At 60.1% G+C, this 55,079-nt stretch carries 56 protein-coding genes and 1 riboswitch (1 of these 57 running past the window's edge); of the genes, 33 read left to right on the forward strand and 23 right to left on the reverse strand.

What is annotated here, in order from left to right; translation table 11 throughout:
• On the reverse strand, nt 1-787 hold a 787-nt coding region (locus tag ACTJJ7_RS22905; protein WP_440968927.1), incomplete at its 3' end, for a DEAD/DEAH box helicase.
• Nucleotides 788-1,000: 213 nt separating this feature from the next.
• On the opposite strand from ACTJJ7_RS22905, the gene ACTJJ7_RS22910 reads away from it, so the two are divergent.
• From ACTJJ7_RS22910 to fghA, 6 genes are all read left to right on the forward strand, one after another.
• A complete protein-coding gene (locus ACTJJ7_RS22910) occupies nt 1,001-4,273 on the forward strand; it encodes a S10 family serine carboxypeptidase-like protein (protein ID WP_440968928.1) in 3,273 nt (1,090 codons plus the stop codon).
• A gap of 32 nt (nt 4,274-4,305) precedes the next feature.
• On the forward strand, nt 4,306-4,737 hold the full coding sequence (locus ACTJJ7_RS22915) for a hypothetical protein (RefSeq protein ID WP_440968929.1): 432 nt from the start codon (nt 4,306-4,308) through the stop codon (nt 4,735-4,737).
• Nucleotides 4,738-4,906: 169 nt separating this feature from the next.
• Nucleotides 4,907-6,019 carry an S-(hydroxymethyl)glutathione dehydrogenase/class III alcohol dehydrogenase gene (locus tag ACTJJ7_RS22920; RefSeq protein WP_105737967.1) on the forward strand — a complete coding sequence of 371 codons (1,113 nt, stop codon included), beginning with the start codon at nt 4,907-4,909 and terminating at the stop codon, nt 6,017-6,019.
• Nucleotides 6,019-6,495, forward strand: coding sequence for a GNAT family N-acetyltransferase (locus tag ACTJJ7_RS22925; RefSeq protein WP_440968930.1), 477 nt, complete (start codon nt 6,019-6,021; stop codon nt 6,493-6,495). The genes ACTJJ7_RS22920 and ACTJJ7_RS22925 overlap by 1 nt, the downstream gene beginning before the upstream one ends.
• 7 nt (nt 6,496-6,502) lie before the next feature.
• Nucleotides 6,503-7,153, forward strand: coding sequence for a DUF1345 domain-containing protein (locus ACTJJ7_RS22930; RefSeq protein WP_440968931.1), 651 nt, complete (start codon nt 6,503-6,505; stop codon nt 7,151-7,153).
• A 27-nt stretch (nt 7,154-7,180) separates the two neighbouring features.
• A complete protein-coding gene (fghA, locus tag ACTJJ7_RS22935; RefSeq protein ID WP_440968932.1) occupies nt 7,181-8,020 on the forward strand; it encodes an S-formylglutathione hydrolase in 840 nt (279 codons plus the stop codon).
• Here the strand turns inward: fghA and ACTJJ7_RS22940 are convergent.
• The 3 genes from ACTJJ7_RS22940 to ACTJJ7_RS22950 all read right to left on the reverse strand — a co-directional run bounded on the left by ACTJJ7_RS22940 (nt 8,017) and on the right by ACTJJ7_RS22950 (nt 10,587).
• Nucleotides 8,017-8,778 carry an RES family NAD+ phosphorylase gene (locus ACTJJ7_RS22940; RefSeq protein WP_130268499.1) on the reverse strand — a complete coding sequence of 254 codons (762 nt, stop codon included), beginning with the start codon at nt 8,776-8,778 and terminating at the stop codon, nt 8,017-8,019. The genes fghA and ACTJJ7_RS22940 overlap by 4 nt on opposite strands.
• Complete coding sequence (locus tag ACTJJ7_RS22945) at nt 8,738-9,121, reverse strand: MbcA/ParS/Xre antitoxin family protein (protein WP_105738136.1); 384 nt, start codon at nt 9,119-9,121, stop codon at nt 8,738-8,740. Before ACTJJ7_RS22945 ends, ACTJJ7_RS22940 begins: the two co-directional genes overlap by 41 nt.
• A gap of 86 nt (nt 9,122-9,207) precedes the next feature.
• Complete coding sequence (locus ACTJJ7_RS22950) at nt 9,208-10,587, reverse strand: cytochrome P450 (RefSeq protein WP_105737956.1); 1,380 nt, start codon at nt 10,585-10,587, stop codon at nt 9,208-9,210.
• Between the two features lie 281 nt (nt 10,588-10,868).
• Here ACTJJ7_RS22950 and ACTJJ7_RS22955 point away from each other — a divergent pair, with 281 nt between their 5' ends.
• From ACTJJ7_RS22955 to gyrB, 3 genes are all read left to right on the forward strand, one after another.
• Nucleotides 10,869-12,689 (forward strand): S10 family serine carboxypeptidase-like protein, encoded by a 1,821-nt coding sequence (locus tag ACTJJ7_RS22955; RefSeq protein ID WP_440968933.1) that lies wholly within the window; start codon nt 10,869-10,871, stop codon nt 12,687-12,689.
• Nucleotides 12,682-13,110, forward strand: a complete 429-nt coding sequence (locus tag ACTJJ7_RS22960) for a hypothetical protein (RefSeq protein ID WP_130268502.1) — start codon at nt 12,682-12,684, stop codon at nt 13,108-13,110. The genes ACTJJ7_RS22955 and ACTJJ7_RS22960 overlap by 8 nt, the downstream gene beginning before the upstream one ends.
• Before the next feature lie 271 nt (nt 13,111-13,381).
• Entirely contained in the window at nt 13,382-15,823 is a 2,442-nt protein-coding gene (gyrB, locus tag ACTJJ7_RS22965) for a DNA topoisomerase (ATP-hydrolyzing) subunit B (RefSeq protein ID WP_105737950.1), read from the forward strand.
• Nucleotides 15,824-15,935: 112 nt separating this feature from the next.
• On the opposite strand, the gene ACTJJ7_RS22970 is transcribed toward gyrB, so the two are convergent.
• Nucleotides 15,936-16,226: a HigA family addiction module antitoxin gene (locus ACTJJ7_RS22970; RefSeq protein WP_440968934.1), complete on the reverse strand. Its 291-nt coding sequence runs from the start codon at nt 16,224-16,226 to the stop codon at nt 15,936-15,938.
• Nucleotides 16,227-16,234: 8 nt separating this feature from the next.
• Nucleotides 16,235-16,621, reverse strand: a complete 387-nt coding sequence (locus tag ACTJJ7_RS22975) for a type II toxin-antitoxin system RelE/ParE family toxin (RefSeq protein WP_342635172.1) — start codon at nt 16,619-16,621, stop codon at nt 16,235-16,237.
• A gap of 170 nt (nt 16,622-16,791) precedes the next feature.
• On the opposite strand from ACTJJ7_RS22975, the gene ACTJJ7_RS22980 reads away from it, so the two are divergent.
• The 11 genes from ACTJJ7_RS22980 to thiD all read left to right on the forward strand — a co-directional run bounded on the left by ACTJJ7_RS22980 (nt 16,792) and on the right by thiD (nt 27,736).
• Nucleotides 16,792-17,847 carry a dipeptidase gene (locus ACTJJ7_RS22980; protein ID WP_440968935.1) on the forward strand — a complete coding sequence of 352 codons (1,056 nt, stop codon included), beginning with the start codon at nt 16,792-16,794 and terminating at the stop codon, nt 17,845-17,847.
• Between the two features lie 28 nt (nt 17,848-17,875).
• Nucleotides 17,876-19,486 (forward strand): ABC transporter substrate-binding protein, encoded by a 1,611-nt coding sequence (locus ACTJJ7_RS22985; RefSeq protein ID WP_440968936.1) that lies wholly within the window; start codon nt 17,876-17,878, stop codon nt 19,484-19,486.
• A 27-nt stretch (nt 19,487-19,513) separates the two neighbouring features.
• Nucleotides 19,514-20,581: an ABC transporter permease gene (locus ACTJJ7_RS22990; RefSeq protein WP_105737940.1), complete on the forward strand. Its 1,068-nt coding sequence runs from the start codon at nt 19,514-19,516 to the stop codon at nt 20,579-20,581.
• Nucleotides 20,578-21,513 carry a nickel transporter permease gene (gene nikC / locus ACTJJ7_RS22995; protein ID WP_440968937.1) on the forward strand — a complete coding sequence of 312 codons (936 nt, stop codon included), beginning with the start codon at nt 20,578-20,580 and terminating at the stop codon, nt 21,511-21,513. The genes ACTJJ7_RS22990 and nikC overlap by 4 nt, the downstream gene beginning before the upstream one ends.
• Complete coding sequence (locus ACTJJ7_RS23000; RefSeq protein ID WP_440968938.1) at nt 21,510-22,343, forward strand: ABC transporter ATP-binding protein; 834 nt, start codon at nt 21,510-21,512, stop codon at nt 22,341-22,343. The genes nikC and ACTJJ7_RS23000 overlap by 4 nt, the downstream gene beginning before the upstream one ends.
• The gene (locus ACTJJ7_RS23005; RefSeq protein ID WP_440968939.1) at nt 22,340-23,113 is read left to right on the forward strand and encodes an ABC transporter ATP-binding protein; all 774 of its coding nucleotides are present in this window, start codon (nt 22,340-22,342) and stop codon (nt 23,111-23,113) included. The genes ACTJJ7_RS23000 and ACTJJ7_RS23005 overlap by 4 nt, the downstream gene beginning before the upstream one ends.
• 125 nt (nt 23,114-23,238) lie before the next feature.
• A complete protein-coding gene (locus ACTJJ7_RS23010) occupies nt 23,239-24,246 on the forward strand; it encodes a TadE/TadG family type IV pilus assembly protein (RefSeq protein WP_440968940.1) in 1,008 nt (335 codons plus the stop codon).
• Between the two features lie 55 nt (nt 24,247-24,301).
• A riboswitch (TPP riboswitch) is annotated at nt 24,302-24,404 on the forward strand.
• Between the two features lie 111 nt (nt 24,405-24,515).
• Nucleotides 24,516-25,259 (forward strand): ABC transporter permease, encoded by a 744-nt coding sequence (locus ACTJJ7_RS23015; protein WP_245457682.1) that lies wholly within the window; start codon nt 24,516-24,518, stop codon nt 25,257-25,259.
• 38 nt (nt 25,260-25,297) lie between these two features.
• Nucleotides 25,298-26,251 carry an ABC transporter substrate-binding protein gene (locus ACTJJ7_RS23020; protein ID WP_440968941.1) on the forward strand — a complete coding sequence of 318 codons (954 nt, stop codon included), beginning with the start codon at nt 25,298-25,300 and terminating at the stop codon, nt 26,249-26,251.
• Between the two features lie 25 nt (nt 26,252-26,276).
• A complete protein-coding gene (gene thiE, locus ACTJJ7_RS23025) occupies nt 26,277-26,939 on the forward strand; it encodes a thiamine phosphate synthase (RefSeq protein ID WP_105737928.1) in 663 nt (220 codons plus the stop codon).
• Nucleotides 26,936-27,736: a bifunctional hydroxymethylpyrimidine kinase/phosphomethylpyrimidine kinase gene (thiD, locus tag ACTJJ7_RS23030; RefSeq protein WP_440968942.1), complete on the forward strand. Its 801-nt coding sequence runs from the start codon at nt 26,936-26,938 to the stop codon at nt 27,734-27,736. The genes thiE and thiD overlap by 4 nt, the downstream gene beginning before the upstream one ends.
• Here the strand turns inward: thiD and ACTJJ7_RS23035 are convergent.
• Nucleotides 27,678-30,518, reverse strand: a complete 2,841-nt coding sequence (locus tag ACTJJ7_RS23035; protein WP_440968943.1) for a DUF2339 domain-containing protein — start codon at nt 30,516-30,518, stop codon at nt 27,678-27,680. The two genes, thiD and ACTJJ7_RS23035, sit on opposite strands and share 59 nt — an antisense overlap.
• 72 nt (nt 30,519-30,590) lie before the next feature.
• Complete coding sequence (locus ACTJJ7_RS23040; protein WP_440968944.1) at nt 30,591-31,397, reverse strand: transglycosylase SLT domain-containing protein; 807 nt, start codon at nt 31,395-31,397, stop codon at nt 30,591-30,593.
• A 434-nt stretch (nt 31,398-31,831) separates the two neighbouring features.
• Between ACTJJ7_RS23040 and ACTJJ7_RS23045 the strand changes: the two genes are divergently transcribed.
• From ACTJJ7_RS23045 to ACTJJ7_RS23060, 4 genes are all read left to right on the forward strand, one after another.
• Nucleotides 31,832-32,635, forward strand: coding sequence for a D-alanyl-D-alanine carboxypeptidase family protein (locus ACTJJ7_RS23045; RefSeq protein ID WP_245432930.1), 804 nt, complete (start codon nt 31,832-31,834; stop codon nt 32,633-32,635).
• Between the two features lie 114 nt (nt 32,636-32,749).
• A complete protein-coding gene (locus ACTJJ7_RS23050; protein WP_440968945.1) occupies nt 32,750-33,334 on the forward strand; it encodes a hypothetical protein in 585 nt (194 codons plus the stop codon).
• Nucleotides 33,334-33,921, forward strand: coding sequence for a hypothetical protein (locus tag ACTJJ7_RS23055; protein ID WP_130268515.1), 588 nt, complete (start codon nt 33,334-33,336; stop codon nt 33,919-33,921). The genes ACTJJ7_RS23050 and ACTJJ7_RS23055 overlap by 1 nt, the downstream gene beginning before the upstream one ends.
• 4 nt (nt 33,922-33,925) lie before the next feature.
• A complete protein-coding gene (locus ACTJJ7_RS23060; protein ID WP_440968946.1) occupies nt 33,926-34,501 on the forward strand; it encodes a hypothetical protein in 576 nt (191 codons plus the stop codon).
• A 5-nt stretch (nt 34,502-34,506) separates the two neighbouring features.
• Here ACTJJ7_RS23060 and ACTJJ7_RS23065 read toward each other — a convergent pair whose 3' ends face one another.
• Both ACTJJ7_RS23065 and ACTJJ7_RS23070 read right to left on the reverse strand, forming a co-directional pair.
• A complete protein-coding gene (locus ACTJJ7_RS23065) occupies nt 34,507-35,805 on the reverse strand; it encodes a hypothetical protein (RefSeq protein ID WP_440968947.1) in 1,299 nt (432 codons plus the stop codon).
• Nucleotides 35,806-35,876: 71 nt separating this feature from the next.
• The gene (locus tag ACTJJ7_RS23070) at nt 35,877-37,061 is read right to left on the reverse strand and encodes an MFS transporter (protein ID WP_440968978.1); all 1,185 of its coding nucleotides are present in this window, start codon (nt 37,059-37,061) and stop codon (nt 35,877-35,879) included.
• A 223-nt stretch (nt 37,062-37,284) separates the two neighbouring features.
• Here ACTJJ7_RS23070 and ACTJJ7_RS23075 point away from each other — a divergent pair, with 223 nt between their 5' ends.
• Nucleotides 37,285-37,923 carry a glutathione S-transferase gene (locus ACTJJ7_RS23075; RefSeq protein WP_440968948.1) on the forward strand — a complete coding sequence of 213 codons (639 nt, stop codon included), beginning with the start codon at nt 37,285-37,287 and terminating at the stop codon, nt 37,921-37,923.
• 47 nt (nt 37,924-37,970) lie between these two features.
• On the opposite strand, the gene ACTJJ7_RS23080 is transcribed toward ACTJJ7_RS23075, so the two are convergent.
• Both ACTJJ7_RS23080 and ACTJJ7_RS23085 read right to left on the reverse strand, forming a co-directional pair.
• Nucleotides 37,971-38,852 (reverse strand): DMT family transporter, encoded by an 882-nt coding sequence (locus tag ACTJJ7_RS23080; protein ID WP_105737905.1) that lies wholly within the window; start codon nt 38,850-38,852, stop codon nt 37,971-37,973.
• An 8-nt stretch (nt 38,853-38,860) separates the two neighbouring features.
• Nucleotides 38,861-39,274, reverse strand: coding sequence for a VOC family protein (locus tag ACTJJ7_RS23085; RefSeq protein ID WP_440968949.1), 414 nt, complete (start codon nt 39,272-39,274; stop codon nt 38,861-38,863).
• 216 nt (nt 39,275-39,490) lie between these two features.
• Between ACTJJ7_RS23085 and ACTJJ7_RS23090 the strand changes: the two genes are divergently transcribed.
• The gene (locus ACTJJ7_RS23090; protein WP_105737901.1) at nt 39,491-39,652 is read left to right on the forward strand and encodes a Thivi_2564 family membrane protein; all 162 of its coding nucleotides are present in this window, start codon (nt 39,491-39,493) and stop codon (nt 39,650-39,652) included.
• A 42-nt stretch (nt 39,653-39,694) separates the two neighbouring features.
• Here ACTJJ7_RS23090 and ACTJJ7_RS23095 read toward each other — a convergent pair whose 3' ends face one another.
• Nucleotides 39,695-40,582 (reverse strand): LysR substrate-binding domain-containing protein, encoded by an 888-nt coding sequence (locus tag ACTJJ7_RS23095; protein ID WP_440968950.1) that lies wholly within the window; start codon nt 40,580-40,582, stop codon nt 39,695-39,697.
• 219 nt (nt 40,583-40,801) lie between these two features.
• On the opposite strand from ACTJJ7_RS23095, the gene ACTJJ7_RS23100 reads away from it, so the two are divergent.
• Nucleotides 40,802-40,942, forward strand: a complete 141-nt coding sequence (locus ACTJJ7_RS23100) for a DUF1127 domain-containing protein (protein ID WP_114949228.1) — start codon at nt 40,802-40,804, stop codon at nt 40,940-40,942.
• A 9-nt stretch (nt 40,943-40,951) separates the two neighbouring features.
• Here the strand turns inward: ACTJJ7_RS23100 and ACTJJ7_RS23105 are convergent, their stop codons facing one another.
• The 3 genes from ACTJJ7_RS23105 to ACTJJ7_RS23115 all read right to left on the reverse strand — a co-directional run bounded on the left by ACTJJ7_RS23105 (nt 40,952) and on the right by ACTJJ7_RS23115 (nt 41,974).
• Nucleotides 40,952-41,140 carry a hypothetical protein gene (locus ACTJJ7_RS23105; RefSeq protein WP_105737893.1) on the reverse strand — a complete coding sequence of 63 codons (189 nt, stop codon included), beginning with the start codon at nt 41,138-41,140 and terminating at the stop codon, nt 40,952-40,954.
• A 61-nt stretch (nt 41,141-41,201) separates the two neighbouring features.
• Entirely contained in the window at nt 41,202-41,603 is a 402-nt protein-coding gene (locus ACTJJ7_RS23110) for a (R)-mandelonitrile lyase (RefSeq protein ID WP_105737891.1), read from the reverse strand.
• Nucleotides 41,594-41,974, reverse strand: a complete 381-nt coding sequence (locus ACTJJ7_RS23115) for an ArsR/SmtB family transcription factor (RefSeq protein ID WP_105737889.1) — start codon at nt 41,972-41,974, stop codon at nt 41,594-41,596. The genes ACTJJ7_RS23110 and ACTJJ7_RS23115 overlap by 10 nt, the downstream gene beginning before the upstream one ends.
• A gap of 122 nt (nt 41,975-42,096) precedes the next feature.
• On the opposite strand from ACTJJ7_RS23115, the gene ACTJJ7_RS23120 reads away from it, so the two are divergent.
• The gene (locus tag ACTJJ7_RS23120) at nt 42,097-43,272 is read left to right on the forward strand and encodes an MFS transporter (RefSeq protein ID WP_440968951.1); all 1,176 of its coding nucleotides are present in this window, start codon (nt 42,097-42,099) and stop codon (nt 43,270-43,272) included.
• A 58-nt stretch (nt 43,273-43,330) separates the two neighbouring features.
• Here ACTJJ7_RS23120 and ACTJJ7_RS23125 read toward each other — a convergent pair whose 3' ends face one another.
• Nucleotides 43,331-43,792, reverse strand: a complete 462-nt coding sequence (locus tag ACTJJ7_RS23125) for a YidB family protein (protein ID WP_440968952.1) — start codon at nt 43,790-43,792, stop codon at nt 43,331-43,333.
• 161 nt (nt 43,793-43,953) lie between these two features.
• Between ACTJJ7_RS23125 and ACTJJ7_RS23130 the strand changes: the two genes are divergently transcribed.
• Nucleotides 43,954-44,211 (forward strand): GlsB/YeaQ/YmgE family stress response membrane protein, encoded by a 258-nt coding sequence (locus ACTJJ7_RS23130; protein WP_105737884.1) that lies wholly within the window; start codon nt 43,954-43,956, stop codon nt 44,209-44,211.
• 124 nt (nt 44,212-44,335) lie between these two features.
• Here the strand turns inward: ACTJJ7_RS23130 and ACTJJ7_RS23135 are convergent, their stop codons facing one another.
• The 6 genes from ACTJJ7_RS23135 to ACTJJ7_RS23160 form a co-directional block, all read right to left on the reverse strand.
• The gene (locus ACTJJ7_RS23135; protein ID WP_440968953.1) at nt 44,336-45,355 is read right to left on the reverse strand and encodes a DUF930 domain-containing protein; all 1,020 of its coding nucleotides are present in this window, start codon (nt 45,353-45,355) and stop codon (nt 44,336-44,338) included.
• A gap of 86 nt (nt 45,356-45,441) precedes the next feature.
• The gene (locus tag ACTJJ7_RS23140) at nt 45,442-45,945 is read right to left on the reverse strand and encodes an ankyrin repeat domain-containing protein (RefSeq protein ID WP_245421247.1); all 504 of its coding nucleotides are present in this window, start codon (nt 45,943-45,945) and stop codon (nt 45,442-45,444) included.
• Between the two features lie 139 nt (nt 45,946-46,084).
• Nucleotides 46,085-47,110 carry a fatty acid desaturase gene (locus ACTJJ7_RS23145; RefSeq protein WP_105737879.1) on the reverse strand — a complete coding sequence of 342 codons (1,026 nt, stop codon included), beginning with the start codon at nt 47,108-47,110 and terminating at the stop codon, nt 46,085-46,087.
• A gap of 89 nt (nt 47,111-47,199) precedes the next feature.
• Nucleotides 47,200-47,496: a hypothetical protein gene (locus ACTJJ7_RS23150; protein WP_105738132.1), complete on the reverse strand. Its 297-nt coding sequence runs from the start codon at nt 47,494-47,496 to the stop codon at nt 47,200-47,202.
• Between the two features lie 82 nt (nt 47,497-47,578).
• Nucleotides 47,579-48,379, reverse strand: a complete 801-nt coding sequence (locus ACTJJ7_RS23155; protein WP_440968954.1) for a family 1 encapsulin nanocompartment shell protein — start codon at nt 48,377-48,379, stop codon at nt 47,579-47,581.
• Nucleotides 48,380-48,387: 8 nt separating this feature from the next.
• Nucleotides 48,388-49,446 (reverse strand): Dyp-type peroxidase, encoded by a 1,059-nt coding sequence (locus tag ACTJJ7_RS23160; protein ID WP_440968955.1) that lies wholly within the window; start codon nt 49,444-49,446, stop codon nt 48,388-48,390.
• 577 nt (nt 49,447-50,023) lie between these two features.
• Here ACTJJ7_RS23160 and ACTJJ7_RS23165 point away from each other — a divergent pair.
• The 4 genes from ACTJJ7_RS23165 to ACTJJ7_RS23180 all read left to right on the forward strand — a co-directional run.
• Complete coding sequence (locus ACTJJ7_RS23165; RefSeq protein ID WP_105737875.1) at nt 50,024-50,446, forward strand: hypothetical protein; 423 nt, start codon at nt 50,024-50,026, stop codon at nt 50,444-50,446.
• Nucleotides 50,447-50,527: 81 nt separating this feature from the next.
• Nucleotides 50,528-54,364, forward strand: a complete 3,837-nt coding sequence (locus ACTJJ7_RS23170; RefSeq protein ID WP_440968956.1) for a YadA-like family protein — start codon at nt 50,528-50,530, stop codon at nt 54,362-54,364.
• A gap of 13 nt (nt 54,365-54,377) precedes the next feature.
• Complete coding sequence (locus ACTJJ7_RS23175) at nt 54,378-54,938, forward strand: invasion associated locus B family protein (protein WP_105737871.1); 561 nt, start codon at nt 54,378-54,380, stop codon at nt 54,936-54,938.
• 15 nt (nt 54,939-54,953) lie between these two features.
• Nucleotides 54,954-55,079: the 5' portion of a hypothetical protein gene (locus ACTJJ7_RS23180; protein WP_440968957.1), read on the forward strand. Its footprint extends 543 nt past the window's final position; the window shows 126 of its 669 coding nt (coding positions 1-126); its start codon is at nt 54,954-54,956; its stop codon lies beyond the right edge, outside the window.

Here is a 55,079-nt window from a genome sequence, read left to right on the forward strand (position 1 = left end):
GGATCGCCGCATCCTGGTCGCGGCCTTCGAGCGCGCCATAGAGCGGCACGATCAGCGTATCGGCGCCCACGCGCCCGTCCAGCGCTTCGGCGGCGCGCTCGATCTCGCGCTGTCCGGGAAGAAAGGCCAGAATGCTACCCGTTTCCGTTGCCAGCGTGTCGCGGATCGCCCGCGCCATGGCCTCTTCGATCTTCTCATCCGGCCTGCGCTCGCGATAGCGCGTTTCGATGGGAAAGGAGCGGCCCTTGCTTTCCAGCACCGGCGCATCGCCGAGGAGCTGCGCCACGCGTGCGCCGTCGAGCGTGGCCGACATGACGAGAAGCTTCAGGTCCGGCCGCAGCGCCGCCTGCACGTCGAGCGCCAGCGCCAGGCCGAAATCCGCGTCGAGGCTGCGCTCGTGAAATTCATCGAACAGCACGGCGGCGACACCGGCAAGATCGGGATCGTCGAGGATCATGCGGGCGAACACGCCCTCGGTCACCACGAGGATGCGCGTCCTCGCCGACACCCTGTTTTCCAGCCGCATGCGGTAACCGACGGTGGCACCCACCTCCTCATCCAGCAGGTTGGCCATGCGGCTGGCGGCGGCGCGGGCGGCGAGACGGCGCGGTTCGAGGAGGATAATGGTCCGGTCCCCGCGCCATGGCGCGCCAAGCAGATGCAGCGGAATGAGCGTGGTCTTGCCGGCGCCCGGCGGCGCCACCACAACCGCCGCCGTGCCGCCCGCCAGCGCACCGTCCAGCGCGGGAAAAATCTCGGTCACGGGCAGGAGGGGCAGGTCAGGCACGGCAAAATCCAGTGGTGAAATCTCCGGCCGTTTTGACAAGGTTTGTGGCGTTAAGTCCATCCTTTTCTCTGTGGTGACGGAGGGATATAGGCGGTCACAACCTCTCTGCATTTCCTCGGTTGTTGAGACTTTCGCTCAATTGACAGCACCTCATCCCATTTGACAGCTTGGCCTTTTTCAAAAGCATTTTTAAAACTGGGGAATTTTTCACACATGAAATTACGAATTCTCTCGCTGTCAATGCTGGCTGCATTGGCCGCCTGCAACAATTCATCTGACTCGCCGTCTACGGCGGATACGCCGGGCGGAACCTTCGATATCTCTGCGGAGACGGCTCCGGCCGTTGCGGCGGCACCTGATCCTGACAGGGACATGCCGCTGGAGGATAAAACGTTCTATGGCCTCAAGGGTGGCAACTCCGTTGAACTGAGCCAGGTAAGCGAGGCCGCTTCGGTCATGCACCACAGCATGAAAATCGGCGGGGAGGATGTGAAATTCACCGCCCGCGCAGGCCATCTCATCGCCTACAAGCCGGCTGCGGCTGATGGCGCCAGTGACCCGCAGGCGGCCATTTTCTACACCAGCTATACCAGGGATGATCTGCCGCGTGAAAATCGCCCCGTCACCTTCTTCTGGAATGGCGGACCGGGAGCCTCGTCGAAATTTCTGCATCTCGGCTCCTGGGCGCCCAAACGCATGGTCATCAATCCGCCGGTCATTCCGCCGGAATATTTTGAGAAAGACCAGCCGGCGTTCCCGGTGATCGACGATGCGGAGACACTCCTCGACCAGAGCGATCTTGTCTTTGTCGATCCGGTCGGCACCGGCTTCTCCTCGGCCATAGCGCCGCACAAGAACGAGGATTTCTGGGGCGTTGACAGCGACCCGAAAATCCTGCGTGATTTCATCACCCGCTACATCAACACCTATAATCGCCAGAGTTCGCCCAAATATCTCTATGGCGAATCCTATAGCGGCATCCGCACGCCGATCACCGCGCGGCTTCTGCTCGAGGCGGGAAGCGCCAACTATTTGCCCGATCCCTCGGGCAAGCCGCCCGTCGCGCTCTCCGGCATCGTCCTGCAATCGCCGGTTCTCGATTATAACAGCAGTTGCACCCTGGGCTCTAAGGCCTCCTGCGAAGGCCTGTTGCCGACCTATGCGGCCACGGCCGATTATTACGGCCTGCTGCCGGCGCGGGGCGAGCGTCCGCTTGAAGATTTGCTTGTGGATGTCCGCGCATTTGGAGCCACATCCTATCGCACGGTGCAAAAGACGATCGTCAGTAAAATAACCAACCCGTCGGGGAAGACTGTGCAACAGGACTACCTTGAGGAATTGGCAACGCCTGATTCAGAGTACTTCAGGCATCTATCTGAAGAAGCGAAAGAAGAGAAATTGAAGTATTATGGGGCTATTGCACCAACGCCTGTTTGGGCGTTCATGACCGCCGTGGACGAAATCGATTCAGCAATAACATTGCCACTCACAATCAATAAGCCCCTTTTCCCGCTAACCAAATTGTGTGTGCCGTCGCAGGCTAAGGAGGCTGTAAAAAATTCGCCGCCGTTACCGATTGAAATTGGTGTCGATATATCGAGTTTCAAGCGCGAGCCGCTTTCCGGCAAGGAGTTTGTTGCCCTAAAACAAGCTGTGCCTTCTGCAGTAAAAGGAGAAATCCCACGAACAGAAAAAATGGTTAAAAGCGGAGCTTACTTCGATTATTTGATCGATCAAACAACGCAAAAGCTTTTGCTGGGTTCAGCTTGGAAAGACGTTGAATGCCCTATAATACAAGCTTGGTCAAACTATGTATCGTCTACCAACGGATTCAAGTATTTGAGAGATTTGTACAAGTACACTGGCTTGGGTCAACCCATAAAAACCATCGATAGCCCGTGGGTGCGATACCCAAATATGGATTATAACATATTTCTTAACAAGCTAATCCCGGGATATAGTTTTAATGTCTATGACGCCCGCATGAGCGTGCCGGGCATGAATTATGATCCAAGTTTCGCCGATACCGCCGGCGGCAATGCGGCCATGGCCGGTCTTTTGCCCGGCTTTGTCGGCTATATCAACAGGACCGCGCCCTATATGGGGATGAACGACCATGTCATTTACTCCTGGGATTGGACGCCTGATCCGGACGTGAAATTCAGCACCAGCCGCCTGCGAACGAGTATTCCGGATCTCATCGAAAGTCTGACCCTGCAAAGCGGCCTGAAGGTACTTGTCCTGCATGGCTATACGGACTTGGTCACGCCCTTCCACCAGACGGAACTTGATCTTGAAGATGTCGGATTGACGGATCGCATTCCGTTAAAAACCTTTGAAGGCGGCCATATGACCTACAGCAATGAAGCATCGCGGGCACCGATGAAGGCGGTGCTGGACCAGTTCTATGCCGGAACACTCGGCGGCCCTGGAACCGGTTCCTCATCAAGCCCGCACGTGGCGAGCCAGACGCCCGGCAGTATCACGCCTCTTGCAGAGGCGGCATCTGGGCCGGTGCAACCTAAAATACCTCAGCTCGATATAGATAAATTGGTGGCAGCAATCAAAGAGGAGGTCGGTGCCCTTAATGTTATCGATATTCGCAATATTAAAGATAAAGAGGTGGCAGGAGATGTTTCTTTGTTGCAATCGTACGCGAAAGAACCCGCATTGCTTAATGATCCCGTTAAGTTTAATCAAGTAAAATCCGCTCTTCCACAAGTTAGAAAATATTTCTTGGTAAATAGAATAAAAGTAATTGTTGGCAAGTTTGATCCCACTCGTGCTGCTGATCAGGCTGAGCTTGCAGCGATTAAAGACAAGAAGGTGCAAGATGATGTTCTTGCACTACACAAAGTGTACGTAGACCATATAAAGAATCCCGCTTTGCTTGACGATCCTGTTTTGGTCGACAGAGTAAAAATCATCCTTGCAGAGCTCGTATCATATGTTAAAGCCCAAAAATCGCAGGACGCGCCGCCGCCAGCCGTTGTCGTCGAGCCTGAATCCAAAGGGACGCAGGATAAGAACAAATCCACCGGGCCTGCGGCTGTGGCCAACAATGGTCAGCCTGTTGGAGCTCCCCAATCGCAGGCAGTGGCCGTGCCACCGGTGACCGTTCCCGCCAAGCCTGCGGCTGCAGCAGCGCCGCCCAACTTACGAGAGGAGAACACCAAGAAGCGCGATTTTCTCGTAGTGCAGGCGCAGAAAATCCAAGGTATCTATCACGATTTAATGAGCGCTCCTGGTGTGTCTGCAGCGCAAAAGGAGAAATATAAATCGCTCGGAAACGCCTCAATGGATATAGAACGCGCCCTCTCGGAAATTAATTTGGACATAGACAACGCAAATGTCTTCAAGACGGATGAGTCCCTCTTGAAGGAGCGAGAGGCAGAGGCGAAGAAGGCTCAGGCAGATCAAAAAGCGCCGCCGCCAGCAGCAAATCCTCCGGTCGTTCCGGTCAGCAATCCCGGCACCTTCCATTGAACCCGGCCGCTCGAAAAATGGGAAACAGGATCATGACAATCTATCGTTCTCTGATGTTTTTGACGCTCACCGGCAGTCTGGCTGCTGCCATGCCCGCAGCGGCGCAGGTGCCCGCCATGGCCAAACCGGTGGTTCATTCCAGCCTGCACCAGGTCAGCGACTATCTCGGCGCCCCGCCGCCCTATCCGGAGGGCTATGTCCCGCCCAAGCTGGACCCGGAAGGGCTGCAGGCCCAGGTCGACGGCCATCTCAAGGAAATGTTCGACAAGGCCGCCGATCCGTCCTCGCAGCTTGTCACAATGGCAGCAGCCAAAGCCGTCGGATGGGGTTTTGTCTCCGACCATTTCGCTGAGATTGATGCCAACCGCGATGGTTTCATCACCTATGGCGAATATAAGCGCTTTCTCGATGCGCGTTCGCCGGTGAAACGCCAGGCCAAGGGCGAGGTGCAGGTGGTCGAATAGGGCCCGCGTGACAGGCCATTGGCCTCAAGACAGGCCCTGATACAGCAACCGGCGGCATTTGCGCATGCAAATGTCGCCGATTTGATTGACGATCCCCGGTGTGATCCTGATAGTGCACAACTGCAAATCAGTAGACCGCATGTTGAAAGACGCATCAGGGAGAATCCGCATGAAATCGCGCGCCGCCGTTGCCTGGGAAGCCAGGAAGCCACTGACCATCGAAACCATCGAGATCGGCGGGCCGAAGCCGGGCGAGGTTCTGGTGGAGGTCATGGCCACCGGCGTGTGCCATACGGATGCCTACACGCTCTCCGGCCTTGATTCCGAAGGCAAATTTCCCGCCATTCTCGGCCATGAGGGCGCGGGCATCGTGCGCGAGCTTGGCGCCGGCGTCACCTCGCTGAAGGTCGGCGACCATGTCATTCCGCTCTACACGCCCGAATGCCGCCAGTGCAAGACCTGCCTGTCGCAGCGCTCGAACCTGTGCACCTCCATCCGCTCGACCCAGGGGCAGGGCGTCATGCCCGACGGCACCAGCCGCTTCTCCTGCGACGGCGGCGAAGTCTTCCATTACATGGGCTGCTCCACCTTTTCCAATTTCACCATCCTGCCTGAGATCGCGCTGGCCAAGGTGCGCGAGGACGCGCCCTTCGACAAGATCTGCTATATCGGCTGCGGCGTGACGACGGGCATCGGCGCCGTCATCTATACCGGCAAGGTCTGGCCCGGCGCCAATGTGGTGGTGTTCGGTCTCGGCGGCATCGGCCTCAATGTCATCCAGGGCGCGCGCATGGTCGGCGCCGACAAGATCATCGGTGTCGATCTCAACCCCGCCAAGGTCGAGATGGCGAAAAGATTCGGCATGACCCATTTCGTCAATCCCAACGAGGTCGGCAACGACAAGGTGGTGCAGGCCATTCAGGACCTCACCGATGGCGGCGCGGATTTCTCCTTCGATGCAACCGGCAACACCAATGTCATGCGCCAGGCGCTCGAATGCTGCCATCGCGGCTGGGGCACCAGCATCGTCATCGGCGTGGCCGAAGCCGGCAAGGAAATCGCAACGCGGCCGTTCCAGCTCGTCACCGGGCGCAACTGGCGCGGCACGGCCTTTGGCGGCGCGCGCGGGCGCACCGATGTGCCGAAAATCGTCGACTGGTACATGGAAGGCAAGATCGAGATCGACCCGCTCATCACCCACACCATGCCGCTCGAGGACATCAACACCGCCTTCGACCTGATGCATGAGGGCAAATCGATCCGCTCGGTCGTGGTTTTCTGATGGCCAGTGACGGCTACAGGGTGGATGTGCGCGGGATGGATGCGTTCAGCCCGCGCGATCTCTATGCCATGCTGCGCCTGCGGGTCGATGTCTTCGTGGTCGAGCAGAAATGCCCCTATCCGGAACTCGACGGCAAGGATGGTGAAGCGCTGCACCTGCGGCTTCTCCAGGGCGATGCGCTGGTGGCGAGCGCCCGCCTGCGCCCGCCGCATGGCGGCATGGATGCGGCGCGCATCGGCCGGGTCGTCGTTTCGCCCGCGCATCGCGGCCAGCGGCTCGGCGAGACGCTGATGGCAGAGGCCATTGCCGCCTGCGAAACCCGCTTTCCCGGCCGCCCCATCGCGCTGTCGGCACAAAGCCACCTGCAGCGGTTTTATGAATCCTTCGGCTTTTTGCCGGTGTCGGGCGAATATCTGGAAGACGGTATTCCCCATGTCGACATGCAGCGGCCCGTGACGGCCCAGACATCGCGGTAGACGGCCGATGCTGCGCCGGCACAACCCCTTTTATATCGCCGCCATCGCCGGTCTCGCCGCGCTGGCGCTTGCCCTGATGTTTTATCCGCATCTTGCCTATGTGCTCGGGGCAAACACCTTCTTCATCGTCTATCTCATCCTGACGGCGTTCAAGATCCGCCGGCTGACGGCGGATTTTCTCCGGAAGAATGCCGCCCGTTCCGACGAACCCATGGCGATCATCTTTGCCGTTACCCTCGGCACGGTTGTCGTGGCGGTGGGTTCGCTTTTCGTGCTGATCAACAGCGGCAAGAACCCGCAGCTGATCAATCTTGTGCCCGCGCTGGCCGCCGTGCCGCTGGGCTGGGCGACCATCCATGCCATGGCCGCCATCCATTATGCCCATCTCTACTGGCAGCCGGATGAAACGGCGCAGGGTACGAAGGACAAGCCGCGCAAACATGTGGGCGGGCTGGATTTCCCCGGCGAAAAGGAGCCGGGCGGCATCGAGTTTCTGTATTTCTCCTTTGTCATCGGCATGACCGCGCAAACCTCCGATACGGCGGTCACCAGCACCGAAATGCGCAGGGTCAACCTGCTGCACGCCATCGTTTCTTTTTTTTTCAACACGGTGCTTGTCGCAGCGGCGGTCAATGTCGCTGTCGCGCTCGGCCAGTAATCAGCTCAGAAAATCACGGGAATTGTCATGGAAACGCTATCGATCGCCAGAAGTTTTGACGGCACGCAGGGTGTCTACCGCCATCGCAGCGATGTCTGCCAGTGCGACATGACTTTTGCAGTGTTCCTGCCGCCGCAGGCCAAGGATGGCCCGGTGCCGGTGCTGTGGTATCTCTCGGGCCTCACCTGCACCCACCAGAACGTCATGGACAAGGGCGAATACCGCCGGGCGGCGGCCGCGCACGGCGTTGCCATCATCTGCCCGGATACCAGCCCGCGCGGCGATCACGTGCCGGATGAAAAGGACAATTGGCAGTTCGGGTCAGGCGCCGGATTTTATCTCGACGCGACCGAGGCGCCCTATGCCGCCAACTACCGCATGGCGAGCTATATCGCGCAGGAACTGCCGGCGCTGATCGGCGCCAATTTTCCCGTCGATATGGCGCGGCAGGGTATTTTCGGCCATTCCATGGGCGGGCACGGCGCCATCACGCTGGCGTTGAAACACCCCGGCCGTTACCGTTCGGTTTCCGCCTTCGCCCCGATCGCCCGGCCGGGTGTCGCGGGCTGGTCGCGTCCGGCCTTTGAAAAATATCTCGGCACCGATGAGGCGGCCTGGCGCGCCTATGACAGCGTGCTTTTGATCGAGGATGGTCACCGCGTGCCGGAACTGTTGGTGGATCAGGGCAAGGCCGACGGCTTTCTCGATGACGGCCTGCGCCCGTGGCTCCTGGAAGAGGCGTGCCGGCACGCCAACATTCCGCTGACGCTCCACATGCGCGATGGCTACGACCATTCCTATTTCTTCATTTCCACCTTCATGGCCGATCATATCGCCTGGCACGCCGCGCGGCTCGGTTCGTCTTAACGGCGCAGCACCCCGGCCATGCGCGGGTCGCGGGCAAAGATCGCGCGGCTGAAACCCAGCCGGATGTCCGGCTGGTCGCAGATGGCCTTGACGCCGTAATCGGAAAACACCAGCCGCCACGTGGTCGTATGCGTGGGGCGCGGCATGGCAAAGGCGCCGCATGTGAGCAGGGCCAGATTGGCGCCGCCCGCGGGGTCGCGCACCGACTGGTAGCGGATGATCTCGATGCCTGCCTGATGCGCCGCGTCGGCCAGCGCAAGGCAGGCCGAATAGTCGGTCAGGTGGGTCCAGTGCTCCGCATGCCGGGCAAAGGGGGCCGCCGTCAGATCGATGCCGCGCTTGGTGGCATAGCGGCTTTCGAATGCGGTGAATTCCAGCGCATTGCGCGGCCAAGGCGTTCCCGGGCTCTCGCTGAAGAACAGGAGGCGGTAGAATGCCGTCTCGGCCACTGCCGTTTCAACCGCTTCGCTGGCATAGAACACGCCGGGGGAATAGCCCTCGCGCCGGAAGCGGGAATTGCCGGGATAACGACCGTAGCGGAACGGTGTTGCCAGGAGATAATCGAGCCGGGCGCAATCCGGCGGCAAAGGCGGCTTGGTCGCTTCGATCTCGTCCTCGAGCAGAGCCTGCTCGTCGAGCGTATCGACAAGTTTCATGGTGGAAACGCGGTGTTGTGCCTCGACGAGACGCCAGCAGGCGCCATGCCGGTCGCGCGCCTCAGATCGGAGCGCGTCGGGCGTCCAGATAGGCAAGGACATGGGCGAGACCGTCAATGGTTTTGATGCGGTTGAGCGGCTTGCCCCCCAGCATGCTGTTGTCGGTGCGGATCCACTGCCGGGCGACGCTGTCGTCACCGCCGACAATGGCGTCCAGCGAGCGATAGAGCCGGATGAAAAGCAGCGCCAGTTCGTAACTCTTGCCGGTGAGCGGCGCGCCATCCTCGCTGCGCTTCAGGCGCGATATGCTGGGCTCCGACAGGCCGACCACGGTCGACAGTTCCTTGGCGGTCAGCCCGAGCAATTCGGACGACCGCAGCAGGGCCTTGGAAACAACGGCGGTCTTGCTGGTGTGTTCCGGTGTGCGTTGGGTGAGTGCCGACATATCCAAACCTTTCATCTGAAAGGAATATAGCTTTAATTTCAGGTGAAATCAATGGGTGAGGATTTTGGTTGTCTGGCAGCCATTCCCTACCGCCTTGCCGAAACCGCCATGGGCAGTCCGCCATCGGGTTGCGTCGTGAGTTTCTGCACCGGCCATGGCTTTGCGGTGCCCACCGTATCGAAACGGTAGCGGTGCAGCAGCGTTGCCAGCGCGATGATGGCCTCCTGCAGCGCAAAGCTGGCACCGATGCACACGCGCGGCCCGGCGCCGAACGGCAGGTACTGAAAGCGGTCGATCTTGTCGCGGTTTTCCGGATGGAAGCGCGAGGGCACGAAGGCTTCAGGATTGTCCCAGTAGAGGCGATGACGATGCACCGTCCACGGCATGACCAGAATGGCGGACCCCTTGGGAATATGCAGATCCTTGTACTGGTCGTCTTCCACCGGTTCGCGATTGATCGACGGCGCTGGCGGGTAGAGCCGCATGGCCTCCTCGAAGGCGGCCCGCGTCAAGGGCAGGGCGTTCAGCCAGTCATGTGGCGCCGGCAGCGGGTCCTGCTGCATGAAGGCGTCGATTTCCTGCTCGATCAGATCGCGTTCCCATGGCGCCTGCGCCAGCAGATAGAACGTCCAGCCCAGCGCGCGTGCCGTGGTTTCGTGCCCGGCACCAATGAAGGTGATGATATTGTCTTCGATCTCGGCGCGCGACAGTCCGTCCGGCCCTTCCGCGCGCAGCAGCAATGTCAGGAAATCGTTGGGAACGGCATCGCCATCCCGGTCCATGCGCGCCTTGCGCAGGACGATCGTCTCGGCAACGATCTTGCGGAAGAAGGCCAGTGCCCTGCGGCCGCGGATCTGGGTGAAGCGCGGCAGCCAGCCCGGCGCGCCGAGGAGGTCCAGCGGATCGACCCGCCCCATTGTCTCGAACAGGCGGTCGACTTCATGAGCGAATTCATCGGGTTCGCCGGCAATTTCGCCGGAAAACAGGGTTTCCGCCAGAATATCGTAGGTGAGCATCGTCATGTCGCGGGACACGTCGATGGTGCCTGCCACGCTTTCATAGCGTTCGGCAAAGCTTTCCGTGGTCCGCTTCATCGCTGCGGCAAAACCGTTGATGTGGCGCGGGGTGAACACCGGGGCCATCGCCCTGCGCGAGCGTTTCCAGGTCTCGCCTTCGGCCGTCAGCAGTCCGTCGCGCAGGATCGGGCGCAGGATGCGCTGGCGCACCGCCGCCATCTTGTAATTCCTGGCGTTGTCGACGAGGACATGGCGGATCAGGCCGGGATCATTGGCGATGATCGTGTGCTGGAAGGCCCAGTCGATGGATACCCATGGTTCATTGTAGGACGGCTCTCCCCACAATTCGAGCGGATTGCGGTAAATGGTGCGGATCAGTTCGATCGTACCAACCGGGCCCGTGCGCGGCACCGGTGCGGGGGGAATGAATGCGGTTCTGACAGTGTCCATATGGCAGCCTCCAGACCCGGAATGTGGGGATGGTGTTTCCCGATGTCCACCCATTCAGCCCTGATTCCTGCAATGCCCCGGCTTTTCGCCGGTTTGCCGTTGGCCTATCGACCAATGGCTAATTGACGAGGGATGGCCGGGCAGGGTGTACTCATCCCATAGGCTGCCATTTTTGTGAGTCAGTCGAAACGGCCGGCCGAAAACCAGATATGCTCTCAGTTTTTATCTCATTATATCAATAGCTTAAGTATTTTATCGATTTATATTGTGAGGTTGTGACCATGGCTTTTCGCCTGTATTGGCTCCTGCTGGCGGTGTTTCTCGCGTCCTGCAGTGGCGGTTCCGATTCCGGAAAATCCGATTCAACCGCCTCGTCAGGAACTTTTACCACCCCGGCGCCCAAGCCCGTGCAGCCGGTGCCCGGGAGTGCCGTCTTTGCCTATGGGTTCCACGATGCGGTGGACCGCCTGGCCGTGAGCGAAACGCCTTCCAGCAAGGCACAGACGATCAACCTCAAGGGGAACGTCATTCCGTTCACTGCAACCGCCGGTCATATGATCGCCTATGACTGGGAAAGTGCCCCGCCGAAGCCAGCTGATCTGGCTGGGCTCGATGCGCAAGCCGCCATTTTCTACACGGCCTATACGCGTGATGACCTGCCGCGCGAAACCCGCCCGGTTACCTTCGTTTTCAATGGCGGGCCGGGCGGCGCATCTGCAGTTCTGGATCTCGATTTCCTTGGGCCGAAGAAAGCCGATCCGGTATCGCCGGAACTGAGGCTGCTCGATAATCCTGATACGCTGCTCGACAAAACCGATCTTGTGTTTGTCGATCCGGTTGGCACGGGCTATTCCACAGCGATCCGGCCGCATGAAAATGCTGATTTCTGGGGCGTCGACAGCGATGCCGAAGTCCTGCGTGATTTCATTACCCGTTACGTCAACCTCACCGGCCGGCAAAGCTCGCCGAAATATATTTACGGTGTATCCTATGGCGGTCTGCGTGCGCCCATCATCGGGCGCCGGCTCATCGAAAGTGGCAGCCGCGACTATATGGCTGGCCCGGATGGCAAGCCGGCCAATATCCTTGCCGGACTGATCCTGAACTCGCCCATGCTGGACGTTAAAACAGACTGCAGCCGATCCAACTTCTCCTGCGGGGGAGCGCTGCCCACCTACGCCATGGTTGCTGCCTATCACGGCAAACCCGCAGGACGTCAGGGTCTGACGGCCGAGGACCTGACAACGGCCGATCCAGCATCTGTGGCCCCAAAGATTGCGAGATTCCTGTCGGATGTCCGCGCATTTGCCACCACTTTCAACAGTCTGTATCGGGCCGTATTCCCGGGTGTTTCGCAAGCGGCCTCTGACCGAATCAACTGGGACGCTTACCTCAAGGCACCCAACTGGTCCGTTTCGGACGCAGGTCAACCCAATGCTGAAGATTTCCTCAATAGGCTCTACACGCTTACCGGCATAGGCAAACCGTACCAGAAAGGGGATATGCCCAAGGACAATCCCTGGATCGAAACCCCCAATCTCAATTCATTGCAATTCCTTGAAAGGTTTGATCCGGCGCAGGGTAAGCTTTTCATCAATGACGGACGGAAGTTTTTGCCCAGGCAGACAATCGATCCGATGTTGGACCGGACTGATATTTATTACGATTTCATAAAGACCTATCAGGCCGGTTTCATGAATTACAAGCCGACGTCGGAGTATCTGGGTCTCAACGGCCGCATCATCGACAACTGGAATTACTTGCCTGATCCAAGGCTGCCTGGTGCCGAACGCAGGTTCGCAACCAGTCTTCCGGATATGGCGTTTGCCTTGACCTTGAACCCCAGCCTGAAAGTTCTCATCCAGCACGGCTATTACGACCTCAACACCGTGTTTCATCAAACGGAACTGAACATAACGCGCGCTGGCTTGGCGGCGAAGGTGCCGGTCAAAACCTATGAGGGCGGTCACGGCATCCTGCCCGGCAAGACCCGTTCCTATGAACATGTCATGCAGGATCTCGATGCATTCTATGCCCAGCCCCAGACGAACATGATTGCCGCGTTGAATGCGCCGCTCGCAGGAGGGGATAGCCATGAATAAATGTGCTTTGTGGATCACCGCGGTTTTGCTCGCCGTCAGCGCTCAAGCGCCGGCTTCCCATGCCGGGGATTCCATCAATCTGACCCGGCCGGATCCAGACATGCGGACGCGCGTGCTGCGCGCCATTCCGCCGCATGGTCAGCCGGGACAGGAACGTCCCGAGCCGATCACGCCGGAGGGCGTAGGCAGCGCTGTCGACCGGCGTATCCGCTCTCTGTTCGACCGGGCTGCTGACCCTGCCACGCAGCGCGTCACCGTCGCTTCGGCGGAAAAAGCCGGTGTGGGCTATTTTGCCGATCATTTCAGGGAAATCGATCGCGACGAAAGCGGCAGTCTCGACTTTGCCGAGGTCAAGGCGTTTTTCGGCGCCCAGTCTCCCATTGCACAGCCGGAATCGGCGGGAATTCAGATGATCAGGTAGCGTACATGGTCACGTTTCAGGTCAGACTATAGCGTCCGGACCAAATTGCGGGAAAAGGTTGGCCCTGCTCACGCCGAATCTGCGCCATACCGCAGGGTTCAGGCACAGATTTCCGTGTCAATCAGGCGTTTTTTGGCCATGATCCGTGGATAGCCTATAGGCTAAGAATTGGAAAAATGTACATTAACCACTATATCTAGGTCTGTAGCCGGGCATGATTCGCCCGGGTCCTTCACGCCAGTTCACGGCGCCAAGAAAAGATTGAATTTATATGAGTGATACACCTGAGATGACGACCGGAACCTCACCGGAATATGGTGCAGATTCTATCAAGGTTCTCAAGGGGTTGGATGCTGTCCGCAAGCGCCCGGGTATGTATATCGGCGATACGGATGACGGCTCCGGCTTGCACCACATGGTCTATGAAGTCGTTGACAACGCCATTGACGAGGCGCTTGCCGGTCATGCGACCCGCGTCACCGTCACGCTCAATCCCGATGGTTCCTGCACCGTCACCGACAACGGGCGCGGGATTCCCACGGATATGCACGAGGAAGGCGTCTCCGCCGCCGAGGTCATCATGACCCAGCTGCACGCCGGCGGTAAGTTCGACCAGAACTCCTACAAGGTGTCAGGCGGTCTGCATGGCGTGGGTGTTTCCGTGGTCAACGCCCTGTCGGTCTGGCTGCGTCTCAAGATTCGCCGCCAGGGCAAAATCCATGAAATGAGTTTCACCCATGGCGTTGCCGATGCTCCGCTGCGGGAAATCGGCGATTCCAATGGCGAGACCGGCACGGAAGTGTCGTTCCTGCCCTCGACCGAAACATTCACCATGGTCGAGTTCGATTTCAAGACGCTGGAACATCGTCTGCGCGAGCTCGCGTTTCTGAACTCGGGTGTCCGCATCCTTCTGGCTGACCGCCGCCATGCCGATCCGGTCGAGCTTGAGCTGTTTTACGAAGGCGGGCTGACCGCCTACGTCAAATATCTCGATCGCACCAAAAAGGAACTGGTCAGCGAACCGATTTACATTCGCGGCGAACGCGATGACACCACGGTGGAAGTCGCCATGTGGTGGAATGACAGCTATCACGAAAATGTTCTGTGCTTCACCAACAACATTCCGCAGCGCGATGGCGGGACGCATCTGGCCGGTTTCCGTGGTGCGCTGACGCGCCAGATGACCGGCTATGCCGAAAACACCGGGCAGGCGAAGAAGGCAAAGGTATCGCTGACCGGCGACGATTGCCGCGAAGGTCTGACGGCCGTTCTCTCGGTCAAGGTACCGGACCCGAAATTTTCGTCGCAGACCAAGGACAAGCTCGTTTCATCGGAAGTGCGCGCGGTTGTCGAAAGTCTCGTCAACGAAGCCTTGTCGAGCTGGCTGGAAGAGCATCCCGCCGAAGGCAAGGTTCTGGTGGAAAAAGTCATCCAGGCCGCCTCCGCCCGTGAGGCCGCGCGCAAGGCGCGTGACATCACCCGCAAGAATTCGCTGAGCATCAGCTCGCTGCCCGGCAAGCTTGCCGATTGCCAGGAACGCGATCCGGCCAAGTCGGAAATCTTCATCGTCGAGGGCGATTCCGCCGGTGGTTCGGCCAAGGGCGGGCGCTCGCGCCAGAACCAGGCCATCCTGCCGCTGCGCGGCAAGATCCTGAATGTCGAGCGCGTCAAGCTGGACCGCATGCTCTCCTCCGACCAGATCGGCACGCTGATCCTGGCGCTGGGAACCAGCATCGGCAAGGACGAGTTCAACCCGGACAAGCTGCGGTATCACAAGATCATCATCATGACCGACGCCGACGTCGACGGAGCGCATATTCGCACGCTGCTGCTGACGTTCTTCTTTCGCCAGATGCCGGAACTGATCGAGCGTGGCCATATCTATATCGCCCAGCCGCCGCTTTATAAGGTGTCGCGCGGCAAGTCCTCACAATATATCAAGAATGAAGCGGCCTTCGAGGAGTTCCTGATTGATTCCGGCCTTGAAGAAGCATCGCTGGAACTGACCGGCGGCGAAGTGCGGGCCGGCACCGATTTGCGGTCTGTCATCAACGATGCCCTGGCCGTCCGTCATCTCCTGCTGGGCCTCAACACGCGCTATGACCGCGCTGTCGTCGAGCAGGCGACTATCGCCGGAGCGCTCAATCCGGAAGCCATTTCCGATACGCCGCGCGCTGAGCTTTTGGTGAAGGAAGTCGCTGCCCGCCTCGACCTGATTGCCGAAGAGACGGAAAAGGGCTGGACCGGCCGGCTTGCGACCCCGGATGACGGTGTTGATGGTTATGTCCTGGAACGTTCGCTGCGCGGCGTGAAGGAAACCGTGACGCTCGATATGGCCTTGATCGGTTCGGCCGATGCGCGCCAGCTCGACCGCTATTCCCCGCGCCTGCAGGAAGTCTACGGCAAGCCGCCTGTCCTGCGCCGCAAGGAAAAGTCCGAATCCCTGGCCGGGCCGATTGCCCTGCTTGAGGCTGTCTTTGCCACGGGACGCAAGGGCCTGTCGCTGCAGCGTTATAAGGGGCTGGGTGAAATGAACGCCGATCAATTGTGGGAAACCACGCTTGATCCCAATGCGCGTTCGCTGCTGCAGGTCAAGGTCAATGACGCCACGGATGCCGACAGCCTGTTTTCAAGGCTGATGGGCGATGATGTGGAGCCGCGCCGCGAGTTCATTCAGGACAATGCGCTGAGCGTTGCCAATCTGGACGTTTGATCCCGGACATAAACCCGGCTGCGGGCGTTGCCGTCAGGCCACCGCCCGCAGATCGAAATCGGCGTGAATAAAGCCGAGTTGAAAGCGCCGTTTTGGCGGCAATCGCTGGCTCTTACGCCGCTTTTGGCGGCTGAATCGTCTTGACGGCAGGTCTGGCAGATGCCCGCGCTCGTGCAAGATCGTAGTTGATTTGCATATTCAACCAGAATTTGGCTTCGCTAACCCCGGCTGCCTCCAAGCGAAGGGCAAGCTCGGGGCTGATTGCAGCATGTCCATTGAGAACCCGGGAAAGTGCCGGCCTTGACATGCTCAGCCGGTCTGCAGCCTCGCTGACATTAATGCCAAGCGGAGTGAGCACGGTCTCTTTCAAGACAATTCCCGGGTGTGTAGGGCTTTTCATCATGGTTGCTCCTAGTGATAGTCCCGATAGTCGACCAGCTCGACATTCTGGTTGCTGAAGCGAAAAGTCACGCGCCAATTACCGTTGACCCAGATCGACCAATAGCCATTCAGCTGACCTTTAAGCGGATGAAGTTTGAATGCCGGGAGTCTCAGCTGTCTGGGTGTTTCTGCGGCATCCAGCGCAGTTAGAATCAGTGTCAGCTTCGCTGAATGTGCGGCCTGTATTCCTCGGGCGGATCCAGTGTAATAGAAGGTCTCAAGTCCCTTATGTCTGAAACTGATTATCACAAGATGTAACCCGTAACGGCACGCAATACAACTGTGCTGTGCGCTTGAGTTTGTTGCTACCACGCCAGAGAGCTGGCCACCACGATCCACAGGTTGCAATCCATCCACACAGGTGGCTCGGCACAAATGGGGTTGCTATTATACTTTTGTACAATTCCTATCTTGCCTGTTCCTCCGTGACATGATCTTTTGTCGAAGAAGAAGCGCGCGGCACCGGACGTTGATGAAACGATTTATCGGTGGGTGTGCCTTGTCGGGTAACCTGAGTGGGAATTGAAATGCAGCCTGTCTTTGATGGTCACAACGATGTGCTTTACCGGTTGTGGAAACATTCAAAAGACGGCGCCGACCCGGTTCGCGAATTCATCGAAGGCACCACATCGGGCCACATCGACAAAAGCCGTGCGCTGAAGGGCGGACTTATTGGCGGCCTGTGCGCCATCTATGTTCCGTCAGGCGATCTTGCTTTCAAGGCGCCCGACGCCAAGGGGCATTATTTTACCCCGCTCGCTGCGCCGCTTGAACGTGCACCATCCCTCGACATCTCCTTGGAAATGGCGTCGATTGCGCTGCGTCTGGAACAGGCGGGCGGATGGAAACTGTGCCGTTCCACCGCCGATGTCGAGGAGTCGATGGCCAGGGACATGTTCGCCGCGGTTCTGCACATCGAGGGCTGCGAGGCGATCGGGCCGGATCTGGCGGCACTTGAGGTTTTCTATGCGGCAGGGCTGCGCTCGCTCGGACCAGTCTGGAGCCGCAACAATGTTTTCGGCCACGGCGTTCCCTTCGCCTATCCCGCCGACCCGGATACCGGTCCTGGCCTGACGGCTGCGGGCGAGGATCTGGTCAGGGCATGCGACCGGCTCGGCATTCTCGTGGATCTCGCCCATATCACCGAAAAGGGTTTCTGGGATGTCGCGCGGATCAGCGATCAGCCGCTGGTTGCCAGCCATTCCAATGTTCATGCGCTCACGCCGGTCGCGCGCAATCTGACCGACAAGCAGTTCGATGCCATTCGCGAGCGCAAGGGGCTGGTTGGCCTCAACTATGCGGTCGCGATGCTGCGCCCGGACGCGCGCGAGAATGCCGACACGCCGCTCAGCGATATGGTCCGCCACATCGACTATATGGTCAATCGCATGGGAATTGACTGCGTGGCCCTTGGCTCGGATTTCGATGGTGCTAAAATCCCCAGCGAAATCACTGACGCGGCAGGCAATCAGGCGCTTGTCAAAGCGCTGGAAGATGCTGGATATTCAAACGAGGATCTTGCAAAGATTTGCTACGGAAACTGGATGCGCGTCCTGCGGTCCGCCTGGCATGAAACGAACTGAAACAATACAAAAAACAGGGGTGACTACTATGTTGATCAACCAGTTAAATGCAAAATTCCGGCTGCTTGTCGGAAGTGCGGCGCTCTCCGCGCTCGTGATATCCGGTGTGCCTGCATGGGCGGGAACGCCAGCCGATACGCTGGTCGAAGCCTTCGCCATCGACGACGTGATTACGCTTGATCCGGGCGAGGCCTTCGAGCTCACCATGGGCGAGATCAACGGCAATACCTATGACAAACTGGTGCGCCTCGACATCAATGATCCCTCGAAGATCATTCCGGACGTTGCCGAGAGCTGGACGGTTTCCGACGATGGCCTGACCTATACGTTCAAGCTGAAGCCGGGCCTGAAATTTGCCTCCGGCAATCCGCTGACGGCCGATGATGTCGCCTATTCGTTCGAGCGCGCCATCAAGATCGACAAGAGCCCGGCCTTCATCCTCACCCAGTTCGGCCTGAAGCCGGACAATGTCACGCAAAAGGCCAAGGCGACCGACCCGAGCACCTTCGTCTTCACCGTCGACCAGCCCTATGCCCCGAGCTTCGTGCTCAACTGCCTGACATCGACGGTTGCATCCGTCGTCGACAAGAAACTGGTCTCGCAGCATGTGGTCGACAATGACTACGGCAATGCCTGGATGAAGACCAATTATGCCGGTTCCGGCCCGATGAAGATCCGCGACTGGCGCGCCAACGAAATCCTGGTTCTAGAGCGCAACGACAATTACTACGGCACCAAGGCACCGCTCAACCGCGTGATCTACCGCCATGTCAAGGAAAGCGCCACGCAGCGTCTGCTCCTGGAAAAGGGCGATATCGACGTTGCCCGCAATCTGGAGCCCAACGATCTCGAACAGGTGGTCAAGAACAGCGACATCAAGACGACCAGCGCAGCCAAGGGCACGATCTATTATTTCAGCCTCAACCAGAAGAATGCCAATCTGGCCAAGCCGGAAGTGCGTGAAGCGCTGAAATACCTCGTCGATTATGACGCCATCGGCGAGAAGCTGATCAAGGGCATCGGCGAAATCCACCAGACCTTCCTGCCGAAGGGCATCCTGGGTGAGCTGGACGAAAAGCCCTATTCCCTCAACGTGGCCAAGGCCAAGGAACTTCTGGCCAAGGCGGGCCTGAAGGACGGCTTCTCGGTGACCATGGATGTGCGCAACGGCCAGCCGGTCACCGGTATTGCCGAATCCGTGCAGCAGACCTTTGCCCAGGGCGGCGTGAAGCTGGAGATCATCCCCGGCGACGGCAAGCAGACGCTGACCAAGTACCGCGCCCGCACCCACGACATCTATATCGGTCAGTGGGGCGTGGATTACTGGGATCCGAACTCCAATGCGGAAACCTTCACCAGCAATCCGGACAATGCCGATACCGGCACCAACAAGACACTGGCATGGCGCAATGCCTGGGATGTGCCGGATCTGACCAAGGAAACCAAGTCGGCCCTGCTGGAACGCGACACGGCCAAGCGCGCCCAGACCTATCAGGATCTGCAGAAGAAGGTTCTGGCTACCAGCCCGTTCGTTCTCCTGTTCCAGCAGACGGAAGTTGCCGGTATCCGCTCGAATCTCAAGGGTTTCAAGCTCGGACCATCTTTCGATACCAACTACGTTTTCACCGTATCGAAATGATCAGGGCAAGCGCCCAAGGCTGAAATTATGACGACCACAGAAACACAACTGGAGGCCAGGCGTTCAGGCGCCTGGGCCTCCAGCCTTGCCATTGCTATTGGCCGCTTCGTGCTGATCGGCGCGATCACTTTCCTCGGCCTTCTCGCCGTGACCTTCTTTATCGGACGGGTCATTCCCATCGATCCCGCCCTGGCGATCGTCGGCGACCGTGCCCCTGCCCATGTGGTTGAGCGCGTACGCGAGGAATACGGCCTGAACCTGCCGCTCTATGAGCAGTTTTTCATCTATGTGAAAGGCGCGTTGCAGGGCAATTTCGGCAGTTCGGTTTTGACCTCCAATCCGGTCATGACCGATATTCGCCGGGTGTTTCCGGCCACCATGGAGCTTGCCACGTTCGGCACGCTCATCGGCACCCTTTTTGGTGTACCGCTTGGGGTCCTTGCCGCCGTCAAACGTGGCAGCCTGATCGATCAGATCGTGCGTCTTATCGGCCTTATTGGCTATTCCATGCCAATCTTCTGGCTCGGATTGCTGGCGTTGCTGGTCTTTTACGCCAAGCTTGGCTGGACTTCGGGGCCGGGCCGCATCGACGTCATCTATGAATACACCTTTACCCCCATCACCGGCTTTTATCTGCTTGATGCGGTGCTGCAGGGCAATTGGGATGCCTTCTGGAACATCTTCTCGTTCATTATCCTGCCCGCGTCGCTGCTTGGTTATTTCTCGCTTGCCTATATCAGCCGCATGACCCGCAGTTTCATGCTCAATGAACTGGAGCAGGAATATATCGTTGCTGCCCGCGCCAAGGGCCTGTCGGAAACCCGCATCATCTGGGCCCATGCCTTGCGCAACGCCGCCGTGCCACTGGTGACGGTCATTGCCCTGTCCTATGCCAATTTGCTCGAAGGTTCAGTCCTGACCGAAACCGTCTTCTCGTGGCCGGGCCTCGGCCTGTATATCACCAATTCCCTGCAAAACGCGGATATGAACGCGGTCCTTGGCGGCACCATTATCATTGGCGCAGTGTTCATTGCCATCAATCTCCTGTCTGATCTTCTGTATCAGGCGCTTGACCCACGGACGCGCGCACGATGAGCCAGACGATCCAAACACCGCCTCCACCCATGTCACGCCGCGAGTGGCTGATGAGTGACCGCCCGCAATCGCGCCTGCAGGCAAGGCTTGGCCGCGCCTATCTGGTGTGGGGCCGCTTCGCCAGCAACCGGCTGGCGCTTGCCGGCCTTGCCATTATCGTCGCCCTGCTGGTGGTTGCAGCATTGGCCAATGTTCTTGCACCACATTCACCCGTTATCGGCGACCTGCGCAATGCGCGCCTGTTGCCACCCGGTGGTGATTATTGGCTCGGCACCGATGATCAGGGCCGCGATATTCTCTCACGCCTGATCTATGGCTCGCGCCTCACGCTCTATGTCGTGATACTCGTAGCGATCATCGCAGCGCCCATTGGCCTGATCGTCGGCACCGCTGCGGGTTATGCGGGAGGCTGGGTCGATTCCATCCTCATGCGTCTCACCGATATTTTTCTGGCCTTCCCAAAGCTTATTCTTGCACTTGCGCTGGTCGCAGCCTTGGGACCTGGCATCGAAAATGCGGTCTTTGCCATCGCCGTGACATCCTGGCCACCCTATGCCCGTATTGCGCGGGCCGAAACACTGACGATTCGCAATTCCGACTATATTGCAGCCGTCCGCCTGATGGGGGCCTCGCCGGTCCGCATCGTTCTGCGGCACATCATGCCACTCTGCCTGTCCTCGCTGATTGTCCGTGTGACGTTGGATATGGCCGGTATTATCCTGATTGCCGCGGGTCTTGGCTTTCTTGGTCTCGGCGCTCAGCCGCCATTGCCGGAATGGGGGGCGATGATTGCGTCGGGCCGCCGTTTCATCATGGATCAGTGGTGGGTTGCCGCAGCACCGGGCTTTGCCATCCTGATCGTCAGCCTTGGCTTCAATCTGTTGGGCGATGGCCTGCGCGATGCGCTTGATCCGCGAGGCAACAACCAATGAGCACGCTTTTGACGGTCAAGGACCTGCGGGTCCAGTTTCCGACGCGGACAGGGGTGGTCGATGCCGTGCGCGGCGTATCGTTGACGCTCGGCCGCGAACGTCTCGGCATTGTCGGCGAATCCGGTTCGGGTAAGTCCCAGACCGGGCGCGCCATCATGGGGCTGACGCCGCCGCATGCGAAAATCACCGCCGAGACGCTGAATTTTGACGGGATCGATCTTCTGCATGTTTCGGCTGCCGAACGGCGGTCGCTGCGCGGCAACCGTATCGCCATGATTTTGCAGGACCCGAAATATTCGCTCAATCCGGTCATGAGCATCGGGCGGCAGATTGTCGAAACGCTGCGCACCCATGAAAAGGTCAGCAAATCCGAGGCGCGCAAGCGCGCGCTCGACATGCTGGCCGCCGTGCAGATCCGTGACCCCGAGCGCGTCTTCGATCTGCATCCGCACGAGGTATCGGGCGGCATGGGACAGCGTGCCATGATTGCCATGATGCTGGTCACCGGCCCGGAACTCTTGATCGCCGATGAACCGACATCGGCGCTCGACGTGACCGTCCAGCTGGATGTTCTCGCCATTCTCGACAATCTGGTGCGGGACCGCGGCATGGGGTTGATCTTCATTTCGCACGATCTGCGGCTGGTCTCGTCGTTCTGCGACCGGGTCATCGTCATGTATGCCGGCCGGATCGTCGAGGAGATCGCCGCCAAGGACCTGCACAATGCCAAACATCCCTATACGCAGGGGCTTCTGAACTGCATGCCGAAAATTGGTGCCGATACCCATCCTCTGCCTGTTCTCGACCGCAAGCCGGAGTGGGCAGCATGACAACATCTCCCGCCAAAGCGCTTGTCGTCGACAAGCTTGAAGTCACGTTTGATCGCTTCCGCGCCTTGCGGGGCGTCAGCCTCGACGTGATGCCGGGTGAATCCTTCGGGCTCGTCGGTGAGTCCGGCTCCGGCAAATCGACTTTGCTGCGGGCCGTTGCCGGGCTTGCGCCGACCAGCAGCGGTTCGATCAGCGTGAACGGTAAACGGCTGGACGGGAAGCGCACCAAGGCGTTCTACCGTGAAGTGCAGATGGTGTTCCAGGACCCCTATGGCTCGCTGCATCCGCGCCAGACCGTCGACCGGCTGCTGCTCGAACCATTGGCAGTCCACGGATTTGCCGACATCGAAAAGCGCATTCTGCGCGCGCTCGATGAGGTGGGGCTCGGCTCCAGTTTCCGCTTCCGTTATTCGCATCAGCTGTCCGGCGGCCAGCGCCAGCGTGTCGCCATCGCCCGGGCATTGATCCTGGAACCGTCGATCCTGCTGCTTGACGAACCGACATCGGCGCTCGATGCCTCCGTGCAGGCCGAAGTGTTGAACCTGCTGGAACAGATACGCCGCGACCGCAAGCTGACCTTCCTGATGGTCAGCCATGATCTGGCGGTGGTCACCCACATGTGCGACCGGCTGATGGTCATGCAGAATGGCGCCGAGGTGGAACGCCTTTCCGCCGCGGATCTTGCCGCCCGCAAGGTGACACAGGCCTATACGCGCAATCTGCTCGTCGCCAGCGAGGGATTCGTGCGGCCGGGCACGCCTGCCGCCTAAGCCGTGCTTTATGGGATTTTTACCATGGCGCATGACTTATCGCAGATTGAGACAATCTGAACGATTTTGCTAAGCAGGCATTTACGGCATGGCCTTCATGGTCCGCTCAACAACCGGAGCGGGCTATGAGAAACTTCAAACAATTCCTGAAAGACAAGCGTGGCGCCACGGCAATGACGTTCGGTCTGCTGCTGGTCCCGCTTCTGGGCATAACCGGTCTTGCCGTTGATTATACCCGTGCAAGCAGTCAGCGTGCCGAACTACAGAACGCAGCGGACGCCGCGGTTCTGTGGGGCGCATCGACCTATAAGGGAAACAATCTTGATGATGTGAAGAGCCGCATTCAAAAAAGCTTGCGTGCGAACGTTCCTGACTTCGACAGCAGTGGTGCTACCTACAATGTGACGGTGACGAACGATGTCCCGGCACGGATCAAACTCTCTGTTGCGCGGCCGATGCAAACAACCTTCATGCAGGTGTTGAATCTGAATTCGATGGACATTGGCACCACGTCGATAGCATCCGGAGCGTTGACGCCGGTTGATGCCACCTTCACCATCACAAAGGTTAAGGGAACTTATTATAAAAGAATATCGGTGATGGTTGTCAGAGAAAATGGCGCAGAGGAGGAAGTGGCGGCTCTCGAATACACCAATGCCAGCCAGACCGATGGCAAGGGAACATCGATACCACCCGTAGATGCACAATCCAGAACGTTTTCGTTGGGAAAATTCAAGACCTTCTATTTCACCATGGTCGTCAAGAAGGACGGTTGTCCTGTCGGCAAAAAGAACGTCAGCAAGACTTGCAGAACATCTACCAGTTCCAACGATCAGATAACGCCCACCCCGGACAATCTGACGTTTCAACAGGAAAAGACACTCAAAGATAACGCGAATGCTTTCCTGGTCAGAAGTGACAGGGCAAACGACGCGTGGCGTCTGGCCCTCGACGGTGCTCAATCCACCACGGAAAGGGAGGGGAAGCCGGTGATCATGAATGATCTCATGAGTTGCGACGGCTCTACAAGAAGACATGGCTGGGAAGATGGCGGCGGCGGTACGCCAGACTTTGAGTATACGCTCAAAACCGGTTGTGCGTTCGATTACTCAAAAATTCGGCTCACGCAGTAATTTCCAAATGCAAAAGCGGCGCGATTGACTTTGCGCCCCCGCCGCTCCATCATGACTTCATTCCGAGGGGGGCACTGTACAGTGCTGAGATAGCGTCGAGCTGGACCCTTGAACCTGATCCGGGTTATGCCGGCGTAGGAACGGGAATTGAGCATTCTTCACGCACTCTGCCTTGTCTTCGCACATATCCGGATCTCCACACGTTTGATGGAGTCCTGCAGATGCCGTTTTCGCTGAACCGCCAATCATCCCGTCTGTGACGGCCCGTCATGCGCATGCTTGTCCGCATCGCCGGTGCCCTGCTGGCCGTGCTCGCGTGCTGGCAGCTTGTGGTCTGGGCGCTGCAGCCGCCGCGCTTCATCCTGCCCGGTCCCGGCTCGGTCATTGCCGCCCTCGCCGAACAGCACCATTATCTTCTGACCAACGCCGCCATCACCCTGCTGGAGATCGGGCTCGGGCTGTTCTTTGGCGTCATGGCCGGTATTCTCGTTGCGCTTCTGGTGGCCGGCCTGCCGGGCTTTGGCCAGATCGTCTGGCCGCTTCTGCTGGTCCTGCAGGCGCTCCCGGTCTTCGCCATTGCGCCGCTTCTGGTTCTCTGGTTCGGCTTCGGCCTCGCATCGAAGGTGGTCATGGCCAGCCTGGTCATCTTCTTCCCCGTTGCCTCGTCCTTTGCCGATGCGCTGCGCCGGACCAGTCAGGACCTGCTGGATGCCGCGGCCCTGACGCAGGCAACGCCGCTGGCGACGCTGTTCCTCATCCGCGTGCCCAGCGCCTTGCCCGGTCTCGGTTCAGGCCTGCGTGTCGCGGCGGTCTTTGCCCCCATTGGCGCGGTGATCGGCGAATGGGTCGGTGCCTCGCGCGGACTGGGCTTTGTCATGCTGCAGGCCAATGCCCGCATGCAGGCCGATACGCTGTTTGCCGCCCTCATCATCCTCGCCGTTCTGACCATCGTTCTGCGTTTTCTCGTTGATGCCTTCGCTGCACGTCTCACGCCGTGGGTACAGGCATCATGACCATCCCGTTTTCCCGTCCCGTTGATAAAGGAATATCCATGTTTCGCCGCCGCGCGTTTGCCCCCGCCATCATCCTGCTGGCCGCCTTGTCGCTCCTCGCATCTCCTGCCGCCGCCGCAGACAAGCTGTCTGTCCTATTGGAATGGTTCGTCAATCCCGACCATGCGCCGCTCGTCGTCGCCCGTGAAAAAGGCTTCTTCAGCGCAGCGGGACTGGACGTGGATCTGATCCCGCCGGCCGATCCGGCCGCGCCGCCGCGCCTTGTTGCAGCCAGGCAGGCGGATGTCGCCATCGGCTATCAGCCCAATCTCTATCTCAGCCATGATGAAGGCCTGCCGCTGGTGCGCTTCGGTACTCTGGTGGAAACACCGCTCAACACGGTGACGGTCCTCGCCGATGGCCCGATCAAGAGCCTGAAGGACCTGAAGGGCAAGAAAGTCGGGTTTTCCGTGGCCGGTTTTGAAGATGCCATGCTTGGCGCCATGCTGAAATCCGAAGGCCTGAAGGCTGGGGATGTCGAGCTGATCAATGTCAACTTCGCCCTGTCGGCATCGCTGATCGCAAATCAGGTGGATGCCACGGTGGGCGGCTACCGCAATTTCGAGCTGACGCAGATGGCGCAGGAAGGTCACAAGGGAACGGCATTCTTTCCCGAGGAGCATGGTGTTCCCGTCTATGACGAGCTGATCTTCCTGACGCATCCCGACCTGGCGAAAGACGACCGTTTGAAACGTTTCATCGGCGCCGTGGAAAAGGGCGCGATCTACCTGACCAACCATCCCGATGAGTCCTGGTCGCTGTTCATCAAGGCCTATCCCGATCTCGACAATGCGCTCAACCGGCAGGCCTGGACCGATACATTGCCGCGTTTTGCCAAGCGTCCCGCCGCCCTCGACCGCAGCCGCTATGAACGGCTCGGCGTGTTCATGCACGAGGCAGGGCTGATCAAATCCGTCCCCAAGGTGGACAACCTCGCCGTTGAACTGCAGTGAAACGATTTATTCGGAGAAAAAGACCATGCCAAAAGTAGATTTCCGCCTGAACGCCATTGTCGACGTCGATGCCATCGGCGGTGACGCCGATCTGGGTGCGCTGGCTTTGCAGGCTGCGCGCGGCGGCGCGACGATCATCCAGTATCGCGACAAGAATTCGCCGACGCGCATGATGGTGGAGCGCGCCCGTGCCATCCATGCGGCCCTGACGGGAACAGGCATTCCCCTGCTCGTGAATGACCGCATCGATGTGGCGCTGGTGGCGGGGGTCGAGGGGGTGCATGTGGGGCGCGAGGACATGCTGGTCGCCGATGCCCGCACGCTGCTCGGTCCCGATGCGATCATCGGCCTGACGGTGAAGAATGAGGCCGATGCGCAGGCCGCCATAAGCTCTGCCATTGACTATGCCTGCGTGGGCGGCCTGTTCGAAACCCCTGCCAAACACAATCCCGACGGCCCGATCGGCTTTGACGGTTTTGCCCGGCTGGCGGCCATGATCCGCGCCGCAAAGCCCGATCTGCCGGTTGGTGCCATCGCGGGCATTGATCTCGTCCGGGTCGCCCCGGCTATTCGGGCGGGCGCCGACGGGGTTGCGGTGATTTCGGCGATCTTCCGTCAGGCCGATCCGCGTGCCGCCGCACAGGTGCTTCGCGATGCCGTCGACGAGGCGTTGAGGGCAACCGCATGACCGCGATTGCCTTGACCATTGCCGGTTCCGACAGCGGCGGCGGTGCCGGTATCCAGGCCGATATCAAGACGTTTTCGGCGCTCGGTGTCTATGGCGCGAGTGTGCTGACCGCGATCACGGCGCAGAACACGCTGGGCGTTACGGCCATCGAGAACCTGAGCCCTGGCATCATCCGCGCCCAGATCGATGCCGTTCTCTCGGATATTGCCGTTGGAGCGATCAAGATCGGCATGGTGTCCACGGTCGAAACCATCGGCACCATTGCGGAAGCCTTGATCCGCTGGCAGCGCCAGGCGGTCGTTGACCCGGTGATGGTGGCAACGTCGGGCGATCCGCTTCTGCAGCCGGAGGCGGTGGAGGCGCTGCGCGCGCAGCTCCTGCCGCTGGCCAGCGTGCTCACGCCCAACTTGCCGGAAGCAGCATTGCTGACCGGCACGAGCGTGGCGGAAACCGAACGGGAGATGGCAATGCAGGCGGAGATGTTGCTGAAGCTTGGTCCGGCGGCGGTGCTGATCAAGGGCGGTCACGGGCATACAAGCCTTAGTACCGACCTTTTGTTCGACGGCACGTCCGTCACGCGCTTTGACGGGCCGCGGCTTGCCACCACCCATGACCACGGCACCGGCTGCACCCTGGCAGCGGCGATTGCCGGCGGGCTGGCCAAGGGCCTTGATCTGCAGACGGCGATTGGCGAGGCAAAGGAGTATCTGACGGCAGCCATGGCCGCTGCCGACGGGCTCAATGTGGGTCGGGGGCGCGGCCCGGTGCACCATTTTCATCGCTGGTGGGCGGCGTAGCCGCCGGCCCCGCATTGAGAATGCGCTGGTAGAACAGGCCGACGCCAACCAGCGACAGACCCAATCCGATGAAGGAGAGGGCGCGCAGGATGCCTTCAAGGTTCGACATGTCGAGCAGGAAGACCTTGGCGATGACAAGGAACACGATCGGTGCCGAGATCAGGCGCAATGGCCTGTTCTGCCGCCATGCGCCCAATCCGAAGAGGCCAAGGCCGAACAGCAGCCAGACGGCCGAGTAGGTGAACATTTCCATCGAGTCTACACCCTTCCACAGATGAATGCTGCTGCCCCAGAAGAACACCCGGATGGTGAGGGTCACCCATGTAAACAGCATAAGGCCGGACAGGATCGCCAGGGCCATGGCGTAGTGCCGCGGACGGTTGGCCTGCGCCATGACAAGCGGCAGGCCGAACAGCTTTATCTGCGGTTCGCCGAAGGCATTGAGCGCCACGAGTGCCGCCAGCAGGCCCGGCAGCAGGTAGCCCATGAACAGGCTGTTGAAGATCAGGCCATCGCCAACCGAGCCGTCAAACAGCGGATTGAGGAAAATGAAATGCTGCGTCACGGCCACCAGGATGCCGATATAGCCGACAATGAGCGCGGCGGTGCGGTAAAGCCAGTCCTGGCCGCCCCGGCTCAGCATCATCAGCGACAATGATCCACCGAGCGCAATGAGCGTGTAGAGCGATTGCTCGTTCAATGTCACGTCGCCGCCGCTGTCGAGCGTGCCGCCATTCATCCAGTGGCGGACGAGGATATTGACGAGCACGAAGCCCGCCAGAACGGCAAGGGCCTGGGCAAGCCGGTAGGCGGTGTCCCTGATCCCTTTGGCCAGCACGATTTGCGCCACAGCCATTGCGGCGAAGAAGCCGCCGTAATTGAGCAGGAGCTGGTTGAAGAACGGTGTGGCCGACAGACGGTCGCTGCCGACGATCGTCGGATCGAAGAGGATATGCCCGAGGATAACCACGGCAAACACTGCCGGAGCAAAGCGCAGCACCGGCGCAGGGCGGGTCCGGGTGGCAAAGGCATAGACAACCGCCAGGACACAGGCAGCCAGAACGCGCCATTGCGGGTCGAACACCACGAAAAGCGCAAGGACGGCAAAGCCGATGGATGCGGCGTCAAACAGCCAGGCCGGGGATGCCGGCTTCACATCATCCTTCCACAGGCGCGTCAGCCATGTCGCGGCGCCAAAACCGGTGATGGCGAGCCCGATGGTGAGTATTTCTTCGGTCGCAGCCGGCGTGTTGCCGAAGATGGCGAGCATCATGGTGATCATCACCAGAGGAACGGCGGTTCCCAGCGCCGCATAGGCGAGACCGCGCACGATATCCGGCAGGCGGGCAAAGACGGTTGCGGCGAGAACGCCGATGGCGGTGAAGGCAAGCGCGGTGACAATGGCGAAGCTGCGATATTTCGCCGGATCGTAGAGCGACAATCCCGAACTGCCAAAGCTTTCGTCCAGCAGTTGATGCATGTCCACGCGCGTCAGCGGCACCAGCGCAATGAAGGCGGCCGGAACCAGGAAGGGCAGGGCCCGGCGTACCAGCAGCGGCGCCAATGCCGATACCGCAATGATGAGTGCTGCCAGGACAAGATAGCGCGACGACGCCAGCCCGAAAAGATCGTGTGAGACGTAGCCAAGACCGAGAAAAACCGCGCCGGCGGCACCCGCTATGGTGATGGGGTCATACCAGGGCTCTCCGGTGCGGTCGAACAGGGTGTAGTTCACCGGCTTGAGATGGCTAAGGACGGAAAGAGCCAGCAGGCTGGCTGTGAGGAGGCCAAGCGCGCCGCCATTCGGCATGGGGTCGAACCCGGTATAGGCCGCGCCCCAGAGCGCTGCGAGAACGATTGCCGCACCCCCGATCAGCGGCCATGCCTTTGCCCGGGCGAGGACAACGGCCACGACGGTTACAACCGACAGATAGGTCATGAAACTGTAGGGCGCCGGTGCCTGCGCATTGACCAGGGCCGGTGTCAGGTAGGAGCCGATAAGGCCAAGGCCGGCAATCCACGGACCGTGTTTGATGGCAAGGGCGAGGGTGGCGAGGCCAACGGCGCCCAGGGCAAGGAACGCGGTCGAACTGCCGATGAAGCCATAGATCCCGTGGGCGGCATAGACGACGGCAAACAGAGCGGCCGATCCCGCAGCGGTGAGGACGCCGGGAATATAATCCGGGCCAGCGACGGACAGGCCAAGCGGCTTTTCCTTGCGGCGCAGATATTCACCCGCGCCCAGAAGCAGCAGGCCGAAAATCGCGCCAAGGCAGAGCCGGATGCCGGGGCCGAGCAGTTCGTTTTCGATGGAGTACTGGACGACGAAGATACCGCCAAGGAACAGCGCCACGCCGCCGATCCACACGGGCCAGTTGCGACCAAGCGACCGCTCAAAATCGCCGTAGGATTTCTTTGGCCGCGCTGGCGGTGTGGATGGTGCAGGGGTGGCGCGGACGGCGACAGGCATTGCCGAAGGCTTGCCCGACATGATTTCCGCCACTTTTTTCGGGTCCAGCCGCGCTGATGCCGCCATGGCCGGTGCCGGTGTTCCCACGGGCTCGGCCGGGGGGACTGCGCGTGCCGGTGCCTCCGGCAGGGGCTCATCGGCCCGGAAACGGCGAATCGGTTTTGCGGTTTCGCCGGCAACCGGTGCCGGTTGCGCGCCTTCCGCAATCTGCCGCCGCAATTCCTCGACCTGCTTGCGCAGCGCGGTTACTTGCTGACGCGCTGTGGCCGCTACAACCAGTGCGATGATTGACAGAATGACGGAAAAAACCATGCGTGTGCTCCAGATTGAGCACACAACGCCATGAATCGGCTCATTATTCAACTAGGCGTTGTTAGATGGGGTCTATAACCCGTAGGGGCGATCCGCCGGAATGGCGATAAAGCCGGGACGCACAGGCGCCGGGTCGGGCTGATAGGCCACCGTCTGCACGGTGGCGGCGGGCTGGTTCACCGCAGGCACCGGTGCCATGGGCAGCGAAGCGATCTGGGTGGACTGCACGGGCGTGATTCCGCCCTTCAGGCCGGTTTCATCCAGCATGCCCTTGCGCTTGGCCTGGTAGTAATAGCCGCTGGCATAGAGGCGAACGGCGCGGTCAAAATTCCGGTCGGCAACCTTGTAGGCACCGGCCAGGTATTTCACGCCGTATTTAAGGTTGGTTTCCGCATCGAGCAGATCCTTCGGGGTGCCGTTGTGGCCCATGGCGCGCGCCGTGGACGGCAGAATTTGCATCAGGCCCCAATACTTGCCGTTGCGGGCTTCCGGGCGGCCGCGGCTTTCGCGGTGGACGACGCGGCGCACCAGCGCTTCCGGCACAGCATAGGCAGCCGAGTATTGTGAAATCAGATTGTCGACACGGGGCCCGTAGGTCTCAGTCTTTGCCGGCGCGGCAGCCTTGGGGGCCTCGGTGACGGCAACCTGTGCCGTGGCACTGGTGGTCGCGAGCGCCGCCGGATTGGCGGCGGGGCCGGCATAGGCCATCTGTACAGGCGCGCCGGTCACGGTCAGTGCGGTGGTGCGCGGCGCGGCCGCAGGAACAGGAATCGACGCTGTGCTGGTCGGCAATGTCGGGTTAGCCGTGGTGCAGGCTGCCAGGGTCAACACCAGACCGAGACAAGCCAGCGGGCGCAGCAATCGAATGTTTGAAACCATTGTCCACCAGTTCTGAGCGACCGTTTACGGCCTGTTAATCTCTTCTCATAACCTGTTCGGCGGCTTCCCTGGCAATCACTTTCCGCAACAGTCTGTAACAAATGCCGTCTCTACAGGCCTGCAGGGCGGTTATCGGACCTTTTTCGGCCGTGTGCGGCCACCCGCCGGTGCGCCCGATCCCGCCCGTTCCGCGCAGCGTCAAGATCCTCCTGACGGCCTGATGACCCGGCGACCATTTGCCCTCACGCCGTCGCTTGGTCTGACGGCGGAAATCCGCTAACAGGATGGCCGAGCAGCGGATTATTAACAATGATGCGCTAAAGACCTCACATCGATATCTCTGGAAATCAGACCGCCAAATGAACGTGCCGCGTGTTTTTCACCCTCTGTCGCTGATGTCAAAATGTGTGGCATTGTTTGTTCTGGTTGTTGGCATGGCGAGCGGTTGCACAACCACGTCGGCGCTGCAGCCGGTTGCAACCACCGTGCCCGCTTCCATCACGGAAAAATCCGCTTCGATCGTTGTCGATGGCAGCACCGGTGCCGTGCTGTACCAGGCCAGCGCCGACCTTCCGCGCATACCGGCCTCGCTGACCAAGATGATGACGCTGTACCTGACATTCGAAGCGCTGGAATCCGGCCGTCTCACCAAGAATACCGTCATTCCCGTTTCCGCCCACGCGGCGTCGCAGGCGCCGAGCAAGCTCGGCTTCAAGCCGGGGCAGTCCATCGATGTGGATACGGCGATCAAGGCAATCGTGGTCAAGTCGGCCAATGACGTCGCCGTTGCGCTTGCGGAAGCCATTGGCGGCTCCGAACCGCAGTTTGCCGCATTGATGACAGCCAAGGCCCGGCAGCTTGGCATGAAGGGCACGACATTCAACAACGCCTCGGGCCTGCCCGATCCGCTGCAGGTCACCACCGCCCGCGATATGGCGCTGCTCGGCATGGCACTGCGCCGGCATTTCCCGCAGCAATATTATTATTTTTCACTGCATGAGTTCATGTTCAACGGGAAACTCGTTGAAGGCCACAACCGCGTCCTGGCGAAGCTCAATGGCGCCGACGGCATCAAGACGGGCTATGTGCGCGCCTCCGGCTTCAACATCGTCACGTCGGTCAACGACAACGGACGCAAGCTCGTTGCGGTGGTGATGGGCGGCGACACGGCAAAAGCGCGCGACCAGCAGGTCGTCGATCTGGTTCATAGCTATCTGTCCATGGCCGCCTCGCGCTGATCCGCCCCACACCGGCAGGACTTGCCATGCAGCGCGCATACGTTGCATGGTTCTGCGGAATGCGACTCAGAATTTAGCGCAATGACAAGGCGCTGATCGGAGGAAGATCGCCCGATGTGGTCCTATGTGCGCAATCTTTCCAGCAAGGCACGCGCCTGGATAACCGCCGGCCTCGGCACCTTTGCCGCGCTGGCTGTCGCGGTAGCCCTCGGGGTTTTTGAAGCGCAGCCGCAGGCAGCCGTCGGCCAGATTCTTCCCGGACAGCCGTTTGATGCCGGTAAGTGGCGCATCAGGCCCCTGAAAGCCTGGGTGACGGATCAGAAAATCTATGGCCTTACGCCAAAGCCGGATCAGAAGGCGCTGGTCCTTGAGGTCGAGCTGATGAACCGGACGGCGCGGTCGGACAAGGGCTATTACGGCACAGTCCATCTGCCTCCCGCGATTGAGGCAAAGGCGGAAAAACCGATGATCTATCTTGCGCGGGATGACGCGCTGATGCCGTCGCTCCAGCCGGGTCTTGCGGAAAAAATGGCCTATGTCTGGTTGATGCCTGCGGCTGCGGCACCTGAAGGCCGGATCGATTTCAGCATCGAGGCAGAGAAGTTCAAACCGCGCGATAATCTGTACGGCATGCCCGGATGGTTCAACGCATACACGGCAGCCAAAGCCAGTCTGGCGCTTGCCGGAGGAGAGGGCTGATGCGCCCGATCGTCAATATTCTGGCGGTATGTGCTGCTGTCATCGTGCTCTATGCGATGCAGCGGACAATGCCGCGTTATATGGATTTGACCGGTCCCATCCCGGCCTATGGCCGGATGCATGAAACGGTTCATACCCGGCTGGTCGACCTCAGGCTGGAGCAGGTGGATTTTGCCCGCCAGCTGACATTCACGCAGTATGGGCAACGCAAGACGCTGACGACATCGGGCCTTTGGGCCGTTGCGACAACGGAATTGGCGGCGACGGCCGCGTCCACAACGGTTGCTGCCGCCGCATGGCTTGGGCCTACAGGCCTGCGGTATGAAAAAACCGACCGTGTCGGGATGCTCAGCAGTCAAATGCCGCCAATGCTTGATCCGGGCATGCCGAGGAAGGTGCGGTTCGTCTTCGAAATCCTGCCGGATCAGGTGAATGGGGCAACGTTCACGCTGTCCAGTCAAATGGTGCCGCGGCTTGATTCCGAGGCGCGCATCGCCATCGATGATTTCAGAAAGTTCAACGACGGCCAGCCGCTGATAGCCGACAGTTACGATCTTTCAAAACCCGTGCCTGTTTCAGGGAACTGATCGCATGACCCTCACGCTTGACCAGACGCTGGATCTGTCGCAACGCCGCTGGCGCCGGCGCAGCCTGTGGGCACTGGTGCTGCTCGTTCCTCTGGCGCTGTTCGTCATGTCGTACAGCGATGTCAGGGAAATGGGAAAAAGCGGCAATTTCCTGCCGGTTGACGTCGCTGCCGGCCAGAGTGCCCGCTACGGCGGCAGCGACTGGCAATTCATCGAGCTGCGCACGGTCAGCGAAGGCATAAAACCCGGATCGCTGCCGCAAAACGCTGTTCCGGTCATTGCGCGTTTCATCGTTGAAATCGGTGATCCCGACCTGAAAAACCTCTGGCTGATGTGTTCGGTCAGGCTTGTGGATGCATCCGGGCGCTCCTGGTCGCCAGCAGCGGTGCCGGGCCTGCCGCGTCCTGCGGAGGGGATAGAAACATGCACCTCCACCATCTTTGCCGGGGTCAGCCAGGGCACGCGGCGGGTGGTCGAGGAGACCTATCTTGTCCCCGCCAATGTCGTTGGGGAGTTGAGGCCGACCATCGGCATGCGCAGCGAGCGTCCCTATTACTTGCGTTTTGCCCGTCCGGAATAGCAGGATTAGCTGCTGGCTGCGGCCGGTTGCGCTTCTGCGCTCTGCGGATTGCGCCGCATCGAGAACGCCGTTTCCAGAATCGCCGCCAGAAAGCAGATGCGCAGCGGTTCGACCAGTATTCCGGTCGAGGAGTCCTGCAGGGGACTGCCAAACAGGAAGCTGACGCCGTTGGAAAGAGCCTGCCAGATATCCAGCGAATGCGGACCGATGAGCCGGGCGGTGCCCAGCCACATCCATGCGGCCGCCCATTCGATGAAACGATATCCGAGGATCAGCGTGAGGATGAGCAGCAGCCCGGAGTTGAGGGTCAGCTTGACGCCATTGGCAATGGGCAGATAGCGCGAGCGATAGCCGCCGATGAAATGTTCGATGAAGTCGCGCAGGAATTTCGGGATCGATGCGTAGCGCGTGCCGAACTGTTCGAAGCGGCGGTGCAGATGCAAAAGTTCCTTTTCGTCGCGCACATCATAACCATAGACCAGGGCCACCATCACAAGCCAGATCACCGGGATGAGTGCATAAAAGAACAGGCCGATTGCGATGGTGCCGAACGCCTCGGGAACCTGTTCGACGGGTATGAGCGCTGCAGAATGGGCCGATGCGACCAGCTCCGGCAGACCGGCAAGCAGGGATTTGATATAGGTCCAGAGATTGCCCTCGCTCAGGGCCTTCATCCAGCTATCCTTCCAGCGGCTGATGATGAAGAGGCCGATGAAAACCCAGTTTGTCTCGCACACCACCATGATGATCTGCCAGATGGAACGGCCGGTCTTTTCCTTCATGGCTTTTGCCAGCTTGCGGATGATCCAGGAGATCGCAACGGACAGGAGCAGCCATCTCGAATCCAGCACGTCAAGCACATTGCCGCCGCTCTCGCCGAAGGGCATCTGCGCCAAAGCCGTGCGCGAATACTGCCGCACCGTATTGCCGAGAAAGCCCCAGGCGGCGTAATAGGCAAAGAACGGGATGAGCGCGACCGACACCATGGCCGCCAATCCGGAAAATCCCCCGCGCGCGTCGCCGCTATCGCTTCCTGTCTGGATTTTCTCCTGCGCCGCGTTCAGTGCCGGCAGGCCGGGCCGGACGATCTGGATCATGGAAACGGTTGTCACGAGTTGGGCAAGGGCCACCAGCGTCAGGACTGCCAGACCGGCGTAGTGATTGATGTAGGCGGCATCGACGGCCAGCTGCATGAGCATATGCGAGGCGATGACCCCGAGCAGCACGACGGCAAAAAGCTGTGGCCAGTATTTCAGCCACAGCCGGAATGTCAGCTTCAGGGGCAGCATCACTTCGGCCAGCATGATCAATTCCCTGCGAATCTCATGCGGACTTTATCAAAATCGCAGGGTCTGTCACCCCGCCGGGATGGGCTCTAGCAAGTCGCCAGGACCTGCGTTGCTGCACGGCGGTCAAGCGCCTGGCTCCAGAGTGTCAGGCCAAGGGCACCGATCACGAGAATGGCGCCGACCCACGGTGTTGCGCCAAGACCGAGGGAGGAGGCCACGATGATGCCGCCAAGGAAGGCACCACCGGCAATGCCGAGGTTGAACGCGGCGATGTTGAGCGCCGAGGCAACGTCGACGGTTTCCGGCGTATGGATCTTGGCCAGCTGCACCACATAAAGCTGCAGGCCGGGGACATTCGAGAAGGAGAGTGCACCAAGCGCGGCCAGCGTGACCAGCGACCAGACCGGCGAGACAGCCGTGAAGGTGAAGATGGCCAGCACAAGAGCCTGCAGGGCAAACATCACAACCAGCGCGCCAACCGGGTTGCCATCGGCAACGCGTCCGCCAACCATATTGCCCACGGCAATCGACAGGCCATACAGCACGAGGATGAGACTGACCGTCGAGCCTGCATAGCCGGTGATTTCCTGCAGTACCGGGGCAAGGAATGTGAACATCACAAAGGTCCCGCCATAGCCGAGTGCGGTCATGGCGAAGGCGAGCAGCAGGCGGCCGCTCCCCAGCACGCGAACCTGATCGATCAGGCGCGCGGGAGCGGCCTTGGCGATGGTTGCAGGCAGAAGCACGGCAATGGCGGCGAACGCGATGACGCCAAGCGCGGCAACCGCCCAGAATGTTGCGCGCCAGCCCAGCTGCTGGCCGATGAAGGTACCAAGCGGAACGCCGGTGACGATGGCGACGGTCAAGCCGAGGAACATCATGGCGATGGCCGAAGCGCGCTTGTTGGGCGCGACCAGATCGGCGGCAATGGTGGCACCAACCGAGAAGAACACGCCATGTGCGAAGGCGCTCAGCACGCGGGCGACGAGCAGGAGTTCATAGGTCGGCGAAAGCGCGGCAGCGGTATTGCCGACGATGAAAAGCGCCATCAGCCCGAGCAGGAGCGGCTTGCGCTCGATCTTGCCGGTGAGCGCGGTCAGAACCGGTGCGCCGAAGGTGACGCCCAGCGCATAGACGCTGACGATGAGACCGGCGAGCGGCAGGGTGATGCCGAGATCGCCGGCAACGGTGGGCAGAAGGCCGACGATCACGAATTCTGTCGTGCCGATGGCATAGGCGCTGATTGTCAACGCCAGAAGTGCGAGAGGCATTGTCTTGTCCTTTGAATGGCAGGCGGGATGTCGATCCGGCCCGTGAATGGAATGATGACGGATGGCAATCCGGTTGCGCTGAATATGGTCGAAGCGCATTCCATTGATAATCGTGTGATATAGCGGGATAATCATGAATTGAATTCATGGATCGAGGCAATTCACGCGCGAAGCTTGTTATCGGCGCCGGTTTCATGAAAACTTGTGTCAACCGAGGCCTTCCATGACACATGCTCTGCCAGTTCTTTATACCTTTCGCCGCTGTCCCTATGCCATGCGGGCGCGCCTTGCTATTCAGGCCGCGCACCAGCTCTGTGAACTCAGGGAAATCGTTTTGAGAGACAAGGCACCGGAATTTCTTGGCGTCTCGCCGTCCGGAACGGTGCCGATGCTGCTTCTCCCCGATGGCACGGTGATCGATGAAAGCCTCGACATCATGCGCTGGGCCTTGACCCGGCACGATCCGGAACACTGGCTCGAGGTGGATGATGGTGGCTGGATTGCGCGCAATGACGGACCGTTCAAGCGCAGCCTTGACCGCTACAAATATCCCACGCGCTTTGATAAAACCGATCCGCTGGCGGAACGCGAAAAAGCCGTGGCAATTCTTGATGAATACGAGGAGCGGCTGGCCTGGTCGCGCTGTCTCTTCCGCGCGACGCCGTCGCTTGCCGACATGGCGATCCTGCCGTTTGTCCGGCAGTTTGCCAGCGTGGACGCGGACTGGTGGAGCAGGCTGGCCCGGCCGCATGTGAAGCGGTGGCTGGGTGAATTCGTGTCATCCGGCCGCTTCGACGCGGTGATGCTGAAATATCCGAAATGGCAGGTGGGCGATGCCCCGACGCTTTTCGGCGTGGCCTGAGCGTGGCCTGAGCGTGGCTTGCAGCGGCTTTAAGCGGATGAAACGTTTCAATCCGCTTGTACGGCCTTTGCCGGCACGCTCTTGTTTTTCAGATTCAGCAGGTTGCCTGACAGGATGAGGGCTGCGCCGAGCGCCGTGTAGATATCGATCCGTTCCGCATAGATGAGCCAGCCCAGCACAGCCATGAGCGGGACGCGCAAAAAGTCCATCGGGATCACCACGGTGGCATCGGCATAGAGCAGGGCCTTCGCCATGCAGAAATGCGAGAACGTGCCGGTGAAGGCGATAATCACCACCCACGGCCAGGCCTGCAGGGTCGGCCACTGCCAGACATGCAGCGCCGGCAGCAATCCGATGGCTGACTGGATCACCAGCATCCAGAAGATGATTTTCACCACGCTTTCCGTGCGGGTCAGGGATTTGACCATGGTGAAGGAAATACCGAACGTGAAGGCCGCGCCGAGCACGATCAGCTGTCCCATTTCGATCGACCCGACGCCGGGGCGCACGATGATGACGACGCCGACGATGCCGAGCAGAATCGTCAGCGTGCGCCAGAGATTGAATCGCTCGCCGAGAAAGGCGACGGCCATGACCGCCGTCCAGGCCGGTGTGGTGAATTCAATGGCGATCACCTGCGCCAGCGGGATCATGGACAGCGCCTGCAGCCAGGCGAACTGGCCGGCGTAATGGGCGGTATTGCGTCCGATATGCTGCCAGATGCGGCCGGTCCTCATGGCGCGCACGCCGCCGGAAGACCGGATCAGCGGATAGAGCATCGCCAGCCCGATCAGGGAACGCATTTCCATGATCTGAAAAACGTTGAGTTCCTTCGAGGCCTCCCGGCCGGAGATCGCCATCATGAGAATGGCGGCCAGCGACCCGGACATCCAGAACGCCGCCTTCAGGTTTGATGGCTTGAATTCCATGATGCCCGCTATTTTGCGTAGACGCTGGCGAAATCGGCAAAGCCCTTCACTTCAATCGGGTTGCCCGAGGGATCGCGGAAGAACATGGTCCATTGTTCGCCCGGTTCACCCTTGAACCGCACCACCGGGGGCATGACGAAGTCGACCTTTGCCCCTTTGAGCCGCTCCGCAAGAATATTCCAGTCTTCCAGGGGCAGAATGACGCCAAGATGCGGCATGGGCACCATGTGATCGCCGACCTTGCCGGTGTTGGCCGTTTCGAACGGCTTGCCGAGATGCAGCGAGATCTGGTGGCCGAAGAAATCGAAATCCACCCAGCTGTCGGTGCTTCGCCCCTCCGCACAGCCAAGGATGTCGCCGTAGAAGCCGCGCGCCTTGTCGAGATCATGGACATGGTAGGCAAGATGAAACAGCGAGCGCATGGGGAGAATCCTGGGAAACGGGGATGATGGCGAAGCTATCAGCAACTGAACGGGCAATGCAATGCACGGTGGTTCGAAATTGTACGCAGCAATCTCGGCTGGCGGTGCGCCCGGATACTGGCCGTGCGCGGTGCGGCGTTTTCATGGAACAAAAAGAGCCAGCAAAGAGTTTTGCCACGCTACGATTGTTCCGATCCCGAAAACAGGAAACTTGCAATGTCCCTTCTTATCAGCCTTTTGATCACCGTTCTGGTGATCTTTCTTGTGCTTTATCTCGTCCAGATGCTGCCGCTTGACGGCCGCGCCAAGCAGATCGTCCAGGTGATCGTCGTGGTGATCGGCATTATCTCGCTGCTGCGCTATCTAGCAGTCTTCTAAGGGGCGTTGCGGCGGGGCTTTCAAGGCTCTGCCGCATCCTCGCTATTTCTTTATCTCACCGAGCTGCCCCAGCATCCAGTCGCGGAACGCGCGGATTTTCGGAACATTCCGCCGCGCCTCCGGATAAACCAGCCAGTAGGCGTGCTCGGACGATCCCACAATATCGAAGGGTTGGATAAGCTGTCCTTGTTGCAGCTCCGGCTGGAAGAAGAAGGGTGTCAATATGCCCACGCCCTGTCCGGCCAGCACCGCCCGCCCTTCCAGATGCTGGTCGCCCAGCCGGTTGCGCAGGTCGCCGCGCAGGGCCGGCTTTTCGATGCCAACCAGGCTGAACCAGATGTTCCACCATGGGTCGCTGGGATCGAGAATGGGCAGTTTGAGCAGGTCGGTCGGTGTCTTCACGCCGCCAATCGAGGCGGCAAGGGCGGGTGACAGCATCGGGGTGAAATTGGCCTGGAAGAGTTTGTGGCAAACAAGACCGGCCCATTCCTTTGTACCGCTGCGAATGCCGACATCCGCCTCCTGACGCACGAAATCCGTCATTTCGCGGCCGGATTTCAGCCGGACGGCCAGCGCGGGGTTCTCCATCTGGAACGAACCCAGCCGCGGTACCAGCCATGTGGCGGCAAAGGTCGGAATCGTGGCAATGGTCAGGATGCCGTCGGCACTTTCGCGCGTCGTTGCAAAGGCCGCACGCAGGATTTCAAATGCCTCCGTCGTTGCCGGGGCCAGCCGTGCCCCGATTTCCGTCAGGACAACCTGGCGCGGCAGCCGCAAAAACAGCGGCGATCCCACCCGCTCTTCCAGCAGTTTGATCTGGTAGCTGACAGCCGCCTGCGTCATGCCGAGTTCCTCTGCTGCCTTGGTGAAATTGCCATGACGGGCGGCAGCCTCGAAGACACGGATAGCGGCAAGGGGCGGAAGATTCATCGGTATGATCCATAAGGGGTACTTATGGATCATACTCGCCGTTTTGTTGGAAAACAAGCGCGAACAGGCGCATTGAATCCCCACCCAAGACATGAACGTCGCATACCAAACGGAGTTGAGGTCATGAATCCCTCACCATCACACTGCACATCCATCGACAACCCCGGATCCCGCTGGGGTTGGTTCACAACCCTGAGACGGGCGCTGGCAAGGCCATCTATGCCAATCACCGTCAATGCCGGGGATTTCTCCGATCACATGCTGCGCGATATCGGCATGCGGGATGGCCGTCCCGGGCGCGGTGATATCTTCCCGCCGCACGCCGGTCTGAAGAAGGATGTTTTCAAAGGACCCGTCTGAGCGTGGCGCTCAGGAATCAAAGTCGACTTCCAGCTGCTTCTCGAGGGCGACAAGGTCCTCGGGGAGCGGCATGCCCATGGCCTTCAGTTCGTTCAGGTGTTCGCGCAGGGTCTCGTGGATTTCATGGGCATCGGCAGGCCGTTGCACCATCTCTTCGAGCAGAAGTGCAATCTGTGCCTTGATGTCTTCGAACGCCATGGTTTTTCCTTTCAACGCCACTGCAAAGCCGGGTTTTGACGCCCGCACGCATGCTAGCAGATTATTCCGTGCCGGAATATTGCGTATCGGAAACCTTTTCCATCCATTCGACGGCATTGCCGTCCAGGGCTTCCTGCATGGCGATGTGCGACATGGAATTTGCCGGGCCCGCGCCATGCCAGTGCTTTTCGCCAGGCGGAATCCAGATGACGTCGCCAGCCCTGATTTCACGCAATTCCTCGCCCCAGACCTGGGCAAGGCCTGCGCCTGAAACCACATAGAGCGTCTGGCCAAGCGGATGGGTGTGCCATGCGGTGCGGGCGCCCGGTTCAAAATGCACGACGACGGAGATCAGCCGCGCCGGGGAGGGCGCCTGGATGATCGGGTCCTGCCAGACCGTGCCGGTGAACCATTCTTCCGGCGCGCGGCGGGTGGGTATGGAGCCGCTCGATTTTATGTCCATTCGGTTTCTCCCGGGGTTTCGGCCGGACCGGCCGGAGACTGGTTTTCAGGCAAAGGGATCGTGCTCGCCGAAGCAATGACCGAGTCGAGAAAGCCGGGAAAGCGATTGTCGAGATCGGCACGGCGCAGGGTCAGAAATCGTTTCGTTCCGTCGGGCCGCACATTGATCACCCCAGCCTCGCGCAGCTTTGCGACATGATAGCTCAGGGCTGTTTTGGAACCAAGTTCGGTGAATTGCCCGCATGTCATGGCGCGTTCACCGTTGCGCGCGAGAATGGCAATGATGTTCAAGCGCGTCTCGTCGCCGAGCGCGGTGAAGATGGCGGGAAGCGAAATCTCTTCAGCATCCGGATGAAACAGCGGGTGGGTCATGCCTTCCTACCTAGCAAGTACGCGGGAAAAATTCAATGTTCAATAATCGTTGAACTTTGTTCTTGACTTCACATGCCGGTGAGTTCAATAGTTCAAGGATCATTGAACAAAGGATATCTCCCATGGACATTCGCCTTGTCGGCCTGGCGTTGGGTACATTCGCCATTGGCATTGAAGGTTTTGTCGTCGCCAGCCTTCTGCCGCAGATCGCCGGAGACACCGGCGTGACACTGGTTCAGGCCGGTTATCTCGTGGTCATGTTCGCGCTCGCCTATGCGCTGGGCGCGCCGCTGCTTGCCGCCCTCACCGGATCGGCAGACCGCCGTCTCATTCTGGCGGGCAGTGCCACCACCTTCGTCATCGGGGCAATTCTGGCGGCATTTGCGCCGTCCTATGCGTTTCTCACCGCCGCCCGCCTGCTGATTGGCATGTCGGCAGGGCTCTATGCGGCCACGGCACAGGCCACGGCCGTCGCCATTTCTGAATCGCACCACCGGGCACGGGCGATTTCCGTCATCGTCGGCGGAACCACACTGGCGGTGGCCTTCGGCGCACCGCTCGGGGCGCTGATCGCATCATTTGCCGGCTGGCGCGGCACCTATATCTTCATTGCCCTGATCGGCGCCGCCGCGACAACTTTCGTCTGGTTTCTCCTGCCGCGCGGATTGCGCGCCGACCGCTTGACCCTGCGCCAGCGGCTCGGCGTGATCCGCCATCCCGGGCTCTTTCCCGCGCTTGTCACCATGCTGCTCTATATGGCCGGCGGCTTCATTGTTTTCACCTATATCGCCGCCATCGCGGTGCAGGGCACCGGTCTTTCCCGCGCGATGGTGCCGCTGGTTCTGCTGGCCTTTGGTCTTGGTGCTGCCCTTGGCAATGTTGCCGGCGGACAATTATCGGATCGCTTCGGCCCGACGCGCACGGTGATCGCCGCCTCCTTCCTCAATGCCGCATCGCTGATGGCGATCAGCTGGATTATGCAATGGCCGCATGAAATTGCCGGTCCGGCGCTCATGACGATCATGGTTCTCTGGGGCATTGCCGCCTGGATGTTCCCGCCCGCGCAGGCCAGCCGGATTCTGGCGATCGCCCCGGAGAGCGCGCCGCTCGCGCTGTCGCTCAACGGTTCGGCGCTTTATCTGGGCATTGCCTCGGGATCGTTCATCGGCGGCCTGATCATCGCCAATCTCGGCCTTGATTATCTCGGCTGGATCGGCGGCGCCTTCCCGCTGCTCGGGCTTGTCGTGATGCGGCTCGCCAGCGCCGGCGCGCGCAAGACCGAACTTTCCGTTGCCTGATCCCAGGCGGCCGGGTCAAGACCGGCCGCAACCAATACCGTTGCGGCCGGTCTGAACTTTATGACGAGGATTTCAGAAGCGACGCAATCTGCTGCGTGCTTGGTACCTGGCCGTTCGGCGTGAGCTGGTCGACCACGCCGGGCAAGATCTTCGACAGCTGCGCGAGCAGGTCCTGTTCGCTCATGCCGGTTTGCTGGGCGATCTCGCTGATGGTTTTCTGGCCAAGCGCGCTGCCGAGGTCGCCGGGTGCGATGGGCTTGTTTTCACCCGGCTGAAGCCAGGAGTTTGCCGTTTCGCCATGGCCCGCATTGGTCAGGCTGTTCAGGAGCCCGCCGAGCCCGCCAAGAAGCCCGCCGCCAGCCGCCGTATTGCCGTTGTCCGCCGTCTGCGGATTGTCGGGAGCCTGCGTGGGCTGGCTCGAACCGCCGCTCAGCATTTTTCCAACCAGAAGTGCTCCAAGCGCAATGATCAGCGGCTTCGATATATTTCCGCCTGGTACCGCATTATCGAAAATTCCCATCTCGATCTCCCTTCAACGTTGCTCGGTTTCAGCTCGAAATCAGTCGTTCTCCCCCGCAAAGATATTTGTTCATTCCGGGAGAAAGCACAACCATCTTGCTTTTATTCAATCTATGCGAAAACATGACGACATTAAGCCAATGGATAGGAAGGAATGTTCGCATGTCTGTTATCGGTTGGATTGTACTTGGACTTGTTGCGGGATTTATTGGCAGCAAGATCGTCAACAAGAGCGGCCAGGGTTTTATCCTTGATATCGTTCTGGGTATTGTCGGCGCTGTCGCCGGCGGATTTATCTTCAGCCTGTTCGGTGCCACCGGCGTCACGGGTTTCAATATCTACAGCCTGATTGTCGCCGTTATCGGTTCCGTCGTCGTGCTCTGGCTCTATCACGCAATCACCGGCAACAGATCCGCCTGAACTGAAACCGCCTGCGTTTTGGGATGAACAGCGTGGCATTCGTGCCGCGCTGTGACTGCGACATGGGGAAGCCAACAATTCCGGGCCGCAGCATGGTGAAAGCGGCCCCAGTATGATGCAGTCATCAGCGCCTGTCATCCAGCTTGCGGGCACGCCACTCACTTCTGGGGACGATGCCGCCAATCTTGAAGGTGAATGATACAACCCGCGTTGCGCCTGCGTCGACTGAGCATTTAAAATCCAGATTGTACCAGTTCGACCCAAGGCGGAATGCGGCGCCAGCACCATTGAATGATGTCTTTGAGGTGATTCCTCCCGCAGGGCCATTGGGAAGGATTGCATCCCGCGCTGCGGTGCTGGATCTTGAACTCAGCATCGCCAATGCCTCCGACGTACAGAGACTTGCAAGGCGCTCTTCTGGCGAAAGCCGCGCGACGATCTGCGCTGTCCGCGGGTCAAGCCCGGAGTTCGGCAGGAATTTCTGGCTCATATTTGAGAATGGATTGGAGTTGGGTGCGGTCTTGGAACCGTTCGGTTTGGATGCCTGATCTGACTTCTTCGGGGTAGGTTCCGATTTCTGTTGCGGAGTAGGCATATTGTCGACCGCATTGGTCGGAGCAGGTAACTGTTGCGCTGCCTGCCCCGCCGTTTCGCTGGGCGCGGAAGCCGATTGTACATCGGGTCTTGGTGTTTCCGGCACAGCCGGTTTGCTCTCCAGCGGCGGCGCGGCAGGCGCCGCGTCCGTTTTCGCCTGCGCTGCGGCCGAATCCTGCGGCGTTGATGCCGCGTCTTGCGTTGTACCGTCGGCGGGCGGCGCCGCTTCGGAATCGGCAGCGTCTTTTTCTGACCGCGGCAGAAGCTTGAGAAGGCGTTGCGACGAAGCCGCCGCGGCGGCGGGGGCCGGGGCGGGCTGCGGCTGTGGCGCCTCCGCCTTCTCTTCCTTTTTTTTCGGTTCCGGTTCCGGTTTTGGTTGTGGTTCGGGCGGCGGAACGACCTTCACCTCCACGCTTTCCGGCTCTGGCGGTGTGGTTTTCCACTGGGGAAGCTGGAGAAACAGCAATGCCGCCACCAAAAGATGCAGGGCGAGGGACGTCAGGACGCCCCCTCCAACTTCGTCCCGCAGCTTTTTGGCGAACGCTAACATTGCTTAAACGATTTCCGACCGCATGCCCGAAACCTAGGAGCTTGACCGGCCCGCAACAAGGGGGAAGGGCACAGGGCCGCTTCCCTCTACTTCAACAGTGCGGCAATGGCGGGCTTGTCGGCCGCCAGTTCCAGTGCAGTCTTGCCGCCTGCAGTCCTGGCTGATTTATCCGCTCCGTGTTTGAGCAGAGCCTGAACCACGGCGGGATCATCGCTGTAGCTAGCCGCCATGTGAAGCGGCGTCATCTTGTCGTAGTCACCGACGATGTTGACCTTTGCGCCCTTGGAAACAAGCAGATCGATGACGCTTGCCGGGCCGTAATAGGCTGCGGTGTGCAGTGGCGCCCAGCCCTCCTGGGTTTTCTGATTCACGTCGGCACCGCAGGCCAGCATCTTGGCGACAAGATCGGCCTTCTTGTCGCGGATGGCGATGCTGAAATGCGTGTCGCCGCCCATATCCCGCCCGTTCGGGTCGAGCTTTTTGCACTGTGCGGCCGATGGCGCCGCGCTGGCGCCGGAAACCGGAACAATCGCGCTGACCGCTGTCAGAGCCAACCCGAACAAGACCACACTTGAAAACAATCTCGGCACGCTGTCGTCCTCACCAATTTGGATTGCGTCCGTCATCCGCGACGGATCGATCCCTGCTTTCTACAGGGCTTTTTGTCTGCCGGGCAAGGCAGGAAAGATGCATTTGCCGGGGAGGAGATTGCCGGAGAACCTGCCGCGGTCAGGCCAGGTTGCGTGCCTCGCGAAACGTGACCAGTCTCTTGCGGCCTTCATCCCACAGCACCAGTTTGACACAGCGCAGGCTCTGCAGAATGGTGATGCGTCCGACATTGCCGAGTTCCGGATAGTCCCGCAGAACTTCCGGCAGCCGGTAGTAGGGCACCCTGCTGGAAAGATGGTGGACATGGTGGATGCCGATATTGCCGGTCAGCCATCTGAGGGGAAGCGGCAGGACGTAATGCGAGGATCCGTGCAGGGCGGCTTCCTGGAACTGCCAGTCAGCGCCTTGCGACCAATGGGTTTCCTCGAATTGGTGCTGCACGTAGAACAGCCAGATGCCTGCAGCCCCGGCGAGAACGACGATCGGCAGATGCACCATCAGGAAGGGAATGACACCCACCAGCCAGATCAGGATGGCCGCCAGCAGCGCAATGGCAAAATTCGTCGCCATGGTGGAAATCCAGGGCTGCGCCCCGGAACGCATCATGCCGAACGGCAATCTCTGCTTGAAAATGAAAAGCCATGCCGGTCCGATGCCGAACATGATCACCGGATGCCGGTACAACCGGTAGCCAAGGCGGCCCCAGCGGGAAAGAGCCCGGTATTCGGCGACGGTCAGGGTCGTGATATCGCCGACACCGCGCTCATCCAGATTGCCGGCCGACGCATGATGCAGCGCATGGGCGCGCCGCCAGTAATCATAGGGGGTCAGAGTGAGAACGCCGATTGCCCGGCCTGTCCAGTCATCCGAATGCCTGTGAGCGAAAAAGGAGCCATGGCCGCAATCATGCTGGATCATGAACAGGCGCAGCAGGAAGCCTGCCGCCGGAATGATAAACAGCAATCCCCACCAGAAGCCGTAATGGACAGCAGCCCAGCACACCGCCCACAGGATGGCGAAGGGAATGACGGTCACTGCAAGCTCGAAAATGCTGCGGCCACGGTGCGGTTTGCGGTAATTCAACAGGATTTTCGGCCATGCGCGGCCGCTCAATCCAGCTTCAAAAGTGGGAGAGGTGTTTTTCATCGGCTATCATAGGCTTGCCACAGGGAGCGGCACAAGGGACGTTGCCGTTCTTTTGTCGTATCAGAGAGATTTCTGTGCGTGCTCCTGGCCTAGGCCTTCAGAATCTGATGGTACATATCGAGCTTGCCCGGTTCGTCCTTGGCGATCAGAAAAACCATGTTCTGCGCATCGAACAGGCGGAACCAATCATCCCATTCGACCACTTCGAGGCCACCGGCGTCCAGGGGCTGGTCGACATCCGCAACAAACTCCGGTTCGAAGACGATGCGGAGCACCGGCGTTCCCTCGGGTTCCGGCGCGGTGTCGATGATGGCCGGAGACCCGGCCCGCGCCGAAACCCAGTCCCGGATTGCCTGATGGTCGGTGAGAGTGATCGATTCGCTCATGTCCATGCTCCTTTTCAGTGAAACGCATCCTGCCCGATTGATTTGCCGCCGCGGCTCCAGCGATGGCACACCCAATGCACCGTCATGCGGCGGACAAGACAACGGCCGCTTCTGCCGTCAGCATGCGGAATGTGAAGGTTTCCTGCAGATAAAGTTCGACTGCCGTGCTGGAATGGCTGAGATAGCCGATGGAAATGTCCTGGCCGATATCCAGCTCAAAATCACCGCCGCGGGTGGTCAACACAAATCCGCCTGCCAGAGCAGGCGCCCAGATGATACCTCCGTCGACTTCGCGCTCGATATGGTGGAAGACGGGATAGCCTTCGTCGCTTCCGCCGCTCGCGGCGGTGTAGGCTTCGGCACCGAGAACGAGCGCATAGGGGCCGTTCACGCCGGCAAGCCGCAGCTGGCTGACCGCTTGCGCCACGGCCTGCGGGTAGCCTGTGGCAATCGGCGGGAGCGGCACGGGCGCATTGCTGCTGCCTTCGCGGATGCCTTGAATGGCTGCCGCGGCAAACCCGTCAAAAACCGACCGGTCCTCGGCGAACGCGAGCTTGCGCGCCGCGTCCTTGACTGGGGTCCAGTCCGAATCCGTCGAACCACGCTCGACGTCGTCTATGGCCTGCCGCGTGAGTTCAAAGGGAACCCGCACCTCGACCAACGGCTTGACTACGCGCTGGACCGACTGGATTCCCTCGCCAAGGCCTTGGATCGGCTTCACATGCCCGGTGCCCACGGCGGAAAAATCAACACCCTTCGGACCGGCGACATCCACAACCCGGCGGGCCGCCAAATGACGTTTCAGGGTGCGTGACGCCTCTTCCTCGATTTGCTCCCAGGCACTGGCGGAGATCGGAGCGAGCTCCCGATGAAGATTGTTCATTGTCTGCCTCACTTCTTTAACGAACCAATGCCGAGCGAACCGTCGCTCCGGGGTTGTTGCGGTTTGACGATATCTTGCGGTCCGGAGTGGTTTCCAGCCGGGGCGGCGATGGCAGAGGCCGCGCCCTCGGGCGTGACATTGTCCAGGAACGTCGCGGTGGGAACGAAGAACAGCGTGCCGGTTACCGCACGGCTGAAGTCGAGCAGCCGGTCGTAATTGCCCGGCGGCCGCCCGATGAACATGTTTTCGAGCATCTGTTCAATTCGGTGCGGCGAACGCGCATAGCCGATGAAATAGGTGCCGAACTCGCCTTTGCCCGCATCGCCGAACGGCATGTTGTCCCGCAGGATTTCGAGCTGTTCACCGTCTTCGATAATGGTCGTGAGCGCGTTATGGGCAGAAGTCGGTTTCACGGCATCGTCAAGTTCAATGTCGGAAAGCTTGGTCCGGCCGATGATATTCTCCTGCTCAGCAACGGGCACATCGTTCCACCGTTTCAGGTCATGCAGATATTTTTGCACGATGACATAGCTCCCGCCCGCAAAGGCCGGGTCTTCCTCGCCGATGATCGTGGCTCTTTGGGCCGCCTGGTCAACAGGGTTCTCCGTTCCGTCAACGAAGCCGATCAGATCGCGGTCATCGAAATAGTTGAAACCGTGCACCTCATCCGAACTGGCAACCGCGCCATCAAGCCGTGCCATGATCTGCGTGGCCATTTCAAAGCACAAATCCATGCGCGTCGACCGGATGTGCAGGAGAATGTCGCCCGGTGTCGAAACGGCGTGATGCTGGCCGCGGATTTCGCGGAAGGGATGCAGATCCTTCGGTCTGGGATCCCCGAAGAGCCGGTCCCAGACATCGGAGCCGAAGCCCATGACACAGGAAAGGCCGCTCTCCAGATCGCGGAAACCCACGGCGCGCAGAAGCCCCGAGAGATCGCCGCACAGTGCACGCGTTGCTGCTTCAGGGGCTTGTCCGGGCTTGACCGTGAGGACAAGAAATATTGCGGCACGTGTCAGCTTTGCCACGACCGGTTGTGAAACGGATGAGGGTATCGGTGAATCCATATTGGCTCCATGTGAAACGCCGACACGGCATGCCGGTGGTTCTTCGAACGCTGGAAGAACAAGGTTGCGCGGTTAATTTTCGATACGCAAGAGCATATATCGCTATACGCTGCTGCATAGGGTCCTTGTCTTAACGGGTGTTCATGACACTCAAGCGCTTGCCTGCTGCATGACGCGGCAACGCTCGCTTGAGTCTTGGCGGGAATGCATGGCTTTCGCGGATCTCACTGCTCATGTCCCAGTCGCTGTCTGGAATATTATTTTTCTTTTCGGCTTCTGGCGGTATAAAATACTCACTATTCGCCAATATTTATTTCTATATTTGAATGATTTTTGAAATTATTCCGACAATCCCATTGATATATCAATATTTTTCTTGCATATAATTTTATGTACTTTGATTTTTAAGTAAAGAATAAAATATTGCTCCCAATTTCTAGCTAGTTTACTTGGTTGAAATCCGTGAAATGAATGATCGCGCCGCATAGATCGCAAGTGGGAGCGATACATCTTGTCACTCGTGGAAACTCAGATCGCCACTCTTCGTAAACGTTTTTGGCCGGGAACGTCGAGCGGGATGGCCGGTTGCCTGCCGGCAGGAAACGGGTTGCAGGGGGAGCCCGCATCCGCTTTGCCGCAATCCCTGCTTGATGACATTGACCGCAGGATAAAAGTTGTCGCCGCTTCACTGAAGCAGCGGCAGCAGACGGAGCAGCCTGATCCCCGGTGCGATCTTCTGCTTGCAACCTATGCGCTGGGTCTTACGGCCCCCTTTTACGAAAACGGGCCGCCCGACCGGCATCTTGACGCGATCCGCGACCGTCTCGCGCACGTGATGCCGTCCGACCGGATGACCCAGGCGCTTCTTGCCACGCCGCCCGACGGGGACGACTGGTATGCAAACGCTCTTGATCCCATTGAAGCCATCGGCCGCAAGGATGGCCGGGAGTTCTTTGCCCGATACGCCGGTGCCGGTGGCGCCGCTGCCATTCAGAACTGACATCCATATCACTGTGCATCGGAAATGAACGCGGGGTTCGCGGAAGAACCTGCCGCCGCTAATTTGAGAGGGACTGCAAAAATGATGCTTCTGTCATGCGTTACTGCTCTTCGCAGGATTGCCCGTTCCACTGGACATTGGCTGCCGGGAGCGGTTGACGGCAACCGCTCAGTGCGCCGCCGTCTGATGGCGGTGTTGCGGTCCGCCCACCGTGTTCTTGGTATCAAACGCAATCGGCTGGGACTGGGCACGCTCGGTGCCGGCGGGGTGCTTGGGGCGCAGCTTGCCGTGGCAGGGATCATGATTCCGCAGGCGGCCTTCGCGCAGGTTGTCATTGGCAACGGTGTTCTGACCAACGTTGCGAACTGCACGACTCCCTCCGCAGGGGGGCAAAGCACAGCGATCGGATGTGGCAGCACGGCTCCCGGCGCCGCCTCAACCGCCATCGGCGCTGGCGCCCATGTGAATGGCAATAATGGCGTGGCGTTGGGCACCGCTATCACCGCAACGGGCGATGCTTCGATTGCCATCGGCTATTCGATGGGCGTCAGTGGCCTCAACGCCATAGGCGTGGGTGTCTTCGCGAATGCCACCGGTGTCAATGCGCTTGCCGTAGGCGGCAACGCCCGCGCACTTGCGGACGGGGCATCAGCCTTTGGTGTCAACACCACGGCAAACGGGGCAAACGCCATCGCCCTTGGCTCGACGGCCAGCTCTTCGGGCGGTGCCTCGGTGGCGATTGGATTGTCCTCCAACGCTTCATCTTCAAACGGTTCCGCCATAGCTATGGGCGTCGGCGCCAAGGCAAACGCTGGAACGGGCGGCGGTTCTCCCGTTGCCATTGGCACGAATGCCGATGCAAGCGGCACCGCGCCTGCTGGTTTCACGTTCGAGGCCGTTGCGCTCGGAACGGCTTCAACCGCAACGGGCGCATGGTCGGCCGCAGTCGGTTCAAGCTCTTCGGCTACCGCGACCGGAGCCAGCGCGTTCGGAACCTCCGCCACCGCATCGGCGAACCAGTCCACGGCGGTCGGCAACGGGGCAAGTGCCTCCGGGGTGGGGACCGCAGCCATGGGCTATCTCGCCAACGCCGCCGGGCAAAATGCCGTCGCTATCGGCTCCCAGGCCAATGCCGCAGGTTTAAACGCGCAAGCGCTTGGCAATGTCGCCAAGGCTTCCGGTGATTTCTCCCTGGCTCTGGGCAATCAATCCGTGTCCAGTGGAGCAGGTTCCGTTGCAACCGGCTCTGGAGCCCAGGCCACGAACGTCTCCACCACCGCACTCGGCAACAATGCCACGGCGACCGCCGCCAGTGCAACCGCTGTGGGACTGGGTGCCACGGCGAGCGGTGTGAACGCCAGCGCGATCGGCAAGTCGGCCAATGCGAGCGCGCAGGACGCCATCGCCTTCGGTACGAGCGCCAAGGCCGATTCAGCCGACGCCGTGGCCATCGGCACCGGCGCAACTGCAACCGGTGGCAAGGCAGTGTCGATCGGCGCCGGCAATACCGCTTATGGCGACGGTGCGGTTGCCATCGGCGATCCGAGCTATGCCAGCGGCACGGGCGCCTTCACCGGCGGCGCCAACAACATTGCCAATTCAGACGGGACAGCGAGCGCAACGGCTGCAAATGCGGCCAATGGCGCTGTGGCTATCGGCAACTCCAACAGGGCCATCGGTCAGGGGTCGGTCGCGCTCGGCAACACCAGCAGTGCACTCGGTGCCGGTTCGCTGGCTTTTGGCGATACGGCCATAGCGAACAATGCCCGCGACGTGGCGCTGGGCTCCGGCTCTGTCACCGCCGTGGCAGTCGGCACGCCCGGCATTGTCATCAACGGCACAACCTACAGCTTTCAGGGAACCACCCCGACCTCTACGGTCAGTATCGGTGCAGCGGGCGCTGAGCGCACGATCACCAATCTGGCGGCAGGCCGGATCGGCGCGGCTTCGACGGACGCGATCAACGGCTCGCAGCTCTTCGCCACCAATACCGCAGTGGACAGTCTGGGTACGACGATCAACAACATCAACAATGGCGCTGGCATCAAGTATTTCCACGCCAATTCGACGCTGGCGGATTCAACAGCGACAGGGACGGATTCGGTTGCCATCGGACCGGTTTCCACCGCAACGGGTGCTCGCTCTGTATCGCTAGGCAACGGGGCGACCGCGATCAATGCCAATGACGTCGCCCTTGGTTCCGGCAGTCAGACAGCCACGGCGATTGCCACAACCGGAACCACGATCAACGGCGTCACCTATACCTTCGCCGGTGTAGCGCCGGCCTCCACCGTCAGCGTTGGTGCGCTTGGCGCCGAACGCACCATCACCAATCTGGCGGCGGGCCAGATCAACGGGGCTTCGACGGACGCGATCAATGGCTCGCAGCTCTTCGCAACGAACCAATCGATCGAGGCCGTATCGGGACAGCTCACGCACTATTACAGCTTCAATGATGGCGGCACGCAGCAGGCAAACTACACCAATAACGGTGCCACCGGGATCAATTCGCTGGCGGCGGGCGTTGCCGCCTCGTCGACGGCCGCCGATTCATTGGCCCTCGGCTACAATACCCAGGCCACGGTGCTCGGCGGTGTCGCACTCGGTGCGGGCTCGGTATCCGGCCGCGCCCTCGCGCCAGCGACAGGTACGATCGGCACCTTCATTCCCTACAACACCACCGACCTTGCCTTGCTCGGCGCCGTCTCGGTCGGCAATGCCACCGGTTATCGCCAGATCACCAATGTTGCCGATGGCACGCAGGCAAGCGATGCAGTGACGATCCGCCAGCTTTCCGGCGCCCTCACTTCGTTTGCCACCACGACAACAAAATATTTCCATGCCAACTCCACTCTGGCGGATTCGCTGGCCGTGGGCACCAATTCCGTGGCGGTAGGCCCATCGACCGTCGTCAATGGCGACAATGGCATCGGCATCGGCAATGGCGCACTTGTCCAGCAAACGGCTCCGGGGGGCATCGCTCTCGGTCAGAATGCCACGGTCAATTTTGCCGATTCAGTCGCCCTGGGCACCAATGCGCAGGCGAACGGCATCCAGTCCATGGCGCTGGGTGCCGGAGCCTCGACAACTTATGCGACCAATGTGGCGCTTGGCGCGGGCGCGCAGGCCACCTCGCAAGCCGGGGACGTCGCGCTGGGTGCCGGCTCAACCACCTCGGCCGTGGTTGCAACCACCAGCACCACCATCAACGGCAAGACCTATAATTTTGCAGGCACCAATCCGACGTCAACAGTGAGTGTCGGCAGTGCCGGTGCGGAACGGACGATCACCAATGTGGCGGCGGGCCAGATCAATGCAGCATCGACTGACGCCATCAACGGCAGCCAGCTCTATGCAACAAATCAGTCGATTGCATCGCTCTCGACCGGCATTACCAACCTGGGAAACTCCGCGGTCCAGTACGACACGAACAATGGCAGCAAGACAAATACAATCACGCTCCAGGGCGGTGATCCCAATGCCCCTGTGCTGATCAGCAATGTTGCGACCGGCGTTGCCAATACGGATGCGGTGAATGTCAAACAACTGAAGGACGGGCTGAGCACGACATTCACCGACTCCAAGGCCTACACCGATCAGGTTGGCGCGACGACGCTCAACAGCGCCAATGCCTATACGGACTCCAAGCTGGGCCAGTTGAACAATGATATCGGTGAGGTGCGAAGCGAGGCCAGACGGGCCGCTGCCATTGGTTTGGCTGCCGCGTCGCTGCGCTATGATGATCGCCCCGGCAAGCTCAGCGTGTCGATGGGCGGCGGCTACTGGCGCAATGAAGGCGCCCTGGCTTTCGGCGCCGGTTACACCAGCGAGAATGGACGCGTGCGCGCCAACCTGTCCGGCGCCACGACCGGCGGCAGTGTGGGCGTCGGCGCGGGTGTCAGCGTAACCCTCAACTGAGACAGCTGACGCGATGGCACGTGCGAGACTTCCGTCACTATCAAGGGTTCTGGTTTGCCTGCTCCTTACAGGCAGCCAGGCCGTGGCGGCAGGCTACAAGGTCAAGCCATCGGATGTGCTCGTGCCGCAGGGGGTGCCGATCGGCAAATACCGCCGGATCATTCATCCCTTCGAGAACTGGACCCTGATTTGCGACGAGAACCTGAAGACCCGGCGCAAGGTATGCAACATCAGCCAGTCCTTCACCGATGAGCAGGGAACGCCGGTGTTCAGCTGGTCCCTGGCGGCAAATGTGGATGGCAAGCCCTTCATGATCTTGCGGGCTCCGGCAGTGATCGGCGCTGGCAGCAAGATTTTGCTGGGGCTTGCCGGAATGGACCGCGATGTCGGTGTCGAGGTGAAGGCCTGCGACACGGCCGTCTGCATCGGTTATCTGCCGGTCGGCCCGGTCCTGCGCCAGCAAATCGGTAAACAGACAACAGCGCGGGTGTCGTACTCTTTGAATTCGGGTGAAAACGTCAGCATCGAGGCCCCGTTCAAAGGTTTGGCGGCTGCCCTGTCGGCGATCAAGTAGCGGGAGAGAACCAAATTGGCCAAGCAATCGATCAATGATCGTATCCTGTCGCGTTCCCGGAACGGGGCAGGCGAGGGAGAACCCGCCGGTTCCGGGTTGCCCCGGCCGGGCCGCCTCAAATGGTTCGCGGGCATCGGGACC

The sequence above is a fragment of the Phyllobacterium sp. 22229 genome (genome assembly GCF_052056495.1).
In the GTDB taxonomy this organism is placed as follows: Bacteria; Pseudomonadota; Alphaproteobacteria; order Rhizobiales; family Rhizobiaceae; genus Phyllobacterium; species Phyllobacterium myrsinacearum.

Bases quoted from the DNA above. Each gene is read 5' to 3' on its own strand.
- ACTJJ7_RS22910 (WP_440968928.1), top strand. From the start codon at position 1,001: ATGAAATTACGAATTCTCTCGCTGTCAATGCTGGCTGCATTGGCCGCC.
- ACTJJ7_RS22915 (WP_440968929.1), top strand. From the start codon at position 4,306: ATGACAATCTATCGTTCTCTGATGTTTTTGACGCTCACCGGCAGTCTG.
- ACTJJ7_RS22920 (WP_105737967.1), top strand. From the start codon at position 4,907: ATGAAATCGCGCGCCGCCGTTGCCTGGGAAGCCAGGAAGCCACTGACC.
- ACTJJ7_RS22925 (WP_440968930.1), top strand. From the start codon at position 6,019: ATGGCCAGTGACGGCTACAGGGTGGATGTGCGCGGGATGGATGCGTTC.
- ACTJJ7_RS22930 (WP_440968931.1), top strand. From the start codon at position 6,503: ATGCTGCGCCGGCACAACCCCTTTTATATCGCCGCCATCGCCGGTCTC.
- fghA (WP_440968932.1), top strand. From the start codon at position 7,181: ATGGAAACGCTATCGATCGCCAGAAGTTTTGACGGCACGCAGGGTGTC.
- ACTJJ7_RS22940 (WP_130268499.1), bottom strand. From the start codon at position 8,778: ATGTCCTTGCCTATCTGGACGCCCGACGCGCTCCGATCTGAGGCGCGC.
- ACTJJ7_RS22945 (WP_105738136.1), bottom strand. From the start codon at position 9,121: ATGTCGGCACTCACCCAACGCACACCGGAACACACCAGCAAGACCGCC.
- ACTJJ7_RS22950 (WP_105737956.1), bottom strand. From the start codon at position 10,587: ATGGACACTGTCAGAACCGCATTCATTCCCCCCGCACCGGTGCCGCGC.
- ACTJJ7_RS22955 (WP_440968933.1), top strand. From the start codon at position 10,869: ATGGCTTTTCGCCTGTATTGGCTCCTGCTGGCGGTGTTTCTCGCGTCC.
- ACTJJ7_RS22960 (WP_130268502.1), top strand. From the start codon at position 12,682: ATGAATAAATGTGCTTTGTGGATCACCGCGGTTTTGCTCGCCGTCAGC.
- gyrB (WP_105737950.1), top strand. From the start codon at position 13,382: ATGAGTGATACACCTGAGATGACGACCGGAACCTCACCGGAATATGGT.
- ACTJJ7_RS22970 (WP_440968934.1), bottom strand. From the start codon at position 16,226: ATGATGAAAAGCCCTACACACCCGGGAATTGTCTTGAAAGAGACCGTG.
- ACTJJ7_RS22980 (WP_440968935.1), top strand. From the start codon at position 16,792: ATGCAGCCTGTCTTTGATGGTCACAACGATGTGCTTTACCGGTTGTGG.
- ACTJJ7_RS22985 (WP_440968936.1), top strand. From the start codon at position 17,876: ATGTTGATCAACCAGTTAAATGCAAAATTCCGGCTGCTTGTCGGAAGT.
- ACTJJ7_RS22990 (WP_105737940.1), top strand. From the start codon at position 19,514: ATGACGACCACAGAAACACAACTGGAGGCCAGGCGTTCAGGCGCCTGG.
- nikC (WP_440968937.1), top strand. From the start codon at position 20,578: ATGAGCCAGACGATCCAAACACCGCCTCCACCCATGTCACGCCGCGAG.
- ACTJJ7_RS23000 (WP_440968938.1), top strand. From the start codon at position 21,510: ATGAGCACGCTTTTGACGGTCAAGGACCTGCGGGTCCAGTTTCCGACG.
- ACTJJ7_RS23005 (WP_440968939.1), top strand. From the start codon at position 22,340: ATGACAACATCTCCCGCCAAAGCGCTTGTCGTCGACAAGCTTGAAGTC.
- ACTJJ7_RS23010 (WP_440968940.1), top strand. From the start codon at position 23,239: ATGAGAAACTTCAAACAATTCCTGAAAGACAAGCGTGGCGCCACGGCA.
- ACTJJ7_RS23015 (WP_245457682.1), top strand. From the start codon at position 24,516: ATGCGCATGCTTGTCCGCATCGCCGGTGCCCTGCTGGCCGTGCTCGCG.
- ACTJJ7_RS23020 (WP_440968941.1), top strand. From the start codon at position 25,298: ATGTTTCGCCGCCGCGCGTTTGCCCCCGCCATCATCCTGCTGGCCGCC.
- thiE (WP_105737928.1), top strand. From the start codon at position 26,277: ATGCCAAAAGTAGATTTCCGCCTGAACGCCATTGTCGACGTCGATGCC.
- thiD (WP_440968942.1), top strand. From the start codon at position 26,936: ATGACCGCGATTGCCTTGACCATTGCCGGTTCCGACAGCGGCGGCGGT.
- ACTJJ7_RS23035 (WP_440968943.1), bottom strand. From the start codon at position 30,518: ATGGTTTTTTCCGTCATTCTGTCAATCATCGCACTGGTTGTAGCGGCC.
- ACTJJ7_RS23040 (WP_440968944.1), bottom strand. From the start codon at position 31,397: ATGGTTTCAAACATTCGATTGCTGCGCCCGCTGGCTTGTCTCGGTCTG.
- ACTJJ7_RS23045 (WP_245432930.1), top strand. From the start codon at position 31,832: ATGGCGAGCGGTTGCACAACCACGTCGGCGCTGCAGCCGGTTGCAACC.
- ACTJJ7_RS23050 (WP_440968945.1), top strand. From the start codon at position 32,750: ATGTGGTCCTATGTGCGCAATCTTTCCAGCAAGGCACGCGCCTGGATA.
- ACTJJ7_RS23055 (WP_130268515.1), top strand. From the start codon at position 33,334: ATGCGCCCGATCGTCAATATTCTGGCGGTATGTGCTGCTGTCATCGTG.
- ACTJJ7_RS23060 (WP_440968946.1), top strand. From the start codon at position 33,926: ATGACCCTCACGCTTGACCAGACGCTGGATCTGTCGCAACGCCGCTGG.
- ACTJJ7_RS23065 (WP_440968947.1), bottom strand. From the start codon at position 35,805: ATGCTGGCCGAAGTGATGCTGCCCCTGAAGCTGACATTCCGGCTGTGG.
- ACTJJ7_RS23070 (WP_440968978.1), bottom strand. From the start codon at position 37,061: ATGCCTCTCGCACTTCTGGCGTTGACAATCAGCGCCTATGCCATCGGC.
- ACTJJ7_RS23075 (WP_440968948.1), top strand. From the start codon at position 37,285: ATGACACATGCTCTGCCAGTTCTTTATACCTTTCGCCGCTGTCCCTAT.
- ACTJJ7_RS23080 (WP_105737905.1), bottom strand. From the start codon at position 38,852: ATGGAATTCAAGCCATCAAACCTGAAGGCGGCGTTCTGGATGTCCGGG.
- ACTJJ7_RS23085 (WP_440968949.1), bottom strand. From the start codon at position 39,274: ATGCGCTCGCTGTTTCATCTTGCCTACCATGTCCATGATCTCGACAAG.
- ACTJJ7_RS23090 (WP_105737901.1), top strand. From the start codon at position 39,491: ATGTCCCTTCTTATCAGCCTTTTGATCACCGTTCTGGTGATCTTTCTT.
- ACTJJ7_RS23095 (WP_440968950.1), bottom strand. From the start codon at position 40,582: ATGAATCTTCCGCCCCTTGCCGCTATCCGTGTCTTCGAGGCTGCCGCC.
- ACTJJ7_RS23100 (WP_114949228.1), top strand. From the start codon at position 40,802: ATGCCAATCACCGTCAATGCCGGGGATTTCTCCGATCACATGCTGCGC.
- ACTJJ7_RS23105 (WP_105737893.1), bottom strand. From the start codon at position 41,140: ATGGCGTTCGAAGACATCAAGGCACAGATTGCACTTCTGCTCGAAGAG.
- ACTJJ7_RS23110 (WP_105737891.1), bottom strand. From the start codon at position 41,603: ATGGACATAAAATCGAGCGGCTCCATACCCACCCGCCGCGCGCCGGAA.
- ACTJJ7_RS23115 (WP_105737889.1), bottom strand. From the start codon at position 41,974: ATGACCCACCCGCTGTTTCATCCGGATGCTGAAGAGATTTCGCTTCCC.
- ACTJJ7_RS23120 (WP_440968951.1), top strand. From the start codon at position 42,097: ATGGACATTCGCCTTGTCGGCCTGGCGTTGGGTACATTCGCCATTGGC.
- ACTJJ7_RS23125 (WP_440968952.1), bottom strand. From the start codon at position 43,792: ATGGGAATTTTCGATAATGCGGTACCAGGCGGAAATATATCGAAGCCG.
- ACTJJ7_RS23130 (WP_105737884.1), top strand. From the start codon at position 43,954: ATGTCTGTTATCGGTTGGATTGTACTTGGACTTGTTGCGGGATTTATT.
- ACTJJ7_RS23135 (WP_440968953.1), bottom strand. From the start codon at position 45,355: ATGTTAGCGTTCGCCAAAAAGCTGCGGGACGAAGTTGGAGGGGGCGTC.
- ACTJJ7_RS23145 (WP_105737879.1), bottom strand. From the start codon at position 47,110: ATGAAAAACACCTCTCCCACTTTTGAAGCTGGATTGAGCGGCCGCGCA.
- ACTJJ7_RS23150 (WP_105738132.1), bottom strand. From the start codon at position 47,496: ATGAGCGAATCGATCACTCTCACCGACCATCAGGCAATCCGGGACTGG.
- ACTJJ7_RS23155 (WP_440968954.1), bottom strand. From the start codon at position 48,379: ATGAACAATCTTCATCGGGAGCTCGCTCCGATCTCCGCCAGTGCCTGG.
- ACTJJ7_RS23160 (WP_440968955.1), bottom strand. From the start codon at position 49,446: ATGGATTCACCGATACCCTCATCCGTTTCACAACCGGTCGTGGCAAAG.
- ACTJJ7_RS23165 (WP_105737875.1), top strand. From the start codon at position 50,024: ATGGCCGGTTGCCTGCCGGCAGGAAACGGGTTGCAGGGGGAGCCCGCA.
- ACTJJ7_RS23170 (WP_440968956.1), top strand. From the start codon at position 50,528: ATGATGCTTCTGTCATGCGTTACTGCTCTTCGCAGGATTGCCCGTTCC.
- ACTJJ7_RS23175 (WP_105737871.1), top strand. From the start codon at position 54,378: ATGGCACGTGCGAGACTTCCGTCACTATCAAGGGTTCTGGTTTGCCTG.